The 55,337-nt window shown below is 71.5% G+C and carries 56 protein-coding genes (1 of these 56 running past the window's edge); 29 read left to right on the top strand and 27 right to left on the bottom strand.

Features of this window, described 5'->3' with window-relative positions; genetic code table 11:
- The 6 genes in view from AB3X52_RS12085 to AB3X52_RS12060 are tightly spaced (at most 55 nt apart) and all read right to left on the bottom strand, a layout consistent with a single transcriptional unit that may run on beyond the window.
- Positions 1 to 238: the 5' end (the start) of an alpha/beta fold hydrolase gene (locus AB3X52_RS12085; RefSeq protein WP_367994333.1), read on the bottom strand. The gene continues 581 nt to the left of window position 1, outside the view; only the first 238 of its 819 coding nucleotides appear in the window; the start codon lies at positions 236 to 238; its stop codon lies beyond the left edge, outside the window.
- A gap of 24 nt (positions 239 to 262) precedes the next feature.
- Positions 263 to 1,213, bottom strand: a complete 951-nt coding sequence (locus tag AB3X52_RS12080) for a fumarylacetoacetate hydrolase family protein (protein ID WP_367994332.1) — start codon at positions 1,211 to 1,213, stop codon at positions 263 to 265.
- Complete coding sequence (locus tag AB3X52_RS12075; RefSeq protein ID WP_367994331.1) at positions 1,210 to 2,097, bottom strand: DODA-type extradiol aromatic ring-opening family dioxygenase; 888 nt, start codon at positions 2,095 to 2,097, stop codon at positions 1,210 to 1,212. Before AB3X52_RS12075 ends, AB3X52_RS12080 begins: the two co-directional genes overlap by 4 nt.
- A complete protein-coding gene (locus AB3X52_RS12070) occupies positions 2,097 to 2,534 on the bottom strand; it encodes a hypothetical protein (protein WP_367994330.1) in 438 nt (145 codons plus the stop codon). The genes AB3X52_RS12075 and AB3X52_RS12070 overlap by 1 nt, the downstream gene beginning before the upstream one ends.
- Before the next feature lie 5 nt (positions 2,535 to 2,539).
- Positions 2,540 to 2,863 (bottom strand): 2Fe-2S iron-sulfur cluster-binding protein, encoded by a 324-nt coding sequence (locus AB3X52_RS12065; protein WP_367994329.1) that lies wholly within the window; start codon positions 2,861 to 2,863, stop codon positions 2,540 to 2,542.
- A gap of 55 nt (positions 2,864 to 2,918) precedes the next feature.
- A complete protein-coding gene (locus tag AB3X52_RS12060; protein ID WP_367994328.1) occupies positions 2,919 to 4,106 on the bottom strand; it encodes a cytochrome P450 in 1,188 nt (395 codons plus the stop codon).
- Positions 4,107 to 4,228: 122 nt separating this feature from the next.
- Here AB3X52_RS12060 and AB3X52_RS12055 point away from each other — a divergent pair, with 122 nt between their 5' ends.
- On the top strand, positions 4,229 to 5,155 hold the full coding sequence (locus AB3X52_RS12055; protein ID WP_367994327.1) for a LysR substrate-binding domain-containing protein: 927 nt from the start codon (positions 4,229 to 4,231) through the stop codon (positions 5,153 to 5,155).
- 1 nt (position 5,156) lies between these two features.
- Here AB3X52_RS12055 and AB3X52_RS12050 read toward each other — a convergent pair whose 3' ends face one another.
- On the bottom strand, positions 5,157 to 5,756 hold the full coding sequence (locus tag AB3X52_RS12050; RefSeq protein ID WP_367994326.1) for a carboxymuconolactone decarboxylase family protein: 600 nt from the start codon (positions 5,754 to 5,756) through the stop codon (positions 5,157 to 5,159).
- A gap of 159 nt (positions 5,757 to 5,915) precedes the next feature.
- Between AB3X52_RS12050 and AB3X52_RS12045 the strand changes: the two genes are divergently transcribed.
- Together AB3X52_RS12045 and AB3X52_RS12040 are read left to right on the top strand one after the other, a co-directional pair.
- Positions 5,916 to 7,157, top strand: a complete 1,242-nt coding sequence (locus AB3X52_RS12045) for an NAD(P)/FAD-dependent oxidoreductase (RefSeq protein ID WP_367994325.1) — start codon at positions 5,916 to 5,918, stop codon at positions 7,155 to 7,157.
- 95 nt (positions 7,158 to 7,252) lie between these two features.
- Positions 7,253 to 8,200, top strand: a complete 948-nt coding sequence (locus AB3X52_RS12040; RefSeq protein WP_367994324.1) for a zinc ribbon domain-containing protein — start codon at positions 7,253 to 7,255, stop codon at positions 8,198 to 8,200.
- Between the two features lie 27 nt (positions 8,201 to 8,227).
- Here the strand turns inward: AB3X52_RS12040 and AB3X52_RS12035 are convergent, their stop codons facing one another.
- Positions 8,228 to 8,872 (bottom strand): N-acetylmuramoyl-L-alanine amidase, encoded by a 645-nt coding sequence (locus tag AB3X52_RS12035; RefSeq protein ID WP_367994323.1) that lies wholly within the window; start codon positions 8,870 to 8,872, stop codon positions 8,228 to 8,230.
- A 482-nt stretch (positions 8,873 to 9,354) separates the two neighbouring features.
- Between AB3X52_RS12035 and AB3X52_RS12030 the strand changes: the two genes are divergently transcribed.
- Positions 9,355 to 10,791 carry a hypothetical protein gene (locus AB3X52_RS12030; protein WP_367994322.1) on the top strand — a complete coding sequence of 479 codons (1,437 nt, stop codon included), beginning with the start codon at positions 9,355 to 9,357 and terminating at the stop codon, positions 10,789 to 10,791.
- Positions 10,792 to 10,796: 5 nt separating this feature from the next.
- Here AB3X52_RS12030 and AB3X52_RS12025 read toward each other — a convergent pair whose 3' ends face one another.
- Together AB3X52_RS12025 and AB3X52_RS12020 are read right to left on the bottom strand one after the other, a co-directional pair.
- Positions 10,797 to 11,282, bottom strand: coding sequence for a hypothetical protein (locus AB3X52_RS12025; RefSeq protein ID WP_367994321.1), 486 nt, complete (start codon positions 11,280 to 11,282; stop codon positions 10,797 to 10,799).
- Positions 11,283 to 11,316: 34 nt separating this feature from the next.
- The gene (locus tag AB3X52_RS12020) at positions 11,317 to 12,795 is read right to left on the bottom strand and encodes an aminopeptidase P family protein (RefSeq protein ID WP_367994320.1); all 1,479 of its coding nucleotides are present in this window, start codon (positions 12,793 to 12,795) and stop codon (positions 11,317 to 11,319) included.
- A gap of 71 nt (positions 12,796 to 12,866) precedes the next feature.
- Here AB3X52_RS12020 and AB3X52_RS12015 point away from each other — a divergent pair, with 71 nt between their 5' ends.
- The 6 genes from AB3X52_RS12015 to ettA all read left to right on the top strand — a co-directional run bounded on the left by AB3X52_RS12015 (position 12,867) and on the right by ettA (position 20,465).
- Positions 12,867 to 14,042 carry a PrsW family intramembrane metalloprotease gene (locus tag AB3X52_RS12015; protein WP_367994319.1) on the top strand — a complete coding sequence of 392 codons (1,176 nt, stop codon included), beginning with the start codon at positions 12,867 to 12,869 and terminating at the stop codon, positions 14,040 to 14,042.
- Positions 14,039 to 15,802 carry a dynamin family protein gene (locus AB3X52_RS12010; RefSeq protein ID WP_367994318.1) on the top strand — a complete coding sequence of 588 codons (1,764 nt, stop codon included), beginning with the start codon at positions 14,039 to 14,041 and terminating at the stop codon, positions 15,800 to 15,802. Before AB3X52_RS12015 ends, AB3X52_RS12010 begins: the two co-directional genes overlap by 4 nt.
- 61 nt (positions 15,803 to 15,863) lie before the next feature.
- Positions 15,864 to 17,513, top strand: a complete 1,650-nt coding sequence (locus AB3X52_RS12005) for a YfjP family GTPase (protein WP_367994317.1) — start codon at positions 15,864 to 15,866, stop codon at positions 17,511 to 17,513.
- A 3-nt stretch (positions 17,514 to 17,516) separates the two neighbouring features.
- Positions 17,517 to 17,927 (top strand): rhodanese-like domain-containing protein, encoded by a 411-nt coding sequence (locus tag AB3X52_RS12000; protein WP_367994316.1) that lies wholly within the window; start codon positions 17,517 to 17,519, stop codon positions 17,925 to 17,927.
- 151 nt (positions 17,928 to 18,078) lie between these two features.
- Positions 18,079 to 18,693, top strand: a complete 615-nt coding sequence (locus AB3X52_RS11995) for a single-stranded DNA-binding protein (RefSeq protein ID WP_367994315.1) — start codon at positions 18,079 to 18,081, stop codon at positions 18,691 to 18,693.
- A gap of 89 nt (positions 18,694 to 18,782) precedes the next feature.
- Entirely contained in the window at positions 18,783 to 20,465 is a 1,683-nt protein-coding gene (ettA, locus tag AB3X52_RS11990) for an energy-dependent translational throttle protein EttA (protein ID WP_367994314.1), read from the top strand.
- 169 nt (positions 20,466 to 20,634) lie between these two features.
- Here the strand turns inward: ettA and AB3X52_RS11985 are convergent, their stop codons facing one another.
- Together AB3X52_RS11985 and AB3X52_RS11980 are read right to left on the bottom strand one after the other, a co-directional pair.
- Entirely contained in the window at positions 20,635 to 21,120 is a 486-nt protein-coding gene (locus AB3X52_RS11985; protein ID WP_367994313.1) for a MarR family winged helix-turn-helix transcriptional regulator, read from the bottom strand.
- A gap of 115 nt (positions 21,121 to 21,235) precedes the next feature.
- On the bottom strand, positions 21,236 to 22,450 hold the full coding sequence (locus tag AB3X52_RS11980; protein ID WP_367994312.1) for an acetyl-CoA C-acetyltransferase: 1,215 nt from the start codon (positions 22,448 to 22,450) through the stop codon (positions 21,236 to 21,238).
- Positions 22,451 to 22,578: 128 nt separating this feature from the next.
- On the opposite strand from AB3X52_RS11980, the gene AB3X52_RS11975 reads away from it, so the two are divergent.
- Complete coding sequence (locus AB3X52_RS11975) at positions 22,579 to 23,439, top strand: acyl-CoA thioesterase (RefSeq protein ID WP_367994311.1); 861 nt, start codon at positions 22,579 to 22,581, stop codon at positions 23,437 to 23,439.
- Between the two features lie 6 nt (positions 23,440 to 23,445).
- Here AB3X52_RS11975 and AB3X52_RS11970 read toward each other — a convergent pair whose 3' ends face one another.
- The 4 genes from AB3X52_RS11970 to AB3X52_RS11955 form a co-directional block, all read right to left on the bottom strand.
- Positions 23,446 to 23,985, bottom strand: a complete 540-nt coding sequence (locus AB3X52_RS11970) for an RNA polymerase sigma factor (RefSeq protein WP_367994310.1) — start codon at positions 23,983 to 23,985, stop codon at positions 23,446 to 23,448.
- Positions 23,982 to 24,653 (bottom strand): hypothetical protein, encoded by a 672-nt coding sequence (locus tag AB3X52_RS11965; protein WP_367994309.1) that lies wholly within the window; start codon positions 24,651 to 24,653, stop codon positions 23,982 to 23,984. Before AB3X52_RS11965 ends, AB3X52_RS11970 begins: the two co-directional genes overlap by 4 nt.
- A gap of 24 nt (positions 24,654 to 24,677) precedes the next feature.
- Positions 24,678 to 25,202, bottom strand: a complete 525-nt coding sequence (locus AB3X52_RS11960) for a hypothetical protein (protein WP_367994308.1) — start codon at positions 25,200 to 25,202, stop codon at positions 24,678 to 24,680.
- A gap of 102 nt (positions 25,203 to 25,304) precedes the next feature.
- On the bottom strand, positions 25,305 to 25,676 hold the full coding sequence (locus AB3X52_RS11955) for a globin (RefSeq protein ID WP_367994307.1): 372 nt from the start codon (positions 25,674 to 25,676) through the stop codon (positions 25,305 to 25,307).
- 91 nt (positions 25,677 to 25,767) lie between these two features.
- Here AB3X52_RS11955 and AB3X52_RS11950 point away from each other — a divergent pair, with 91 nt between their 5' ends.
- Positions 25,768 to 26,193: an OsmC family protein gene (locus AB3X52_RS11950; RefSeq protein ID WP_367994306.1), complete on the top strand. Its 426-nt coding sequence runs from the start codon at positions 25,768 to 25,770 to the stop codon at positions 26,191 to 26,193.
- Between the two features lie 87 nt (positions 26,194 to 26,280).
- Here the strand turns inward: AB3X52_RS11950 and AB3X52_RS11945 are convergent, their stop codons facing one another.
- The gene (locus AB3X52_RS11945) at positions 26,281 to 27,279 is read right to left on the bottom strand and encodes a mechanosensitive ion channel family protein (RefSeq protein WP_367994305.1); all 999 of its coding nucleotides are present in this window, start codon (positions 27,277 to 27,279) and stop codon (positions 26,281 to 26,283) included.
- Between the two features lie 45 nt (positions 27,280 to 27,324).
- Here AB3X52_RS11945 and AB3X52_RS11940 point away from each other — a divergent pair, with 45 nt between their 5' ends.
- Positions 27,325 to 27,612 carry a hypothetical protein gene (locus tag AB3X52_RS11940; protein ID WP_367994304.1) on the top strand — a complete coding sequence of 96 codons (288 nt, stop codon included), beginning with the start codon at positions 27,325 to 27,327 and terminating at the stop codon, positions 27,610 to 27,612.
- A gap of 67 nt (positions 27,613 to 27,679) precedes the next feature.
- On the opposite strand, the gene pepN is transcribed toward AB3X52_RS11940, so the two are convergent.
- Positions 27,680 to 30,226, bottom strand: a complete 2,547-nt coding sequence (gene pepN / locus AB3X52_RS11935; protein ID WP_367994303.1) for an aminopeptidase N — start codon at positions 30,224 to 30,226, stop codon at positions 27,680 to 27,682.
- A gap of 154 nt (positions 30,227 to 30,380) precedes the next feature.
- Between pepN and AB3X52_RS11930 the strand changes: the two genes are divergently transcribed.
- From AB3X52_RS11930 to metG, 5 genes are all read left to right on the top strand, one after another.
- A complete protein-coding gene (locus tag AB3X52_RS11930) occupies positions 30,381 to 32,015 on the top strand; it encodes a CHAP domain-containing protein (protein ID WP_367994302.1) in 1,635 nt (544 codons plus the stop codon).
- A 52-nt stretch (positions 32,016 to 32,067) separates the two neighbouring features.
- Entirely contained in the window at positions 32,068 to 32,670 is a 603-nt protein-coding gene (locus AB3X52_RS11925) for a mycothiol-dependent nitroreductase Rv2466c family protein (protein ID WP_367994301.1), read from the top strand.
- A gap of 95 nt (positions 32,671 to 32,765) precedes the next feature.
- Entirely contained in the window at positions 32,766 to 33,317 is a 552-nt protein-coding gene (locus AB3X52_RS11920; protein WP_367994300.1) for a TIGR03086 family metal-binding protein, read from the top strand.
- 104 nt (positions 33,318 to 33,421) lie between these two features.
- Positions 33,422 to 34,624, top strand: a complete 1,203-nt coding sequence (locus tag AB3X52_RS11915) for a peptidoglycan recognition protein family protein (RefSeq protein WP_367994299.1) — start codon at positions 33,422 to 33,424, stop codon at positions 34,622 to 34,624.
- 54 nt (positions 34,625 to 34,678) lie between these two features.
- Positions 34,679 to 36,514 carry a methionine--tRNA ligase gene (gene metG / locus AB3X52_RS11910; protein WP_367994298.1) on the top strand — a complete coding sequence of 612 codons (1,836 nt, stop codon included), beginning with the start codon at positions 34,679 to 34,681 and terminating at the stop codon, positions 36,512 to 36,514.
- Positions 36,515 to 36,538: 24 nt separating this feature from the next.
- Here the strand turns inward: metG and AB3X52_RS11905 are convergent, their stop codons facing one another.
- Positions 36,539 to 38,239: a DUF885 domain-containing protein gene (locus tag AB3X52_RS11905; protein ID WP_367994297.1), complete on the bottom strand. Its 1,701-nt coding sequence runs from the start codon at positions 38,237 to 38,239 to the stop codon at positions 36,539 to 36,541.
- A 90-nt stretch (positions 38,240 to 38,329) separates the two neighbouring features.
- On the opposite strand from AB3X52_RS11905, the gene AB3X52_RS11900 reads away from it, so the two are divergent.
- Positions 38,330 to 38,896, top strand: coding sequence for a SigE family RNA polymerase sigma factor (locus AB3X52_RS11900; RefSeq protein ID WP_367994296.1), 567 nt, complete (start codon positions 38,330 to 38,332; stop codon positions 38,894 to 38,896).
- Positions 38,889 to 40,169 carry a hypothetical protein gene (locus AB3X52_RS11895; RefSeq protein WP_367994295.1) on the top strand — a complete coding sequence of 427 codons (1,281 nt, stop codon included), beginning with the start codon at positions 38,889 to 38,891 and terminating at the stop codon, positions 40,167 to 40,169. The genes AB3X52_RS11900 and AB3X52_RS11895 overlap by 8 nt, the downstream gene beginning before the upstream one ends.
- Here the strand turns inward: AB3X52_RS11895 and AB3X52_RS11890 are convergent.
- The 3 genes from AB3X52_RS11890 to AB3X52_RS11880 are packed head-to-tail and all read right to left on the bottom strand — an operon-like array spanning position 40,120 to position 43,378.
- The gene (locus AB3X52_RS11890) at positions 40,120 to 41,436 is read right to left on the bottom strand and encodes a hypothetical protein (protein ID WP_367994294.1); all 1,317 of its coding nucleotides are present in this window, start codon (positions 41,434 to 41,436) and stop codon (positions 40,120 to 40,122) included. The genes AB3X52_RS11895 and AB3X52_RS11890 overlap by 50 nt on opposite strands.
- Before the next feature lie 16 nt (positions 41,437 to 41,452).
- The gene (locus AB3X52_RS11885; protein WP_367994293.1) at positions 41,453 to 41,698 is read right to left on the bottom strand and encodes an acyl-CoA carboxylase subunit epsilon; all 246 of its coding nucleotides are present in this window, start codon (positions 41,696 to 41,698) and stop codon (positions 41,453 to 41,455) included.
- A 48-nt stretch (positions 41,699 to 41,746) separates the two neighbouring features.
- The gene (locus tag AB3X52_RS11880; RefSeq protein WP_367994292.1) at positions 41,747 to 43,378 is read right to left on the bottom strand and encodes an acyl-CoA carboxylase subunit beta; all 1,632 of its coding nucleotides are present in this window, start codon (positions 43,376 to 43,378) and stop codon (positions 41,747 to 41,749) included.
- 70 nt (positions 43,379 to 43,448) lie between these two features.
- Here AB3X52_RS11880 and AB3X52_RS11875 point away from each other — a divergent pair, with 70 nt between their 5' ends.
- The 7 genes from AB3X52_RS11875 (at position 43,449) to AB3X52_RS11845 (ending at position 48,107) form a co-directional block, all read left to right on the top strand.
- The gene (locus tag AB3X52_RS11875; protein ID WP_367994291.1) at positions 43,449 to 44,276 is read left to right on the top strand and encodes a biotin--[acetyl-CoA-carboxylase] ligase; all 828 of its coding nucleotides are present in this window, start codon (positions 43,449 to 43,451) and stop codon (positions 44,274 to 44,276) included.
- A 7-nt stretch (positions 44,277 to 44,283) separates the two neighbouring features.
- On the top strand, positions 44,284 to 44,784 hold the full coding sequence (locus tag AB3X52_RS11870) for a PH domain-containing protein (protein WP_367994290.1): 501 nt from the start codon (positions 44,284 to 44,286) through the stop codon (positions 44,782 to 44,784).
- Positions 44,774 to 45,730, top strand: a complete 957-nt coding sequence (locus tag AB3X52_RS11865; protein ID WP_367994289.1) for an adenylate/guanylate cyclase domain-containing protein — start codon at positions 44,774 to 44,776, stop codon at positions 45,728 to 45,730. The genes AB3X52_RS11870 and AB3X52_RS11865 overlap by 11 nt, the downstream gene beginning before the upstream one ends.
- Positions 45,731 to 45,884: 154 nt before the next feature.
- The gene (locus AB3X52_RS11860; protein WP_367994287.1) at positions 45,885 to 46,202 is read left to right on the top strand and encodes a winged helix-turn-helix domain-containing protein; all 318 of its coding nucleotides are present in this window, start codon (positions 45,885 to 45,887) and stop codon (positions 46,200 to 46,202) included.
- A 52-nt stretch (positions 46,203 to 46,254) separates the two neighbouring features.
- Positions 46,255 to 47,430, top strand: a complete 1,176-nt coding sequence (locus tag AB3X52_RS11855) for a 5-(carboxyamino)imidazole ribonucleotide synthase (RefSeq protein WP_367994286.1) — start codon at positions 46,255 to 46,257, stop codon at positions 47,428 to 47,430.
- A 1-nt stretch (position 47,431) separates the two neighbouring features.
- Positions 47,432 to 47,932: a 5-(carboxyamino)imidazole ribonucleotide mutase gene (gene purE / locus AB3X52_RS11850; RefSeq protein WP_367994285.1), complete on the top strand. Its 501-nt coding sequence runs from the start codon at positions 47,432 to 47,434 to the stop codon at positions 47,930 to 47,932.
- Between the two features lie 37 nt (positions 47,933 to 47,969).
- Positions 47,970 to 48,107: a hypothetical protein gene (locus AB3X52_RS11845; RefSeq protein ID WP_367994284.1), complete on the top strand. Its 138-nt coding sequence runs from the start codon at positions 47,970 to 47,972 to the stop codon at positions 48,105 to 48,107.
- A gap of 4 nt (positions 48,108 to 48,111) precedes the next feature.
- On the opposite strand, the gene AB3X52_RS11840 is transcribed toward AB3X52_RS11845, so the two are convergent.
- The 5 genes from AB3X52_RS11840 to AB3X52_RS11820 are packed head-to-tail and all read right to left on the bottom strand — an operon-like array spanning position 48,112 to position 53,050.
- On the bottom strand, positions 48,112 to 48,903 hold the full coding sequence (locus AB3X52_RS11840; RefSeq protein ID WP_367994283.1) for an NAD(P)H-binding protein: 792 nt from the start codon (positions 48,901 to 48,903) through the stop codon (positions 48,112 to 48,114).
- A complete protein-coding gene (locus tag AB3X52_RS11835; RefSeq protein ID WP_367994282.1) occupies positions 48,900 to 51,014 on the bottom strand; it encodes a xanthine dehydrogenase family protein molybdopterin-binding subunit in 2,115 nt (704 codons plus the stop codon). The genes AB3X52_RS11840 and AB3X52_RS11835 overlap by 4 nt, the downstream gene beginning before the upstream one ends.
- The gene (locus AB3X52_RS11830) at positions 51,011 to 52,024 is read right to left on the bottom strand and encodes an FAD binding domain-containing protein (protein WP_367994281.1); all 1,014 of its coding nucleotides are present in this window, start codon (positions 52,022 to 52,024) and stop codon (positions 51,011 to 51,013) included. Before AB3X52_RS11830 ends, AB3X52_RS11835 begins: the two co-directional genes overlap by 4 nt.
- Positions 52,021 to 52,533: a 2Fe-2S iron-sulfur cluster-binding protein gene (locus AB3X52_RS11825; RefSeq protein ID WP_367994280.1), complete on the bottom strand. Its 513-nt coding sequence runs from the start codon at positions 52,531 to 52,533 to the stop codon at positions 52,021 to 52,023. The genes AB3X52_RS11830 and AB3X52_RS11825 overlap by 4 nt, the downstream gene beginning before the upstream one ends.
- A gap of 58 nt (positions 52,534 to 52,591) precedes the next feature.
- The gene (locus AB3X52_RS11820) at positions 52,592 to 53,050 is read right to left on the bottom strand and encodes a CoA-binding protein (protein ID WP_367994279.1); all 459 of its coding nucleotides are present in this window, start codon (positions 53,048 to 53,050) and stop codon (positions 52,592 to 52,594) included.
- A gap of 174 nt (positions 53,051 to 53,224) precedes the next feature.
- Between AB3X52_RS11820 and AB3X52_RS11815 the strand changes: the two genes are divergently transcribed.
- Together AB3X52_RS11815 and AB3X52_RS11810 are read left to right on the top strand one after the other, a co-directional pair.
- Positions 53,225 to 54,121: a hypothetical protein gene (locus AB3X52_RS11815; RefSeq protein WP_367994278.1), complete on the top strand. Its 897-nt coding sequence runs from the start codon at positions 53,225 to 53,227 to the stop codon at positions 54,119 to 54,121.
- A 45-nt stretch (positions 54,122 to 54,166) separates the two neighbouring features.
- Positions 54,167 to 55,337, top strand: a 1,171-nt coding sequence (locus tag AB3X52_RS11810; protein WP_367994277.1) for an acyl-CoA dehydrogenase family protein, incomplete at its 3' end; no start/stop codon positions are given.

Below are 55,337 nucleotides of genomic sequence, written 5' to 3'. Positions count from 1 at the left end.
CGAGGAGTACGACGAGGTCCGCGACGTGCCCTCGGCCCAGGGCCGGCGGGGTCGACGCCCCGAACCCACGAAGGTCGTAGCGGACGACTCGGTAGCCGTCGGACAGCGCAGGAAACAGGGGGTTCCAGAGCCTCCGGTCGAAGGAGAACCCGTGGAGGAGCACCACGGCGGGCCCGGCTCCGGCCTCCTCGCAGGCGAGGGCGCCGTCGGGGACCTGCACGCGTCGCGATGCCGTCATGTCAGTCTCGTGTCACGTCCGGCCTCAGCCGAGCTCGACGGGGTTGCTGAGCTCCCCGATGCCGGTGATGCTGACGGAGATCGGGCCACCGAGCGTGGCCAGGTCGACGTTCTGCACCGCCGACCCGGCTCCCGAGGGTTTCAGCGCCGTGCCCATGGCGATGATGTCGCCCGGTTCGAGCGTGGAGTAGCTCGAGAGGAAGGACAGGACGTCGGCCACCTTGTGCTTCAGGTTCGCGGTGCTGTCCTTGGTCACCACGCGCCCCTGGTGGGTGCACTGGATGGTCAGGTCGTGCGGATCGGGCACCTCGTCACGGGTGACGATCCACGGACCGATCGGCCCGAACGTGTCGGCACCCTTGTATCTGCCCGGATAGCTCACCCAGGTGTCGACGTAGCGGATGGCCGTGGCGTCGCCCGGGCGCTCGGGGTCGGGATGGATCGCGCGGTAGTGGAAGGTGTCCTCGGCGCGCATCGTGGGCGAGGTCAGGTCATTGATGATCGTGTAGCCGAAGACGTGGTCCAGGGCGTCCTCTCGTGCGATGTCGCGGCCGCCGCGCCCGATGACGACCGCCAGCTCCGGCTCGGGATGGACACGGCCGTACTCCGGCCGGATCCGGATCGGCTGCTGGTGACCGACGAGGGACGTCGTGGGCTTGGGGAAGGTGGCCGGGTGCTCCGGACCGCTCATGATGCGGTCCTTGTTGGCGCTGTTGTTGAGCGCCACGCAGACGACCTTGCCGGGGCGTGGCACCGGCGGGAGCCAGGTCAGGTCGTCCATCGGCTCCGCGGCGACGCCCTCTGCGCCGGCGCGCTCGACCGCCTCCTCGACACGCGGCCGCCAGCGCGGCCAGTCGGCGGCGAGCTCGCCGACGCCGGGAAGGGTCGCCGGCAGCAGCACCGCGAGGTCGCCCGGGTCGTCCAGCAGGACGACGACGCGCTCGCGGCCGTCGATCGCGGCGGTTCCGATCTTCATGAGCTCTGCTCCTCCATCGATGGGTCCAGGTGTGCGGCGACGTCGGGCTCGGCCATGACCAGGGCGCCGCAGCCGGTGATCTGGGGGACGGTGTGGAAGCTGTAGAGCGACCTCGCCTCGTCCGAGAGAGCGGCGCGCATGGTGAACCACAACGAGAGCTCGGCCGCCTCGGTCCCGCCGTACCGGACGTACTCCTCCCGGGGAAGCGCGACGAGCTCGTCGAGACGGGTCGGCAGGGTCTCGAGGAAGCGGCGGTCGAGGCGCTCGTTCGCCAGCCCGAACCGGCGGCCGCTGATCTGGTGGGACATGCCGCCGGTCGCGATGACGAGCACGCGGTCCTCGGTCGGCATCGCCTCGATCCCGGCGCGGAGCGCAGTCCCGAGGTTCCTCAGCCGGCGCTGGGTCGGCAGCGGCTGGCGGATCATGTTGACCGCGATCGGGGTCAGCGGCACCGGCCACTGTGGATCGGCGACATAGGGGAGCCAGGAGAAGATGCCGTGGTCGATCGCCAGGTCCTGGCTGACGGTCATGTCGAAGTCGTTCTCGACCAGGTGCTCGGTCAGGTGGATGCCCCACGTCGCGTCGCCGGGCAGGTCGGGCAGGTCTCGCAGGCCGAACCCTTCGTCCGCCTGCCGGAAGCCGTCGCCCACGCCGATCGCGAGCGTGGGGTAGTTGTCGAGGTCGAAGTAGTTGAGATGGTCGTTGTAGATGACGACCAGATGGGTGGGATCCAGGGCGGCCAGCAGTTCGCGCACGCGGGCGCAGCCGTCGTACCAGCGCCGCCAGCGCTCGTCGAAGTTCTCCCTCGTCCCCTTGGCCTTGTCGTACTCCACGCCCATCGAGGGCGAGTGGGAGATCCCGATCCCGCCGATCACCGTCGCCATCAGGGCATCCCCGCCGGCAGTCCGTCGACCATCCGCGGACAGGCCGATGCCAGCGCGTCCCGGTCGCAGCCGACGTTGTGTGCGCCGATGTCGAGGAGCGTCCCGCCGAGGGTGGCGCTGAGCTTGAGGACCGCCTGCAGATGCCCGCCCGCGAGGAGGAGTCCCGTCCAGTCCCGGCGCGCCACGAGGTCGCGCTGCTCGGCCGGAACGGCGAACAGCTTGAGGTAGGCGGACTCGTCCGCGAGGAACGCGGACCTGTTCGGCGCCGATCGCAGGCTGAGCGCGAACCTGTTCAGGCGCTGCCCGTCCAGCGCCCGTCGGGCGGTGAACGCGATGGTGCCGGGCTCGTCGAGATCGTCGGCCGGCGGATCGAGCGGGCGCCGGTGGGCGTCGCCGGCCGGCTCGCGGTCGCGGGGCGAGTCCGGTGTGGAGGACATGGCGCTCAGACCTGATACTCGGGAACCCGGACGGTGAGCCCGTCGTACCGCTCCTGCACCACCAGTTGACAGCTGAGGCGGCTCTGCTCCGTCCTGGGCGCCGCCGTGCAGTCGAGCATCTCGTTCTCGTCCTCGGAGATCTCGCCGAGGCTCGAGGAGTCCGGCGTGCTCACGTAGACGTGACAGGTGGCGCACATCGCCTGACCGCCGCACTCGGCGACGATCCCGGTGACGTCGTTGGCGATCGCCGCCTTCATGACGGTGGTCCCGGCCGGTGCGTCCACGACCGACGTCGATCCGTCGGCCTGGACGTAGGTGATCACGGGCATGCGAGGTGCTCCTTCAGATCGTCGTGTGTCACAGCGGTCGTGCGGCGTCGGGGAGTCAGGCGTCCCAGACGGCCGGCAGGTTCAGGACGCCCCGGAAGACCCAGCCGCCGAGCCGGACCGGGTCCTGCTCGTCCAACCGGAGGCCGCGAAGCCGTCGGAAGAGCGTGGGCAGCGCGATCTGGGCGACCTGCGCGCGTGCCGCCCAGGTGCCCAGGCAGAAGTGCGGCCCTCCGCCGAAGGCCACATGCGGTGCCGGTGGCCGGTCGATGTCGAACTCGTCGGGGCGCTCGAAGACGGTCTCGTCGCGGTTCGCGGACCCGGCGCACACGCCGAGCCGGGCGCCCGCCGGCAGGACCCGGCCGCCGAGCTCCACCTCCTGGGTGGTCTGCCGGGGATACATGCCGATCGGCGCGATCCACCGCACGGCCTCCTCGAAGACCCGACGCCACAGCGTCGGATCGGCCTCCACGGCGCGGCGTACCTCCGGGTGCGTGAGCGTCGCCCAGGCCGCCACACCGACGGCATCGCGGGGTTCGTTGAGCCCCCCGCCGATGAAGACCTTCACGTTCGCCCGGATCTCGTCAGGAGCCAGCGGCTCGTCGGCGTGCAGCATCGCGGAGATGACCGAGCCGTCCGGGTTGGCCTGCAGATACGGGATGACCGCGTCGATCGCCGCGTCGACGCCGAGGCTCGCAGCCTCGCATCGCGCCCATACGTCGGGGTCGTCCGCATAGTTGCCGGCCCCGTCGATGAGCGCCTGCGACCACGTCTGCAGATCCTGGTCCGCCACGTCACGCAGTCCCATGATCGCGGCCAGGTTCCGCGCCGAGAGCGGCCCGGCGAAGTCGCGGAAGAGATCGCCCGACCCGTTCTCGATGAAGCCGTCGATGAGATCGTCGGCGTTCTGCTGGAACCGCGGGGTCCAGTGCTCCTTGACGATCCTCGGCCGGAGCGCCGGCTCGGCGGCACGCCGGTCCCGGTCGTGGGCCGCGCCATCCTTCCGGAGCATGTTGTGCCCCATCACGCGCGTGACCAGCGAGCCCTGCTCGTCGGCGCTGAACATCTCCGGATGCGTGTCGACGAAGACGATGTCGCGGTGGCGGGTCACGAGGTAGCGACCGGCGGCGGGGATCCACGGGACAGGGTCGTGCTCCCGGAACCAGCGGAATGCCGGGTACGGGTCCTGGTAGAGCTCGTCGAGGGTCACATCCGCGCCCGCCGGCTCCTGATACGCCGTACTCATCGAGGCCTCCCGCTACGTCAGGCACCTTTGCCGCCCGTCGGCGAAAGGTCTTGTCAAGAACGTAATCTGTGTCACATTTGGCCTCAAACTTAAGTTCCTTACGAGAAACCTTGGTTGCGCTCATGAATGCGGTTCGCTACACACTGCGTCAGCTCGAGTACTTCGTCGCGGTCGCCGAGACCGGCACCATCACGACCGCCGCCGAGCGCTGCCATGTGTCGGCGCCGGGCCTCTCGTTGGCGCTCTCGGAGCTGGAGAAGGCGCTGTCCGTCCAGCTCTTCACGCGCCGCCGCGCGAAGGGCGCCGTGCTGACCACGGCGGGCCAGGCGGTCCTCGCGCATGCGCGGACCGTGCTGGTCGAGGCCGACGAGCTCCAGGAGAGCGCGTCGATGGAGGGCGGCCAGCTCTCGGGCAGCCTGACGGTCGGGTGCTACACGACCTTGGCGCCGTTCGTCATCCCTCGTCTGCTCACCGGCTTCACGGCCGCGCACCCCCGGGTCGATCTCTCCTTCGAGGAGTCGTCGCAACCGGTGCTCGAGCGCGATCTCATCAGCGGCTCGCTCGAGCTGGCGGTGATGTACGGACACGACCTGCACCCGCAGCTGGGGTTCCGGCCGATCAGCGCCCTACCGCCGTACGTGCTCCTCCCGATCGGACATCCGATGAGCAGGAAGCGGAAGGTCTCGCTGCGTGCGCTGTGCGAGGAACCGCTGATCCTCTTCGACGTCTCGCCGAGCACGGAGAACTTCCAGCGCACCATCGGCAAGCTCGGGATCGAGCCGAGGATCGGCTTCCGCACCGAGAGCTTCGAGCTTGTGCGCTGCCTGGTCGCGCGAGGTGTCGGGTATGGCGTGCTGTTCCAGCATCCCAAGACCGACGTGACCTACGACGGGGAGAGGCTGGTCTCCCGTCCCGTCCTGGAGGACCTCCCGGTGACGGAGATCGGCGTCGCCTACCTGGCGAGCCGTCGTCTGACGCAGCGCGCGCTCAGCTTCCGGGACTTCGCCGCCGCCGAGTTCACCGACGACGGCGTGGGCTACCCCGTGTAGCTCAGGGCCGCAGGACCTCGAGCGCGAGGGCGAGCATGCCGTAGTAGCCCACCAGCCAGGTCACCTCGGCGAGCCCCGCCTCGCCCAGGACGGCCGACGCCGCCGCGAAGGCGTCGTCGGCGAGCGCGCTGTCGCGGCGCAACGCGACCGCGACCTCGACGCAGGTGCGCTCCGCCTCGTCCAGGTCGTCGGGGATCTCGCCATCGAGGAGCTGCTGCAGCTGGGCGGGGTCGAGGCCGGCGGCGAGGGCCGCCTTCTCGTGCGCCCACCACTCGAAGTGGGAGCCGGCATGCGCCGCGACGACGAGGATCGCGAGCTCGCGACACCGGGGCGACAGCCGGCCGCGGAAGCGCAGGGCCGCGCCGACCTCCTGGACCGCCTCTCCGACCGACGGCTCGAGGAGCATCAGCCCGAACGGTCCGAGGAGGCGCCCCTCCGCGTCGGCGATCGGCACCACGCCCTGCTGGGACTTGCGCGGTCCCTGGGTGATCCGGTCGTACAACGCACGCTGCGCAGGGTCGAGGTCGTCCGGGCCGGGCACGGTGACGCGGTGGCTCGCCGGGGGCTCCGGCCGGCCGAGGATCGTCCGGGTGTCGTCCATCGTGAGGTTCCTCCGTCGCTGTGTCCGCTGGTGCTGCGTCGCGCTGGGGCGCCGCGGCCGGCAGCGTACGCGCCGCCGCCCAATGGCAACCCCGACTTAAGAACATCCATCCATACCAGTCCTTTTCTAAAGATTCGCCGTACGCCGAGACTGGGCCACGTGAACGCGGGAGTCGTCATCGTCGGAGCGGGTCAGGCCGGCTATCAGGTCGCAGCGTCGCTGCGTGAGGCCGGCTATCGCGAACCGATCGCCCTCGTCGGCGACGAGCCGAATGCGCCGTACGAGCGTCCGCCGCTGTCGAAGGCGTTCCTCACGGGTGAGGCCGCGGCGTCCGAGCTCGAGATCCGGCCGGCCCGCTTCTTCACCGATCGCGCCATCTGCACGGTGCTGGGTCGTCGGGCCGTCGGGGTCGACCGCGTCGCCCGCCGCGTGAGGCTGGACGACGGAACCGTCCTGGCGTACGCCCATCTCGTGCTGGCCACCGGAGCCCGCCCACGCATGTTGGCGATCCCGGGCCACGACCTTCCCGGTGTCCACACGTTGCGCACCCACGAGGATGCGGAGGCGCTGCGCGCTGCGCTCCGGGTCGCTCGCGACGTCGTCGTGGTGGGGGGTGGGTTCCTCGGGCTCGAGGTCGCCTCCGGTGTCGCGAAGCTCGGCAGCCACGTGACCGTCATCGAGGCCGCGCCGCGTCCGATGGCGCGCGCGGTGTCCCCGCCCACGGCTGACTGGTTCGCACAGGCGCACCGCACGGCGGGGGTTTCTCTCGAGCTCGGGACAACCATCGCTGAGGTCGTGGACGAGGGCGGGACGGTCGCTGGGGTGCGCACGGATGACGGTCGCGTGATTCCGGCCGACGTCGTGCTCGTGGCCGTCGGCGTCGCCGCGGAGGACGAGCTCGCGCGTGCCGCCGGTCTCGAGACGAGCAACGGCGTGGTTGTCGACGCCACGCTCACTACGAGCGACCCGCACGTCTCCGCGGTCGGTGACTGCGCGGCGTTCCCTTCCGGAGAGCATGGTGGGCTCATCCGGCTCGAGTCGGTCCAGAACGCGACCGACCACGGGCGGGCCGTGGCCGCCAGACTGACCGGGAGTCCGCAGGCCTACCGCGCCGTGCCGTGGTTCTGGAGCGAGCAGGGCACGTGGAAGCTGCAGATCGCCGGCATCGCGACGGGCGCCGACACCTTCGTCGTGCGCGGCGAGATGGGGACGGGCAGGTTCTCCGTCTTCTGCTTCCACGACGGGCGGCTGGTGGCGGTCGAGTCCGTGAACCGGCCGGCGGACCATGTCGCGGCGCGGCGGATGCTGGCAGGAGGGATGCTGCCCGGACCGGACGAGGTCCGCGACGAGCTGTTCGACGCGCGAGCATTCCTGAGTGCGCTCGCCGCAGGTCCGCGCTGACCCCGCGTCGCGCCGACTCGAGCGGTCCTCATCGACGCTGATGGCAACGGGGTCGGCCGGATACCCCCTGGGGTTGGCCGGGTTAGGGTGCTCCGGTGACTCAGCGCTTCTGCACCTCCTGTGGCCAGTCGGTCGACGGGATGAAGTTCTGCACGAGCTGCGGTACGCCGGTGGGCGACCCGACCGGTCCAGGGGCCGCGTCGCCCGGATCACCGCCGACGCCACCGTCGGGGCCACCATCGGGACCGCCGCCGTCGTGGACGCCGCCGGTCGCGCCTGCGCAGCAGGTCGCCCCGGCGCCGGCTCCGCACGACACGGCGGCCCGCGGTCTTCCACGGGTGCCGCCGGTGCCGTCGATGCCGCCCCAGGTCGCGCCCGCGGGTCCGCCGCGGCCGCCCCGACGGAGCGGCCGGGCAGGCTGGGCGATCGTCGGCGTCGTACTGGTGCTGCTCGTCGGGGGTGTCGCGTTCGGGCTCGGCTCGCTCGCCAACAGGCACGATGGCCAGTCCGGTGCGAGCACGCGCGTGTCCGTGCCGGCCGCTGGCTCGACCGCCCCGTCGACCTCGCCGTCGGCGAGCCCGTCGCCGAGCGACGGTCCGGACGCCAAGGTCGCGGCGAAGCTCTCCACCCTGCTGTCCGACTCGATCCGGAACAAGACCGACATCCAGGGTGCGGTCGCCGACCTCAACGCGTGCCGACGCATCGACCACGCGGTGAAGACGTTCGCCGACGCCGCGTCCTCGCGGAGCCGTCTGGTGACGAAGGCCCGGGCACTCGACGTCGATGCGCTCGCAGGGGCGGACCGCCTCGTCTCGGCGCTCACGCGGGCCTGGACGAGCTCGGCGGATGCAGACCGCGCGTTCGCGAACTGGGGACGTTCGATGCACAAGACGAAGAAGGGCTGCAAGGCCGACAAGGCCGCGCTGCGGCGGGCGACCCAGTTCAGCGTCGAGAGTCACGTGCCCAAGCGGGCCGCAGCGGCGGCGTGGAACCCGATCGCGCGAAAGTACGGCCTGCCGACGGTGGGCTGGAAGCAGCTCTGAGCCCGGTTCCCGGCCGACGACGTACGGCTACTGCTTGCCGAGGAACTCCGTCATCGCCACCGCGATCCGGTGCGCCGCCCGGCGCTGGAAGGCCGCGGAGGTGAGCAGCGCGGCGTCCTCGGCGTTGCGCATGTTGCCGCACTCGATCAGCAGTTGCGGCACCGTGGTGAGGTTGAGACCGGCGAGGTCATCGCGGGTGGTGAGCCCGTTGTCGCCGAGGTACGTCGAGACGGGCATGCCCGACCGCACGAACGAGTCCCGGAGCAGCCGCGCGTAGCGGCGTGACGGCCCGATGACGGCGTCGTTGACGCCGGACGGGACCGGCTGCAGGATGGCGAAGCCGCGTCCGGAGGCCGGGCCGCCGTCGGCGTGGATGTCGATGGCCACGTCGGCGTGAGCACGGTTGATGATCCGCGCGCGCCGGTCCACGCAGGGGCCGAGCCCGTCGTCGTTCGAGCGCGTCATCACGACCCGTGCACCGTGGCGGCGCAGCTCGGTGGCGAGGAAGCGCGCGACCGCGAAGTTGAACCGCGACTCCGGGTAGCCGTCGTCCGTCGCTGTGCCGGTCGTGTTGCAGTCCTCCTGCTCCCGGCCGTTCCAGACCTGGCGGGCGAGGAAGGCCGGGTCGGTGTGGTTGCGGCCGTTGTGGCCCGGGTCGATGCCGACCGTCACACCGGCGAGCGGTCGGGGCGGCGACGGAGGTGACGACACGGCTCCCGTCGCCGAAGGGGTTGTTCGCGTCGGTGTCGGCGCGGATGAGCGGGTGGTCGCGGAGGGAGCGTTCGGTCCGGGCGCACCGCCGCAGCCGGCGAGCAGCGCACCCGAGACGGCGAGAGCCACCGCGGCGACCGTACGCAGTCGCATCGGGCGCGGCATGGGTTTGCCCTCCTCGACCGGGGATACGGGGCGGCGGTCAGCCGATGTCGGTTCTCGATGTTAGAACAGGGCGACAGCCGATCCGACGCGGCCGGCTCGGCGGCGAAGGGAGGAGCGAGGTGACCCACTGCGTGGCCTGTGGCCAAGCGTTGCGGTCCGGTGACGCGTTCTGCCCGCGCTGTGGCCGGCCGTCGGCCACCACGGCGCCGCGGAGCGGACCTCCGGGCGCTCCTCCGGCCGGGCCACCACCCCCGGCGTGCGCCGCGAGGTCCGGTGGGTTGCCGCCCTGGGCGGCGAGGATCCTCCTCGGCCACTGGGGTGGCTCCGCGGTCGTCGCGACCACCACCGTGCTCACGTCCTTGCTGTTCTCGCTCCTCCTGGCGCTGGTCGGCCGCCAGAGCGGCATGGGTGTGCGCGACACCCTCACCGTCATGGCCGGCCTGATGACGGGTGCGTTCGGTGCCGACGTCCGTGGCAGCGTCCGCGGCGTCGGGGCCGACGTCGGTGCCTTCCCGCTCACGATCACGCTGCTGTCCCTCGGGCTGACGGTGATGGTGTTCCGCCGTGTGACGGCCGCCTATGCGTGCGCGAGCGACGCGGTCGTCGCTGCGGGCCGGGCCGCGCTCATGTCGGCGCTGGCGATGATGGTCGCCGCGCTCGTCTTCACGACCCGTTCCGACCAGACGCGGGTCGGCGCCAGTCCGGCGGGCGCGTTCTTCCTCACGCTCATCATCGTCCTCATGGTGCTCGGCCTGACCGTGCTGATGCGCCGTGACTGGCTCCGCGCGGGCGCGACCCGCGTGGTCCACGACTGGGTCAGGGCGCCGCTGCTCGGACTCGTCGCGATGCTTCTCCTGCTGCCCGTGGCCGGGGTCGTCGCGGCGCTGGCCGTGTTGCTGTTCGGTTCCGGCACCTCCGGCTACACCACGACGCTCACCGGCGAGCAGTGGCGCCTCATCGTCGTCAGCGCCATCGCCTACGCCGCCAACATCGGGCTGTGGACCCTGACCCTCGGCGCCGGCGGGAAGGTCGGCGTCTTCGGGCTCGAGCAGTTCCTCGACCTCATCCAGGGGATCTCCAGCTCGCTCGGTGGCGATGTCGGGGAGATCCCGCTGGGTGGCCGACTGACCTGGTTCACCGGCACGTTCCACGAGCCGGGACTGTGGGTCGCGGTGGTGCTCACGCCGCTCTGCCTGGCGCTCGCCGCCGTCATCGTGGTCCGCGCGGCCGGGTTCCGTTCCCGGAGCGACCGGACCGGCCCGGCCGCGCTCCGCGGCCTCACGCTCTGGCTGGTCTCGCTCCTCCTCGCGGTGCCCTTCGCGGTCCGTCTGGCCAACGTCCACACCCGCATCGACGGCCCGTTGGGGATCTCGCTCAGCCCGACGGTCGGTGCCTCCGGCGCCGGCGCCACGTTCCTGCTCGGCGCCTACGCGCTCGTGGCAGCGCTCGTCGTCGCGCTCGCGGCAGGGGCGCTCGACCGCCCGACGCTGCGGGCGTCGACCGCGGCGATCGGGCGCCGGCTGCCGCAGCAGGCCGCCGCGGCCTCGCCGAGGGCGTCCTACCTGCCCTCGGGCAGCCGGCAGCCGCCGCCACCACCCGGGGCGCGGCCACCGTCGTACGCGCCACCGCCGCACGCGCCACCTCGGCGGCCGGGGCCTGTCGGCCCTCCGCCGGGAGCGCCACCGCCTGGACCGCCGTCCCGCCCGGCGCCGTAGGTCGCTCAGGAGCGCGGGCGGCGCGCCTGGAGGATCACGCGCTCGCGCGCCGACCGTACGGCTGCGTGACCCACGGCGACGCCGGCCCCGGCGACGAGGAGCACCCAGAAGATCCAGGTGGCCCATTCGTTGCCCTCGACGAGCTCCCACGTCTCCTTCGCTGCGATGAGGAAGCCGCCGAGACCGACGAGCAACCAGCCCTGGGCCTTGTTGACGAAGCTCAGGAACGCCTCCAGGTCCTCGTCCGAGAGCCGGTCGACCACGGCACGCCGGAAGCGGTCCTGGCGCCGCCTGTTCACCAGGTAGGCCGCCGGCGGCAGCAGCCACCACCACGGCGAGAGCCGAGGAACGGGATCGACCTCGTGGGCGGCCGCGGCGATCCGGTCGCGCTCGACGTCCTCCTCGCGGAGCTCGAGCACGGCCTGGTAGACCGGTCCCGCGACCAGCAGCCACGCCCCGACGAACCCGCACCACAAGATCAGCTCGTGCATGTGGGCAGCGTAGGGCGCGCCGCGCTGCGTCAGGTCAGAGGTGCTGGCCCATCCAGGCCTCGACGTCCGCAACCGCGCGGGGGAGGGCGGCGGAGAGGTTCCGGCTGCCGTCGGCGGTGACGAGGATGTCGTCCTCGATGCGGATGCCGATCCCGCGGAGCTCCTCGGGGACGAGCAGGTCGTCCTCCTGGAAGTAGAGCCCGGGCTCGACGGTGAGGCACATTCCCTCGGCGAGGGTGCCGTCGACGTACGCCTCGGGGGAGGCCGCGGCGCAGTCGTGCACGTCCATGCCGAGCATGTGGCTCACGCCGTGGAGCGTCCAGCGGGAGTAGACCTTGCTGTCCTCGTCGAGCGCCTCCTCGACCGAGACCGGTAGCAGCCCGAGGTCGCCGAGACCGTGGGCGAGGACCTCGATCGCCGCATGGTGGGCGGCTCGGAAGGCGGCGCCCGGCCTCACCGCGGCGATGCCGGCCTCCTGTGCCTTCAGGACGAGCTCGTAGAGGTCGCGCTGGAGCGGCGTGTAGCTGCCGTCGATCGGGAGCGTGCGGGTGACATCGGCGGTGTAGAGGTTGTGGCCCTCCACGCCCATGTCGAGCAGGACCATCTCGCCGGGCACGATCGGCCCGGTGTTGTCGATCCAGTGCAGCGTCGTGGCGTGCTTGCCGCCGCCGACGATGGAGTCGTAGCCGAGGTCGTTGCCCATCGCCCGGGCGCGCCGGAAGAAGGTGCCCTCGATCCAGCGCTCGCCGTACTTCACGGCGTCGGCCCAGTCCTTCACACAGTCCTCGAAGCCGAGGGCGGTGATGTCACAGGCCTCCTGGAGTTCGCCGATCTCCCACTCGTCCTTGACCAGACGCATCTCGGCGACGACACGAGCGAGGTCCTCGTCGCGGGTCTCGTCACCGGGCACGAGGGCGTCGACGTGGGCCGACCGGCCGCGCAGCACGCGGGTCTTGGGGCCTCCCTTGAGGGCGCCCTCGAGCGCGTCGACGTGACGCACCTCGAGGCCGAGGGAGTCGCTGATCTCCTTGGCCGAGGGGCGGCGGCCGGCCCAGAGTTCGCCGTACATCCGGTCGCGGAAGAACTCGTCGGTCTCCCGGGACGAGCGCGGGCGCGCGTAGAGCACGGCCTCGCCGTCCTCGACGACGAGGACGGCATCGGAGGTCTGGTTGCCGGTGAAGAAGGTGTGCGCCGTGTCGGGCCGGAAGCGGTAGTCGGTGTCGTTGGCACGGACCTTGTAGCCGCCGGCGGGGATCACGAGCCGCTCGCCGGGGAAGGCCTCGGCCAGGCGCGCGCGCCGAGCGGCGGCGTACGGCGTGATCGGGTGCGCCGGGAGGTCGAGCTCACGGTCGCCCCAGCCCCGGCGCATGAACGCCGACCAGGCCTGCGGGACCGAGGGGTCGTGGCTCTCGGTCTGGGGGCTCGGCCTCAGCGACTCGCCGGCGGGCTCCTCCGACGTGACGCTCTCCGGGGGCACGGTCTCGGCAGGGGCGTGGCGGTCCTCGGCGCTCATGCGGCAAGCGTACGCCGGGGAGGCGCGCGCCTCACGCGGGAGAGAGGGCCACTGACCGATAGGCTGCGGCCATGGGGGTGGCTCGGCGGGATGCTCGACGAGACGGGCGCACGTTCACCATCGTGGTGAGCGTGCTGGTCGGTCTCGCGGCCGTGCCCGTCCTGGCCCTCGTCGTCCTCTCCGGTACGGCGAGCGCCGACGGCGCCCCCAGCTCGCCGGTCGCGCCGGTGCTGGGCATCCTGCTGGCCTCGATCCCGGTCGTGCCGCTCGTGCTCTGCTACCTCTGGCTGGACCGCTACGAGCCCGAGCCGAGGGTCCTGCTCGGGCTGGGACTGGCCTGGGGTGCCTGTGTCGCGTGCGCCGTCGCCGTCCTGGTCGAGGGCGTCGGCGGCTGGGTGACCGGGTGGAGCGACCGCGCCCAGCTCGCCGTCCTGGCCCCGTTCACCGAGGAGGCCTGCAAGGGCGTCTTCCTGGTGATGCTGCTGCTCTGGCGCCGCCACGAGCTTGACGGCGTGCTCGACGGGATCGTCTACGCCGGCATGGTCGGGATCGGCTTCGCCTTCACCGAGAACATCTTCTACCTCGCTGCGGCCTACAACGGCACCGACGCGATCACGCCCGACGGCAGCGCCCTCGACAGCACGGCGGTGCTCACCGGGACCTTCATCATGCGGTGTCTCTTCAGCCCGTTCGCGCACCCGTTCTTCACGGCGTTCACCGGGATCGGCGTCGGCATCGCCGTCGGCAGCCGCTCCGGCGTCGTACGCGTGCTGGCGCCGCTCGTCGGCTATCTGTGTGCCGGCCTGCTCCACATGTGCTGGAACGGCTCGACGGTCTTCGGGGTGGGCGGGTTCCTGCTCACCTACGTCGTCGTGATGCTGCCCGCGTTCGCCGGACTGGTGGTCCTGGCGATCTGGGCGCGCCGCTCCGAGCGCACCATGCTCGCCGCCTCGCTGGGGGACGCCGCCGACCGCGGCCTGATCCCCTACCTCGACGTGCCGTGGGTGGTCGACCTCGCTGCGCGCCGGATGGCCAGGCAGTTCGCCCGGCAGTACGGCGGCCCGGCCGGTGAGGCCGCGATGAAGGAGTACCAGCAGGCGGCGATCGAGCTCGGCTTCCTCCATTCCCGATACCTTCGCGGCACGGCCCCGCCCGACTTCGCCTCGCGTGGCAAGGAGTACGTCGCGAGAATCGGAGCCGTGCGTCCGAGAATCGCCTTCCCCGGACAGGTGGTAACGACCAGATGACATCCCCCGACCCTCAGGCCGAGGGCGACAGCAACCGCATGGTCACGGCGCTCGTGCGCCTCCATCGGGCGCTCCAGGACGTGACCCTGCCGCTCGACCTGGCCGATACGACGCAGCTGCGGCGTGCCCGCGGCGGGATGATCGACCAGCTCGAGGACTACGTCATCCCGCGGATGATGACGATCGACGCGCCCCTGCTGGCGGTCGTCGGCGGCTCGACGGGCGCCGGGAAGTCGACGCTGGTCAACTCGCTGGTCGGCACGCGCGTGACCGCACCCGGCATCCTGCGGCCGACGACGCGGTCGCCCGTGCTCGTCCACCACCCTGACGACGGGACCTGGTTCGGCCAGGATCGGCTGCTGCCCGAGCTGGAGCGGGTCGAGCACGCCACCAACGACCCCGGCGCCCTCCAGCTGGTCGCCTCCGACCTGATCAAGCCCGGCCTCGCGATCCTCGACGCGCCCGACGTCGACTCGGTCGAGGAGCAGAACCGTCTGCTCGCCGCGGAGCTGCTGGCCGCCGCCGACCTGTGGATCTTCGTCACCTCGGCCGCGCGCTACGCCGACCAGGTGCCGTGGGAGTTCCTCCGGCTCGCCGCCGAGCGCTCGACGGCGGTGGCGGTCGTCCTCGACCGGACGCCCGCCGACGCGGTGCAGACCGTGGCGACCCACCTGGCGCGGATGCTGGCCTCGCGCGGCCTCAAGGACAGCCCGCTCTTCATCGTCCACGAGGGCACGGTGAGCGACGACGGCCTGCTCCCCGCGGACAACGTGGCCGAGGTGCGCAGCTGGCTCGACATGCTCGCCGACGACGCGTCGGCCCGTCACGCGGTCGTGACACAGACGCTCGACGGCGCCGTACGCGCGCTGACGTTCGACGTCCACGCGGTGGCCGACGGTGCCACGGCGCAGGCCGAGGCCGCCGTACGCCTGCGGTCCGACGCCGACCTGGCCTACGACGAGGCGCTTCAGGGCATCATGAAGGCCACCGAGGACGGCACGCTGCTGCGCGGCGAGGTGCTGGCCCGCTGGCAGGAGTTCGTCGGCACGGGCGAGTTGCTGAAGTCGCTGGAGAACCGCGTCGGCAAGCTGCGCGACCGGGTCGTCGGCGCCATCAAGGGCAAGCCGCAGCAGGCCGACCGCGTCACCACGGCCGTCCAGGGCGGTCTGGAGCTCCTCATCCTCGAGCAGGCGGAGGCCGCCGCCGAGCGTGCCGAGGCGGCCTGGCAGATGACGGAGGCCGGCCGCGGGCTGCTCGCGGAGGGGCCCGCCGACCTCGGACGCGCCTCCCGGGCGCTGCGGCCGAGGGCCGAGCGCTCTGTCCGCGACTGGCAGCAGGACGTGCTCGACATGGTGCGCCAGGAGGGCCAGGAGAAGCGGACGACCGCGAAGTTCCTGGCGTATGGCGTGAACGGGCTCGGTGTCGCGCTCATGGTGGTCGTCTTCGCCAACACCGCCGGGCTCACCGGCGCCGAGGTCGGCATCGCCGGCGGCACGGCCGCGCTGGGGCAGAAGCTCCTCGAGGCGGTCTTCGGCGACCAGGCCGTCCGGTCGCTCGCCGCGCGGGCGCGCCAGGCGCTCGAGGCGCGTGTCACGGCGCTGATCGAGGACGAGCGGTCGCGTTATACGTCGCTGATCGACGCGCTCGACATCGACGTCGGCGCACCCGACCGGCTGCGCCAGGCCGCGCGCCGCGTCGACGACGCCCGCTTCGGCGTCCAGCGCAGCGTGACTCTCGGGCCCGAGGACGAGACACCCTAGTCTTGGCCACACACATCACACCGGACCGACCCCGATCACGGGACCGACGCAGAGGGAGAGCATGAGCGGGTTGCTCGAGGGAGCGAAGAGCCTGGTCACCAGGGGCGCCGACATCGGTGACCGTCTTGACGGGCTCTCCGCGGCGACGGACGCCGCGACCGGCCGCCTCGACGACGAGGTCGTCGAGCGCGCCCGGGGGACCGTCGAGCGAGCGGCCGGGCGCCTCAAGCTGTCGTCGGAGCACACGGTCGTCGGGATCGCGGGCGCCACGGGCTCGGGGAAGTCCTCCACGTTCAACGCGCTGACCGGGCTGGAGCTCTCGGCGGTCGGCGTGCGCCGTCCCACGACGTCATGGGCGACCGCCTGCGTCTGGGGCGCCGACGGCGCCCAGGAGCTGCTGGCGTGGCTCGGCATCCCCGACCGCCACCAGACGACGCGCGACTCCATGCTCGACACCCGCCGGGAGGGCCAGGAGCTGGAGGGCGTGGTCCTCCTGGACCTGCCCGACCACGACTCGACCGAGGTCTCCCACCACCTCGAGGTGGACCGGCTCGTCAGCCTGGCCGACATGCTGATCTGGGTCCTCGACCCGCAGAAGTACGCCGACGCGGCCATCCACGACCGCTACCTCGAGCCGTTGCGGACCCACGACGAGATCATGGTCGTCGTCCTCAACCACATCGACCGCGTCCCGGAGGACCGACGCGAGTCGATGCTCGCCGACGTACGCCGTCTGCTCGACAACGACGGTCTGCAGAAGGTCCCGGTCATCCCGGTCTCCGCCAAACTGGGCTGGGGGATCCCGGAACTCAAGCAGGAGATCGCCAAGCGGGTCTCCCAGAAGAAGGCCAACAAGTCCCGGCTCGAGGCCGACATCCGGGCGGCGGCGACGCAGCTCGGCGAGGCGTCGGGGGAGGGCAAGCCCAGGTCGCTGTCCAAGGCCCGCGTGGAGGCGCTCGACGACGCGTTCGCCGAGGCGGCGGGTGTGCCGACGGTCGTCGACGCGGTCGAGCGCTCGACCCGCACCCGGGCCGCCCGCGCCACCGGCTGGCCGCTGGTCTCCTGGGTCCTTGGGCTCCGTCCCGACCCGCTCAAGCGGCTCCACCTCGACCTCGGCGCCGAGGGCAAGGAGCTGGCCGGCCGGGCGAGGACGTCCCTGCCGGCGCCGACCGCGGTCGAGCGCGCCCGGGTCGACACCGAGGTCCGCACGCTCGCCGAGGAGGCCGGCGACGGTCTCGGCGAGCCGTGGCGCGACGCCATCCGGCGCGCGTCGGTGTCGAGGATGGACGATCTCTCCGACCGTCTCGACGCCGCGGTGGGAGAGGTCGACCTCGGGGTGAAGCGGCTCCCGGCCTGGGTCTCGCTGGTCCGCGTCCTGCAGTGGGTGCTCATCGGCGCGGCCGCCGTCGGTCTCGTCTGGACGGTGCTGCTCGCCGTGTCGGGGACGCTCGGTGACGACTCGACCCCGAAGGTCGCCGGCATCGCGCTGCCGCTCGCGCTCCTCCTCGGAGCCGTCGTGCTCGGCATCCTTCTGGCCCTCGTCTGCCGGGTGCTCGTCGCAGGGACGGCGCGCGCCCGGGCGGCCTCGGCCGACCACCGGCTCCGGGAGGCCGTCGGCGCCGTCTCGCGCGAGCTCGTCGTCGCGCCGATCGAGCAGGAGCTCGCTGCGCACAACACGCTCAAGCAGGGCCTTGCCAAGGCGCTGAAGTAGCCCATGACGTACGCCGACGTGGACGACCTGCTCCAGGCTGCGCGCTCGGGCATCACCCGGCTGAGCGCCCGCGCCGCGGCGGAGGCGGTCGCCCGCGGTGCGTTGATCGTCGACATCCGGCCGGAGTGGCAGCGCCGCGCCGACGGCGAGATCGCGGGCTCGGTGATCGTCGAGCGCAACCACCTCGAGTGGCGGCTCCACCCGTCCTCCGACGCGCGTCTGCCGCAAGCCCAGGAGGGGCAGGAGTGGGTGGTCGCCTGCCGCGAGGGGTATGCCTCGTCCCTCGCGACGGCGTCGCTCGTCTCGCTCGGCGTGCCGGCCTCTGACCTCGAGGACGGCGTGCTCGGCTGGAAGGCGGCCGGGTTGCCGGTCGTGCCCGGGCCGACCGGGGTCGAGCAGGTCGTCGCGGGCTGACGTCGTTCTCCGGAGTCAGTGGTCCGCCCGAGCGGCTCCATCCCTGGGAGTCGGGCCACCTGGTGTCCACAGGCACGGCTCATGCGTCCGTGTTCCACAGGCGAGGGATGAGGCAGCCGGGTTCGTCGGTGCCGGCGCGGAGTCTCGTGGTGTGCCCGCGACCGCGGGCGAGAACACCCACGAGGAGATCCTCATGACCGAGTCCATGATCACGCTGCAGGGCTTCGTCGGCGCCGAGCCGGTCCTGCGCATCGCCGGCGGCCATCCGGTCGCCAACTTCCGGGTCGCGTGCACGCCGCGCCGGCTCAACCGCACGACCGGCGCGTGGGCGGACGCCCCCACGCAGTGGTTCACCGTGAACGCCTGGCGCGTGCTCGGCGAGAACGTCGCCCGTTCGCTCCGCAAGGGCGACGCGGTCGTCGTCCACGGTCGGCTGAGCGCGCGGTCCTACACCAACAAGGACGGGCTCGAGGTCAACACGTTCGAGGTCGAGGCCAGCGTCGTCGGCCACGACCTCAACCGCGGCCTCACGCATCTGATCAAGAACGACCGGCGCGGGGCGGTCGAGCTGCCGGGCCGTGGGTTCGGTCGCGAGGCGGCGCGCGACGCCGTCGAGGCCGGAGACGACCGGGAGGCCGCGCTGGCGCAGGCCCAGGCCGACTGGGGCGGCCTGCCGCTCGACGAGCCGCCCGGCTTCGAGGCGCCCGTCGGCCCCGCTCCGGAGCGCTCCGAGGCCGAGGAGGGCGCCCCCGCGTCCGCCGCATGAGCGCCGGGCCGACCCGGGGCGCCGGCCTGCCGTCGTACGACGCCGGTCGGATGTGCCCCGGGCGGGCCCGCACCCTAGGCTTGGGTGCCATGGCGGACTACATCTTCACGCTGCGCAACGTGCGCAAGGCCCACGGTGACAAGGTCGTTCTCGACAACGTCACCCTGTCGTTCCTCCACGGCGCCAAGATCGGCGTCGTCGGCCCCAACGGCACGGGCAAGTCGTCGCTGCTGCGGATCATGGCGGGTCTCGACCACGCCAACAACGGTGACGCCATCCTCGACCCCGAGGCCACGGTCGGGATGCTCCAGCAGGAGCCGCCGCTGACGGAGGGCAAGACCGTCCTGGAGAACATCAAGGAGGCTGTGGAGGCGATCAGCTCGAAGCTCGACCGCTACAACGAGATCTCCGAGCAGATGGCCGACCCCGACGCCGACTTCGACACCCTGCTCGCCGAGATGGGCGACCTGCAGACCGACCTCGACCATGCCAACGCCTGGGACCTCGACTCCCGTCTCGACCAGGCGATGGACGCGCTGCGCTGCCCGCCGCCGGACGCGATCGTCGACAACCTCTCCGGTGGTGAGCGTCGCCGCGTCGCGCTCTGCAAGCTGCTGCTCCAGCAGCCCGACCTGCTGCTCCTCGACGAGCCGACCAACCACCTCGACGCCGAGTCGGTCCAGTGGCTGGAGGGCCATCTGAAGTCCTACCCGGGCGCCGTCCTGGCGATCACCCACGACCGCTACTTCCTCGACAACGTCGCCGAGTGGATCCTGGAGCTGGACCGGGGCAAGACCCACCCCTACGAAGGCAACTACTCCACCTACCTGGAGACGAAGAAGGAGCGCCTCAAGATCGAGGGGCAGAAGGACGCCAAGCGGGCCAAGATGCTGGAGAAGGAGCTTGAGTGGGTCCGCTCCAACGCCAAGGCCCGACAGACGAAGAGCAAGTCCCGCCTCGCGCGCTACGAAGAGCTGGCGGCCGAGGCCGAGCGCAGCCGCAAGATCGACACCGCCGAGATCAACATCCCGGCCGGCCCGCGCCTGGGCGACGTCGTCCTCGAGGCCAAGAAGCTCACCAAGGGCTTCGAGGACCGCACGTTGTGGGACGACATCTCATTCACCCTGCCGCGCGCGGGCATCGTCGGTGTCGTCGGCCCCAACGGCGTCGGCAAGACGACGCTCTTCCGGATGATCACCGGCAACGAGGAGCCCGACGCGGGCTCGCTCACGGTGGGTCAGACGGTGAAGATCTCCTACGTCGACCAGAGCCGCGGCGGCATCGACCCGAACAAGAACGTCTGGGAGGTCGTCTCTGACGGGCTCGACTTCATCAAGGTCGCCAACTTCGAGATGAACAGCCGTGCCTACGTCGCAAGCTTCGGGTTCAAGGGCCCGGACCAGCAGAAGAAGGCCGGCGTGCTCTCCGGCGGTGAGCGCAACCGGCTCAACCTCGCGCTCACGCTGAAGATGGGCGGCAACCTGCTGCTCCTCGACGAGCCGACCAACGACCTCGACGTCGAGACCCTGTCCAGCCTCGAGGACGCGCTCCTCGACTTCCCGGGCTGCGCCGTGGTCACGTCCCACGACCGGTGGTTCCTCGACCGGATCGCGACCCACATCCTCGCGTGGGAGGGCACCGACGAGGAGCCCGGCAACTGGTTCTGGTTCGAGGGCAACTTCGCCTCCTACGAGGAGAACAAGATCGAGCGCCTCGGTGTCGAGGCCGCGCGCCCCCACCGCGTCACCCACCGCCGCCTCACCCGCGACTGAGGACGGCCCGCGTCTGCCCGGCTGAGCGCGCCGACCCGACCGTCCGACGTGTCACCGTGACACCTCGGACGGTCGGTGACATTTCCGGGCTATCACCGGTGACCTCAACGGTCACCGTGACACGTTGCCGCCGGGCGATCGACGGCCCGTGGCGAAACGCGCCGGGGAATCAGGCGTCGCGCATCTCGATGGACGGCCGGTCTCCGACCAGGTGGTCGGAGACGGCGTCCATGACGCGCCCGAGGGCGGCGAAGTCCTCAGTGCTGGCGAGGTCGACGAGATGCCGGCGTACGGCGGAGACGTGACTCGGCGCGGCGCGCACGAGCAGGTCCATGCCCGCGTCGGTGAGGGTCGCGACGACGCCGCGACCGTCCTCGATCGAGGTGCGACGCTCGACGAGTCCGGCCTTCTCCATCCGGGTGATGGTGTGGGTGACGCGGGACCGCGAGTGGGCCATGGCGTCGGCGAGCTGGGCCATGCGCATCGCGCCGTTGTTCTCCGAGAGCCGGACGAGGATCTCGTACTCCGCCAGCGAGATGTCGAACTCGGCGCGCAGGTCGGAGTCGAGTCGGTCGTTGAGCAAGGTCATGCCCATGACCAGGGCGCGCCACGACCGTTGTTCGCCCGCATCCAGCCATCTCGTCCCGTCCGCCACGCGGAACAGGATAGGACGCGCAGAGCCGGAAGCGGCCCCCGCCTCCGGGAGGCGGGGGCCGCGAGGGTCGCGGTCGGCGGTCAGGCTTCGGGCCCGGACGCCGCGTGGCGCAGGGTCAGAGGCGCTCGAGGATGAGCGCCATGCCCTGGCCGCCGCCGACGCACATGGTGATGAGGCCGGTGGTCGCATCGTGCCACTCGAGGCTGTTGAGCATGGTGTTCTGCAGGCGGGCGCCGGTCATGCCGAAGGGGTGGCCGACGGCGATGGCGCCGCCGTTGACGTTGAGCCGGTCCAGGTCGATGCCGAGCTCCTGATAGGACGGGATGACCTGCGCGGCGAACGCCTCGTTGATCTCGACGAGGTCGATGTCCCCGATCGACATGCCGGCGCTGGCCAGCGCCTTCTTCGTCGCCTCCACGGGGCCCAGACCCATGATCTCCGGGGAGAGACCGGAGACGCCGGTGGCGACGATCCGGGCGAGCGGCTTCGCGCCGAGCTCGGCGGCCTTGGTGTCGGACATGATCACGACCGCCGCGGCGCCGTCGTTGAGCGGGCAGCAGTTGCCGGCGGTGACGGTGCCGTTCTCGCGGAAGACGGGCTTGAGCTGGGAGATGGCGTCGTACGTCACGCCGGCCCGGGGACCGTCGTCGGCCGACACCACGGTGCCGTCAGCGAGCGCGACCGGGGTGATCTCGCGGGCCCAGAAGCCGTCGTTGATGGCCTTCTCGGCGAGGTTCTGGCTGCGGACGGCGAACTCGTCCATCTCCTGGCGCGACACGCCACGCAGGTGGGCGACGTTCTCGGCGGTCTGACCCATGGCGATGTAGACGTCGGGCAGCAGGCCGTCCTCGCGTGGGTCGTGCCACGGCTCGTTGGTCTCGGCGGTCTTCGCGGTCCGCGACTGGGCGTCATCGAAGAGGTGGTTGACCGTGTCGGGGATGTGGTCGGAGGTGCCCTTGGCGAAGCGGGACACCGTCTCGACGCCGGCCGAGACGAAGACGTCGCCCTCGCCGGCCTTGATCGCGTGGAACGCCATCCGCGTGGTCTGCACCGAGGAGGAGCAATAGCGCGTGATGGTGGCGCCCGGGACCGTGTCCCAGCCGTTGAGGACCGACACCACGCGGCCCATGTTGTTGCCCGCCTCCCCACCCGGCAGACCGCAGCCGAGGATCAGGTCGTCGATCATCGACGGCTCGAGACCAGGGACCTTCTCGACCGCGGTCTTCGTGATGAAGGCGGCGAGGTCGTCGGGGCGGAAGTCCTTGAGAGATCCCTTGTTGGCGCGGCCGATCGGCGTACGCGCGGCGGAGACGATGACTGCCTCAGGCATGGAACACTCCAGTTACTGACGAGTAGGGAACGACGATGTCCGTCACCATACTCGCCTGTCGTGCGCCCTGAGGCGAGCGTCTGGACACTCCTGTCGTGCCCCCGGTCCCCGTCTGGGAGGATCGGCGCGTGCGTCACGTCTACGAGTGCCCGATGCGGTGGGCCGACCTCGACCTGCTCGGTCACGTCAACAACGTCGTCTACGCCGACTACCTCCAGGAGGCGCGCGTCGACATGCTGCGGGTCCACGCGCGCGGGCCGGCGACGGGCGCGCTCGCCGAGGCGCTCCTCGTGGTCAGCAACCAGCTCACGTACGTCGAGCCGCTGCTCTTCGACACCCGTCCGGTGTTCATCGAGTGCTGGGTGACCGAGGTCCGCGCCGCGACTGCGACCCTCGCCTACGAGGTCTACCGCGAGCGCGACGGGGAGCGGACCGTCTACCTGCGGGCGAGCACCGTCCTGACGCCGTACGTCTTCGCGGAGGAGCGTCCGCGTCGCTTCACGCCGGAGGAGCGGGCCGGGCTCGAGGCCTATCTCGAGCCTGTCGAGGTCGAGCCGACGCCGTACGGCGAGCCCGTGCACCACGAGCTGGGTCACTACCCGGTCCGGGTCCGATTCTCCGATGTCGACATCTACGGGCACGTCAACAACGTGAAGTATTTCGAGTACTTCCAGGAGGGTCGCGTCGCGGTCATGACGCGCCTGCTCGAGCAGGCGCCGGGGGTCGAGCGCCAGTCGGTGGTCGTCGCCCAGCAGGACATCGAGTACAAGCGCCCGATGCTCTTCCGCTCGGAGCCCTACGACCTGTGGACCTGGGTGAGCCACGTCGGTCGTCGCTCGGTGATCCTCGAGGGCGAGATCCGCGACCCCGGCGCGCCCGACCGGCTGCTGGCACGTGGCCGATTCGTCCTCGTCTTCTTCGACACCACGACCGGTCGCTCGACCGAGCCCAGCCCACAGCTGCGGGAGCTCTACGCCTCCCTCGTCTGACGGCGGCTAGACCAGGCCCGGCGATCCCCGCAGCCGCTTGAGGGCGCGATGCCGGGCGACGCGGACGGCGACGTGCGACATGCCGAGCGCCTCGGCGGCGGTCGCGACGTCGAGCCCCACCACCTCGGTGCAGACGACGACATCCCGCTCCCTGGGTGAGAGCGGATGCAGGGCGGACCGCACCCAGTCGTCGCCGGCGACGCGGACCTCCGGCCCGGCGACGGGCACGTCGGCGTCGTACGCGATCGTCTCCGACGGGGACGTACGCCGCCGGCCGCTGCTCCGCCGGGCGTTGGCGGCCAGCTTGCGGGCGATCCCGAAGAGCCATCCCGCGAACTCGTCCGAGCTCCCGTGGAAGTCCGCCAGCTTGCCCGCAGCCGTGAGCCAGGCGTCCGCGGCGAGATCCTCCGCCTGCGTCATGGCGTCCGCGGGGGAGCGATGCTCGAGCCACACCAGCAGACGCCCGGCGTGAGCTCGGTAGAGCTCCCGCCAGGCGTCGGGGTCGCCGTCCTTGGCCGCGGCGATGACGTCGTCGTCGCGACTCACGGGGTGGTCTTCGGGCTCTTCTCCGGGCCGGTGACCGCGCGCGGCGTGTGAGCGCCTGCGGTGTTCGACTGCGTGCTCGTGTGCGTCTTCGTCGGCTTCGTGGGCTTGGTCGGATGCCCCTTGCCGGCGTTCTTCTGCTGGCCGAGGTGTCGGCCTTGGTCGGACCCGGACCGGCCGTGTCCCGTGCCCGAAGTGTCGCCACCCGGGCCGGTGGACACGGTCGGTCCGGGGGCTCCGGTGCTCGGCGGGGCGGCACCGGAGCCGCCCGGGTCGGAGCCTCCGGCGGTGCCGGGGTCGATCCCGGGCAGGGGGCCGGACGCCGGTGACGTGGGGACGTCATCGTCCGGACCGGTGGAGGCACCAGGGACGGTGCCTCCGTCACGATCGGGTGACGAGGACGGGGAGTGAGGGGCCCGTCCGGGGCTCTGGACCGGCGTGGGTGGGGATCCTCCGCCAGGCAGGTGTGAGACACCCCAGGCCGTCACCGCGACCGCGGCCACACTGGCGGCAGCCAGCAGCATCCGGGGGAGCGTCGTACCCGGCCCGTGGACCGGTCGGGTCGACGCGGATGCCGCCGCACTGGCCGCCGCCAGGCGGGAGAGCAGCACCGGATCCGGCTCCAGCGTCGGTACGTCGACGCGGAGCCGCTCCAGCGGGTCGGTGCTCATCCGGTGCGTGCTCTCCGGCGGGGGTCAGTCCGTGGTGCTCGGCTTGGCCGGCTTGCTCGGCTTGGCCGGGTGCTTCGCGGCCTGCTCGGCCTTGTGGGCCGCCTTCTTCGCATCGCGCGCCGCCGCCTTCTCGTCCTTGGTCGGCTTGGCGGGCTTCACCGGCTGGCCCTTGCCGTGGCTCTTGCCCCAGGCGTGCCCCAGGGGCGTGTGCGGGGTGACCTGGCCGAGGTGCTTGCCCTCGTCCGCCGGTGTGGCCGGCGCGGACGGCTCCGCGGGGGTGGTCGGCTCGGTGGCCTCGCTGGCCTCCGGGGCTTCGCTGGCCTCGTCGGTCCCGCTCGCCTCGGCGGGGCTGGTCGCCGGGTCCGTGGTCGAGGCGTCGGCCTCGGCGTCGAGGTGCTTCGCACGGGCGGCCGCGGCGACGGACTGGCCGTGCGACGCGTGCGCGTCGACCTCGTGGCCGTTCTTGTTGACCACGCCGGCGGCGTAGGCACCCGAGATGGTGGCGCCGACGACGACAGCCGTCGCGAGCGCGACCTTGATGCTTCGCATGGTGGATCTCCTCCACGTCAGGGACAGTGCATCCTCTCCCTGTCACGGCCGGCGCCGGGCGTTACACCAGATCGCCGTGATCTTCCGAAGAGCTCTGGACGGTCAGCCGGGCGTGTTGATCATGAAGTTCGCGGCGTGGGTGACGTACGCCCAGAACTGCGCGTCCTGCTCGGGCGTCAGCTTGGCGGCGTCGAGCCCGGTCCGGAAGTGGGTGAGCCAGGCGTCGCGCGCCTCGGGGGTGACGGCGAAGGGCGCGTGCCGCATCCGCAGCCGCGGGTGGCCGCGCCGCTCGGAGTAGGTCGTCGGCCCGCCCCAGTACTGACACAGGAACAGGAAGAACCGCTCCTCGGCCGGGCCGAGGTCCTCCTCGGGATACATCGGCCGCAGCAGCGGGTCGGTGGCCACGCCTTCGTAGAACGTGTGCACGATCGTCCGGATCGTGTCCGCGCCGCCGATCTCCTCATAGAAGCTCACGGGTCCATTGTGCCGAGCGCCCGGTTGCGCGCCGGCGGGGGAGTGCGAAGATCGGGAGGACAGGACTTTCCTCGCCTCAAGGGAGATGCGCATGGCCACCACTCGTACCGCCAGCACCGTTTGGGAGGGCACCCTCTTCGAGGGCGCCGGCAAGGTGACGCTGGAGTCGTCCGGCCTCGGGACCTACGACGTCTCCTGGCCCTCGCGGGCCGAGGAGCCGAACGGCAAGACCAGTCCCGAGGAGCTGATCGCCGCCGCGCACTCCGCGTGCTTCTCGATGGCGTTCTCCAACGGCCTCGCTCAGAACGAGACGCCCGCGACCAGCCTGACCACGAGCGCGGAGGTGGAGTTCACGCCCGGCACGGGCATCACCGGCATCAAGCTCAGCGTCCGCGGCGTCGTTCCCGGCATCGACAACGACAAGTTCGTCGAGCTCGCCGAGGCCGCCAAGGCCGGCTGCCCGGTGAGCCAGGCGCTCGCCGGCACGACGATCACCCTGGACGCCGCGCTCGCCTGATCCACGCGCGTACGCCGAGGGGCCCGCAGCATCGCTGCGGGCCCCTCGGGCGTCTCGGGACGATGGACCACGTCGGCTGAGGAGGGGTCAGCCGACGTCGGTGTCCGTCGTGGTCCTGTCGGTGGTCGTTTCGGTGGTGGTGCGACCGGTGTCGGGGCGTCCGATGGTGCGGTGCTCGGCGAGGTCGCGGACCTTCTCGTCGCGGTGCCAGACGACCCGCTGGGTGAAGGGGATCTCGATGCCCTCGTGGTCGAACCGCGACTTGATCCGCTGGCGCAGCGCTCGGGCGACGCCCCACTGCTCGAGCGGCTGGGTCTTCACCAAGACGCGCAGCGTGATCGAGTCGGGGTTGAGCGCCTCCACGCCGGTGACCTCGGGCTCCTCGATGACGACGTTCTTGAACTCGTCGTCCTGCCAGAGGTCGTGGGCGACCTCCTTGAGGACCCGGGTGACGCGAGCGATGTCCTCGCCGTACGCGACGCCGATGTCGATCACGGCGCGCGACCAGTTCTGGCTCATGTTGCCGACCCTGAGGATCTCGCCGTTGGGGACGTACCAGACCGTGCCGTCGAGCGCGCGCAGCCGGGTGACGCGCAGACTCACCGCCTCGACGGTGCCGCTCGCGGCACCGACGTCGACGACGTCACCGACGCCGTACTGGTCCTCGAAGATCATGAAGATGCCGGAGAGATAGTCCTTCACCAACGACTGAGCGCCGAAGCCGAGCGCCAGCCCGATGATGCCGGCGCTGGCGATGATCGGAGCGATGTTGATGCCGAGCTCGCCGAGGATCATCGTCCCGAAGACCGCGACGATGATGCCGGTCACCAGGCTCTTCAGCAGGCCGCCCATCGTCTTGGTGCGCTGGACGCGGCGCGCGGAGGTGCTGAGCCGGTCGGCCCAGCGGTCGGCGAGGCGCTCGGGGAGCACCCCGCCCTCGGCCCTGCTCACGATCCTGTCCACGAGCCGGTGGAGCACCCAGCGGACGACGAACGCGATGACCACGAGCGCGACGATCGCCACCACCCGTTTCACGGCGACGTCGGCGAAGTCGGCGAGCCTCTCGGAGATGTCGAGCGCAATCATGGGCCCCAGTATTGCGACCGGGTGGTGGCCGGTAGTCTGGCCTCCGTGAGCAAGCCCTCGATGATCCGCCGGGCCGCCGCCGTGGCCGCCGGCACCACCGTCGCCGTCGCGTCGTCCGCCGTTCTCGCCGGTCCTGCCGGTGCCGCCGTCCCGGACGGCTGGGCGCCGGAATACCACATGAACGCCGTGCACCTGCTCGCGTTCATCCTGTTCATCCCGGTCGGGATCGCCCTCGTGATCTCCCTGCTGGTGCTGCTGCCCGGCGTCCTGCGCGGCGAGGGCCTGCTGCCGAAGGCGCCGACCGGCGAGCAGCCGCCCGCCCCGCGTCACTGACGCCCCTGACGGAGCGAGCCCCCGCGAGGATCACCTCGCGGGGGCTCTCTGCGTGTCGGATGCGACGCTACTCGGCGTCCTTGCGCTGCGCGGCCAGGGCGCGGGCGACCTCGTCGCGGCCCTCACGGACGTAGCGCTTGGCGGCCGGCTCGGCCGGTGAGGACTCGAGCCAGGCCTCAGCCCTCGCCAGAAGCTCCTCCGAGGCGAGCGGCATCGGGAAGATGTACTCCAGGACGGTCGACGCGCGATGCGTGCCGAGGTGGTCCCAGAGCGTGTCGGCGGCGGCGAAGTACTTCTCGACGTACGGCGCCAGCACCGTCTCCTGACCCGACCGCTGGAACGACAGCACGATCGAGCGGGCGGTCTCGTTGGCGACGTCGGTGCGCACGACGACCGACTCCCACGCCTGCGCCTTCGCCTCCGCGGTGGGCTGCGCCGCACGGGCGGCGGCGGCGTGCTCCTGGCCCGAGATGGTGTTGTCGCGCTCGAGCTCGGCGGCGATCTCGGCCTCGCCGGCGGCACCCGCCGCGGCGAGCCCGGTGAGGAACACCCAGCGCAGGTCCTGATCGACCTCGAGGCCGTCGTAGCCGAGCGAGCCGTCGAGCAGTCCCTTCAGGTCGGCCAGCGCCTGCTCCGAGTGGGCAGCCGCGGCGTACTGGCGGGCGAAGGTGAGCTGGTGGTCGCTGCCGGGCGCGGCCTGGTCGAGGAGCGCCTTGAGGCCGGACTCCCAGCGGTCCTTGAGTGCAGCGCGCTTGTCCGGCGCGGAGAACCGGTTGACCGCCTGGGCGGCGAACGTCGGGATGCGAGTGACGCCCCAGCTGTCCGTCTCCGCACCGATGTTGGCGAGCACGAGGCTGACGAAGTCGGTCGCGCTCATCTCGGCATCGCGGGTCATGTCCCACGTGGCGCCCCAGATGAGGGCACGCGCGAGCGAGTCGTCCAACTCCGACAGGCTCGAGAGCGCGGTCGCGAGGGAGCGCTCATCGAGGCGGATCTTGGCGTAGGCCAGGTCGCCCTCGTTGAGGAGCAGCAGGTCGGGCTGCTTCACACCGGCCAGCTGCGGCACCTCGGTCAGCTCGCCCTGCACGTCGATCTCGAAGGAGTCGCGGCGGACCAGCCGGCCCTCGGCGTCCTTGTCATAGACGCCGATGCCGATCCGGTGGCGGCGCAGGGTCGGGTGGTCGGCGTGCGCGCTCTGGCGCACCGCGAACGCGCTGTAGGAGCCGTCGTCGGCGAGCGTGAACTCGGGTGCGAGCGTGTTGACACCCGCGGTCTGCAGCCATTCCTGCGCCCAGCCCTGCAGCTCGCGTCCCGAGGCGGCCTCGAGGTGGCGGAGCAGGTCGGCGAACTCGGAGTTGGCGTACTCGAACTCCTTGAAGTAGGCGCGCAGGCCCGTGAGGAACGGCTCGAGGCCGACCCAGGCGACGAGCTGCTTGAGCACCGACGCGCCCTTGGCATAGGTGATCATGTCGAAGTTCACCTCGACCGCCTGCAGGTCGTAGTTGTCCGCGGCGATCGGGTGGGTCGTCGGCAGCTGGTCCTGGCGGTAGCCGGTCAGCTTGCGCGCGTTGGCGAAGCCGGTCCACGCGTCGGTGAACTCGGTGGCCTGCACCTGGGCGTGGTAGCAGGCCCACTCGGCGAACGACTCGTTGAGCCAGAGGTCGTCCCACCACTTCATCGTGACGAGGTCGCCGAACCACATGTGGGCCATCTCGTGGAGGATGACCGAGCAGCGGAAGTCGTAGAACGAGCGCGGCTGGCGGCTGCGGGGGAGATACTCGTCGCGCAGCGTCACGGCGCCGGCGTTCTCCATCGCACCCATGTTGTACTCCGGCACGTAGAGCTGGTCGTACTTGCCGAACGGGTAGGGGTAGTCGAAGGCGTCCTCGAAGAACGCGAAGCCCTGCTTGGTGAGCTTCACGATCTCCTCGCGGTCGAGGTAGGGCACGAGGGACTGGCGGCAGTAGTGGCCGAGCGGGATCTGGCCGTGCTTGCCCTCGTAGACGTCCTGGACCTCGTGGTATTCACCTGCGATCAGCGCGGTGATGTAGGTCGACATCCGCTTGGTGGGCTCGAAGTCCCAGCGCGCCTTGCCGTCGCCCCGCGACACCGGCTCGGGGGAGGGGGAGTTGGAGACGACTGTCCAGCCCTCCGGTGCGGTGACGTGGAAGGTGAACGCCGACTTCAGGTCCGGCTGCTCGAAGGTGGTGAACACCCGCCGCGCGTCCGGGACCTCGAACTGCGTGTAGGTGTAGACCCGGTCGTCGGCCGGGTCCACGAACCGGTGCAGCCCCTCACCGGTGTGGGAGTAGGTGCAGTCGGCCTTCACCACCAGCACGTTGTCGGCGGCCAGGTCCGGCAGCGCGATCCGGCTGTCGGCGTACGACGTCGCGGGGTCGAGCGACACACCGTTGAGCGTGATCTCGTGGACCGTCGCGTCCACCAGGTCGGCGAACGTGGCGGCGCCCGGTTGGGAGCAGGTGAAGGCGATCGTGGTGGTCGACGCGAACGTCTCGGGGCCCGTGGTGAGGTCGAGCGCGATGTCGTACGACGTGACGTCGAGGAGAGCGGCGCGGGTCTGCGCTTCCTCGCGCGTGAGGTTGGTTCCTGGCATGCGTCTGATCCTGTCAAACGCCGCGTGTCGCATGTGATCCGGGACAGAATTCCTCGATGAAATCGGCGCGATTCACGCTCAGAAAGTAAAATAACAGTCATGTAATTCCGCCACGCCGGTTTCAATGCTTGACAACTTTCCCTAGAGTGCTCGCGTGTCTCACCAGTCACAGGCGTATCAAAGCGTCACACGAGTCCTCGGCGGAGCCCTCGCGCTGCTGCTTGCTGCCCTCGGCCTGCAGGTGGTCCTTCCGCAGCTGAGCCCGCGCGCCTCGGCGGCGTCGTTCACGATGCTGTGCTCGGGCTTCACGCAGTGCAACGCGAAGGGGATGAGCGCGTCCGGCTACCACCAGCACTGGGGGCACATGTACTGGCGCATGTACTCCGGCCGGAACTGCGTGAACTACGTGGCCTACCGGATGGTGGCGGCGGGGATGCCCGACAAGCGGCCGTGGTCGGGAAGCGGCAACGCCACCAACTGGGGCGTGGCGATGAAGTCGATCACCGACAAGACGCCCGCGGTCGGCTCGGTCGCCTGGTGGAGAGGCGGGGCACCGGGCGCCGGGTCGCTCGGTCACGTCGCCTACGTCGAGAAGGTCGTCTCGTCCTCGGAGATCGTCATCTCCGAGTCCAACTGGGGCAGCGACTTCTCCTGGCGTCGCATCACCAAGAGCGGCTACTGGCCGACCGGCTTCATCCACTTCCGCGACCAGGAGCTCGAGAATACCTCCCTTCCGACGATCTCGGGCGCCCCGAAGGTCGGGGTCCGGCTCCAGGCCAGCACCGGTCGTTGGACGCCGTCGGGTGCCTCCTTCAGCTACCAGTGGCTGCAGGACGGCGAGCCGATCGCCGGCCAGACCCGGCCGGGCTTCCTGCTCATCCGTCACCAGATCGGTCACCGCATCTCGGTCCGGGTGACGGCGAAGAAGGGGACCTACCAGTCGAGCTCCGTCGTGAGCGCCCAGACCGCCGCCGTGCAGCCGGGCGACCTCACGGTCACTCAGTCGCCGACGCTCTCGGGGACGCCGCAGGTGGGTCAGAAGCTCACGGTCGATCCGGGCGAGTATGCGCCGAGCGGCGCGACCACCGCGGTCCAGTGGTACGCCGACGGCGACCCGATCCAGGGCGCGACCGGCACGACGCTGACCCCGACCCAGGCGCTCGCCGACACGATGATCAGCGCCACGGTCACGGCCACACGCATGGGGCACAACCCGCTCGCCGTCGCGACGAACAAGCTCGGCCCGGTCATCGGCACGCCGGTCAGGCTCACCCACCGGGGCGCGATCCGGGGGCAGTTGCGCCCAGGGAAGGTGCTCACGGTCCGTCCGGGCACGGTGAGCCCCGCGAGCGCTCATGTGTCCTACCAGTGGCGACGCAACGGGGTCCCGATCTCGGGCGCGACCTCGACGACCTACCGGCTGACGTCGGCGGACATCGGCAAGAAGATCACGGTCATGCTCGGCCTGTCCGCGACGCACCACCGGTCGACCCAGGTGAAGTACGTCGCGGGTGTGGCCAAGGTCTACCCGCGGATGACGATCGCAACGTCGCCCGGCAAGAACCGGATCGGCATCGCGGTGCACGTGTGGGCGCCCGGGGCGAACTTCGACGGCCGGATGGTGAAGCTGATGACCTACTCCCGGACCCGTTGGGTCAAGGTCGTGGACGGCGTCGCCAGGACGACGTACACGAAGATCCCGGCCGGACGGCGGCTGGTGCGCGCCACGTTCGCGAACCCGCTCGTCACCCCCAGGACGGTCCAGGTCGCGACCCGCGTCTCGCGGTAGGGCGGGGCCGGGGCCGGGAATCGGGCCGGGGTGCGGGTCGTTGTCGTTGGATATGACCACGACTGCTGACTTCTGGTTCGACCCGGCCTGCCCGTTCGCGTGGATCACCTCACGCTGGATCCTGGAGGTGGAGAAGGTGCGTGACGTCTCCGTGACGTGGCACATCATGAGCCTCGCCTACCTCAACCAGGACAAGGACGTCTCCGAGGACTACCGGAAGTTCCTCTCGACCGCGTGGCGGCCCGTCCGGGTGTGCCAGGCGGTCGAGGAGCAGTACGGCCAGGAGAAGCTGGCCGAGGTCTACACCGCGCTCGGGACCCGCCGCCACCTGGAGAAGAAGGAGTTCACCCGCGAGGTGATCGAGGATGCGCTCGCCTCGGTGGGCCTGCCGGCCGCGCTCGCTGACGCGATGGACGACTCCTCCTATGACGAGGCGATCAAGAAGTCCCACCACCTGGGGATGGACCAGGTCGGCAACGAGGTCGGTACGCCGACGATCGCCATGAACGGCTCGGCGTTCTTCGGGCCGGTGATCTCGAAGGCGCCGAAGGGCGAGGAGGCGGGCCGGCTCTGGGACGGCTTCCAGCTGGTGACGGCCTATCCCTATGTCTACGAGCTCAAGCGCGCCCGCACCCACGAGCTCGACTTCAGCTGACGGGTCGTCGCCGGCGGCTGACCTCCGGCAACTGGCAACTGACAACTGGCAACTGGACTCTGGCGACCGGCAGCCGACGGATCTACGGTGAGCGGGTGACCACCTCCGACCTCGTCGGCTCCCTGAGGGTCCTCGCGCGGGCGCTGGACCAGGCCGGCGACGTCCTCGACCACGTGGCTCCCGACCGGCTCTCGCGGACGACGCCCTGTGCCGACTGGGACGTCGCGGCGCTCGCGGACCATCTGGTCGAGGCGCCGCGGAGGTTCCTCGCGATGGTGCGCGGCGAGCAGCCGGACTGGGGGAGCGAGCCGCCGCACGTCGTCGAAGGGTGGGGGCCCGCCTTCCGGGTCGCTGCCGACGACCTCATCCACGCGTGGCACGAGCGGGCCGGTGACGTGGCGCTGCCGCCCGTCGGGATGCAGGTCGCCGAGCTCGCGACCCACACCTGGGACCTCGCCACGGCGCTCGGACAGCCGCCGGCGCCCACGCTCGATCCCGAGATCGCGGAGGTCGGGCTCGCGTTCATGCAGGAGGCGCTCGAGCCGGAGATGCGAGGCGCCGCATTCGGGCCCGAGCAGACCCCTCCGACGGGTGCGGACGCGTATGAGCGCCTGGCAGCGTTCGCGGGGCGTGTGAGGCCTCTGTGACAGGTGTGACGCGCCCGGCGACGTCCTCGGCTTGACACGGCGCGACACTCCGAAGGACCGCGGTCCAGACAACACGACCCCCTGCATGGCCGATGATCGAACCCATGCGTCGATCGAGAAACCGGACTCGCACACGCCTGCGCCTCGGGGTGCCCGCGCTCTTCCTGGCGCTGCTGCCCTTGTCGCCGCTGGCGCCCGGAAGCACGCCCGCAGGGCTGGCGCCGGCCGCGGCGAAGACCCCGCTCCTCACCCTCACCCCGACCGGCGGCGGAGTGAAGGAGCTGGACGTCCCCCTCGGTGACAGGCTGAGCGTTCCCACGCCGGCCGGTCACCGCACGGGCGCCCTGACGACCAGTGGCTACTCCATGGTCGGCGTGAGCTGGAAGGGGCGGAAGGCGCCCGCGCGCGTCCTGGTCCGGTGGCGTACGGCGGGGAAGTGGCGTGGCTGGCACCAACTGCCGCTCCAGACCGACCTGCCCGGCGCCGGCGAGGGCACCGGACGGCAGGGCACCCAGCCGGTGTGGACGGGACGTCACCGTGACCTCGAGGTGGCCGTGAAGGGTGTCCGAGCCGGCCTGCAGCTCACACTCATGGACACCGGCCCCCGGGAGTCGGTCGGGACGCCGTCGGTGCCGGACGGGGTCGCCGGCCGTCGTACCGCTCGGATGAAGCCGTGGCGGCTCTGGACCCGGGCGCCGTACCCCAAGCTCTACTCGCGCGCCCAGTGGGGCGCCGACCCGAGCTGGCGCAACGGCTCCGTGCGCTACAACAAGAAGCTGAAGCAGGTCCACATCCACCACACCGACACCGCGAACGGCTACTCGCGCGGCGATGTGCCGGGGATCCTGCGGGGGATGTACCGCTACCACACCCACACGCTGGGCTGGTTCGACATCGCCTACAACTTCCTCATCGACCGGTTCGGACGGGTCTGGGTCGGCCGCAGCGGCGGACCTCGCAAGCTCGTGCGCGGTGCTCACACGCTCGGCTTCAACCAGTCCTCGGTCGGAGTCGCCATGATCGGGACCTTCAACACCGTCCGGCCGACGAAGAAGGCGATCACGTCGCTGGTCCGGCTCGCGGCGTGGAAGCTCGACGCCTACCACCGCAAGGCCACCGGCCGGATCAAGGTCTGGTCGCAGGGCAGCGACCTCTACCCGCCGGGGAAGGGCGTCGTCCTGCCGGTGGTCGACGGCCACCGCGACACCAACCAGACCGCCTGCCCGGGCACCGCGCTCTACAAGATGCTGCCCTACATCCGGAAGCGGATCTGGGCGCGTGAGCAGCAGTTCAACCCGAAGCACTGATCCGCGGAGCGGCCGGCCGAAACCCCGTGGCGCGCGCTCACTAGGATTCTGCCCATGAGTCATGCCCCCCGGAAGAAGGTGCTCAGCGCCGTCGCCTGGCCCTACGCCAACGGCCCGCGCCACATCGGCCACGTGGCCGGCTTCGGCGTACCCTCCGACGTCTTCAGCCGCTACATGCGGATGGCGGGGCACGACGTGCTCATGGTCTCCGGCACCGACGAGCACGGCACGCCGATCCTGATCGCGGCCGACGAGGCGGGCCTGACCCCCCAGGAGCTGGTCGACCGGAACCACCGTCTCATCGCCGAGGACCTCGCCTCGCTCGGGCTGACCTACGACCTCTACACGCGCACGACGACGCGCAACCACCACGCCGTCGTCCAGGAGCTGTTCCTCGGGGTCTACGAGAACGGCTACTTCGTCGAGAGGACGACGAAGGGCGCGATCTCGCCGTCGACGGGGCGGACGCTGCCCGACCGCTACATCGAGGGCGAGTGCCCGATCTGCCACTACCAGGGCGCGCGCGGCGACCAGTGCGACAACTGCGGCAACCAGCTCGACCCCGACCAGTTGATCAACCCGCACTCCCGGATCAACGGCGAGGTGCCGGAGTTCATCGAGACCCAGCACTTCTTCCTCGACCTGCCGGCGCTCGCCGACGCGCTCAAGGAGTGGCTGGACGAGCGCGAGGCGACCGGTCTGTGGCGTCCCAACGTCATCCGGTTCAGCCAGAACATCCTCTCCGAGATCCGTCCGCGCGCGATGACGCGCGACATCGACTGGGGGATCGCGGTGCCGCTGGACGGCTGGCGGGAGAACCCGACGAAGAAGTTCTACGTCTGGTTCGACGCCGTCATCGGCTACCTCTCCGCCTCCATCGAGTGGGCACGGCGCTCCGGCGATCCGGACGCCTGGCGCGCCTGGTGGAACCCTCAGCGCGACGGCGCCCCCGGCGCGGGGGAGGCGCTGTCGTACTACTTCATGGGCAAGGACAACATCACCTTCCACTCCCAGATCTGGCCGGCCGAGCTGCTCGCCTACAACGGCCAGGGTGCGAAGGGCGGTTCGCCACGGGAGTACGGCGAGCTGAACCTCCCCACGGAGGTCGTCTCGAGCGAGTTCCTGACCATGGAGGGCAAGAAGTTCTCCAGCTCGAAGAAGATCGTGATCTACGTCCGCGACCTGCTCTCGCGCTACCAGGCCGACGCGTTCCGCTACTTCGTCGCCGTGGCCGGGCCGGAGAGCCAGGACAGCGACTTCACCTGGGCGGAGTTCGTCCGGCGTACGAACGACGAGCTGGTCGCCGGCTGGGGCAACCTCGTCAACCGGACCGCGACGCTGATCGCGAAGAACTTCGGCGAGCTGCCGCCGATGGGCGAGCTGACCGACGACGACCAGGCCGTCCTGGACCTCGTCGAGGCCTCCTTCGCGACCGTCGGCGGCCTCATCGAACGCCATCGGCAGAAGCAGGCGATCGGCGAGGCCATGCGCGCCGTGGCCGAGGTCAACCGCTACGTCTCCGACCTCGAGCCGTGGAAGCTGGCGAAGGCGCCGGAGGACCGAGAGCGGCTCGGCACGGTGCTCCACGTGATGGCGCAGTGCGTCGCCGACCTCAACCTCGTCCTCAGCCCGTTCCTGCCGTTCTCAGCCAACGAGATCGACAAGACGCTGGGCGGGAAGGGCGAGATCGCGCCGATGCCGCGGATCGAGGAGGCCGAGGGGCTCGACGGCGATCCCGGCTACCCGATCATCACCGGCGACTACTCCGCCGCTCCTCGCTGGGAGCGGCACCCGATCGTCGTCGGAACTCCGATCGGGAAGCCGACCCCGGTCTTCCGCAAGCTCGACCCCTCGGTCGTCGACGAGGAGCTCGCCCGGCTCGGCTCCTGACCCGCGTCGACGGACGAGCCGGCGTCAGAGCCGGGCCAAAGCGGCCTGCAGCGGGTCGAGCCCGATCGAGCCGAGGTCGAGGGCGGCCCGGTGGAACGCCTTGAGGTCGAAGGCGTCGCCGGCGCGCGCCCTGGCCGCGTCGCGGGCCTCCAGCCAGATCCGCTCGCCGACCTTGTACGACGGCGCCTGACCGGGCCAGCCGAGGTAGCGCTTCACCTCGAAGTCGATGAACGCGTCGTCCATCAGGCAGTGCTGGCCCATGAACTCGCGTCCCAGGGCCGGTGACCAGGTCTCCCCGGGATGGAAGCCGAACGGGTTGTCGGTCGGGATCTCCAGCTCCAGGTGCATCCCGATGTCAATGATCACCCGCGCGGCGCGGAACGACTGCCCGTCGAGCATGCCCAGGCGGTCGGCAGGGTCGGCGAGATAGCCGAGGTCGTCCATCAGCCGCTCGGCGTAGAGCGCCCAGCCCTCGCCATGGCCGCTCACCCAGCACATCCGCCTCTGCCAGCGGTTGAGCACGTCGGCGCGGAAGGCGGTCTGGGCGATCTGGAGGTGATGGCCCGGCACGCCCTCGTGGAAGACCGTCGTCTTCTCGCGCCACGGGCTGAAGGCCGTGACGCTCTCGGGGACCGACCACCACATCCGGCCCGGCCGGGAGAAGTCCTCGGAGGGGCCGGTGTAGTAGATCTCGCCGCTCGTCGTCGGGGCGATCAGGCACTCGATCCGCCGGACCGGGTCGGGGATGTCGAAGTGGACGTCGGCGAGCTCGGCGATCGTGCGATCGGCGAGCTCCTGCATCCAGTCGCGGAAGGCCTCCTTGCCCTCGATCTTGGTCGCCGGGTCCGCGTCGAGGTGGGCGACCGCCTCGCGCACCGACGCGCCGGGCAGGACCCGCGCGGCCGTCGCGGCCATGTCGTCCGCCAGGCGTGCGAGCTCCTGCCAGCCCCAGGCATAGGTCTCCTCGAGGTCGACGGTGGCGCCCAGGTAGCGCCGCGAGGCGAGCGCGTAGTGGTCGCGACCGACGGCCTCCGTGGCGCGGCCGATCGGCTGCAGCTCGGTGGTCAGGAACGTGCCGAAGTCGGCGAAGGCGGCGGACGCCGCGGCGGCCGCCTGGGTCAGCTCGGAGCGCAGCGACGCGGGCAGCGTCACGGGGCTGCGGGCGGCGAGGGCGGCGAAGAAGTCCTCGCCGCCCTGCTGGGTCGTCCTCTGGGCGGTCCAGTCCTCGATCTGCCGCGCCACCTCGGCGTACTGCCGGGCGGCGACGACGCGCCCGGCCGCGGCCTCGTCGGCGAGGGTGGCGCGGTAGCCGTCGACCGCCGCCGGCAGCCCGGCGAGACGGGCCCGGATGTTGCTCCAGTCCTCCTCGGTCTCGGTCGCCATGAGGTCGAAGACCGACCGCAGCTCGTGGATGCCGCTGGTGATGACCGAGACATGGGAGCGGTCGAGCCGGGCGTCGGCGAACTCCACGTCGAGGCCGATCCGCTCGAGGAAGGCGTCCCGCGCGACGGCTTCGCGCTCGTCGCGCGGGGTCAGGGCGGTCACGTCCGCGAGCGCGCGGCGGTGGAGGTCCTCACGAGCGGTGAACCCCTCGGGAGACAGATCCGGGAGCTCCGCCTCGTGACCGGCGACGCCGACGTACGTCGCGGTCAGGGGGTCGAGGGCGCAGAGCTCCTCGACGAAGCGGTCGGTGCGGTCGTCCACGGCGCGCGAAGGCTGGCTCACCCGCGAGACACTAGCGCCGCGCACCCACGACCGCAGGCGAGAAATCGTGCGACGCTGCAACGCAGCGCGACTCTTCGACGTAGGAGAGGCGTGACACTGTCGCAGGAGGTGCCGCCGTTGCCGAACGACCCGGTGGACCCGGCGAGCCCGAGGGGCGAGCCGGTCGAGGACTTCGGCCACTGGGTGGCTGCCCGCGGGGGAGCGCTGCAGCGCTTCGCCTACCTCGTCACGGGCAACGCCCACGACGCGCCCGACCTGGTGCAGGACGCGCTCGCCCATGCGCTCCCGCGCTGGAAGCAGCTGGCCGCGGCCGGCACCGCCGAGGCCTACGTCCGTCGGAGCATCGTCAACGGCTCCATCTCGCGGTGGCGCAAGGGCCGTCGGCTTGTCGCGGTGGAGGACGTCGAGAGCGTCGCTCCGCGAGAGCCGACCGAGGACGAGACCGCCCGGCTCGAGGACGCCGATGCCGCCTGGCAGCTGGTGCAGTCGCTGCCGCCGACGCAGCGCGCCGCCGTCGTGCTCCGCTTCTACGAGGACCTCGCCTTCGCACAGATCGCACTCATCCTGGACTGTCCCGAGACCACGGCGCGCTCCCACGTCCATCGCGCGCTCGGGCGTCTCCGCCAGCAGCTCGCCGAAGGAGCCAGCCGTGACTGACCCGCACGACGACCCGACCCGGCCGGAGCCGGACCGCGGCGTCCCGGACCCCGCCTCGGACCGCGCCGAGGCGGCGCTGCGCGACGCGTTCGCCCGGCGCGCGAACGCCTTCGAACCGCGCGAGCTCCTCGTCCCGACACGCGTACGACGCCGGCGGCCGTGGCTCCCGGCGGCCGCCGCGGTGGTGCTGCTGGCCGGGCTCGGCGTCGTGGTCGGCGTCACCACCCAGGGCGGTGGCGGCCAAGGATCGGACTCGGCCGGGTCCGCAGCGTCGTCCTCGGTCCGAGGGCGGTCCGGCGCGGACAGCCTGGCGGCGGGGAGCGCCGAGGCGCAGGGAGCCGCGCCGACGTCCGGTCCGGCCGCGGCCCCGGGGATGCGATGGGCGTCGCGCTATGACGTCGAGGTGCAGGTGCCGTCCTCGTGGGTCGACGCCGCGCCGCCCACCCGGCCCGACTGCATCCGGAAGCCCGGTGACTCCTGGGACGACGCGCCCCGGACGCCGTACGTCGCCAGCGACGTCAGGTTCCGCAGCGTTCCGGCCATCGGCTGCGCGCCGGTCAGGACCGCGCCGGCCGTGTTCGGCGACCTTCCCTTCGCGCTCTGGCAGCCGTCGCTCTCCTTCACCCAGGGAGGTCCCGCCGCCGACCTCGTCGCCGACGGCACCTGGACCTACCGCGGCTGGACCCTGATGCGCTGGAGCGTGCCCGGGACGTCGGCGGACCATCCGGTGCAGGTCAGCCTGTTGACCGGCCCGGGTCAGCACGCGCTCGCGCAGCGGATCCGTTCCTCGGCGCGGACGTTCAGCATCGACGCCAACGGCTGCCGCGCGACCTCTCCGGTGCAGGCCGCGGACATCGTCCGACCGTCGGCGGCGACCTCCGCGACCCGGTTGACGCCCACGTCGGTCTCGGTCTGTCAGTATGCGCGCGGTGGTGACGGGCCGGGTCTCCTCGGCTCCCGCCTGCTCACCGGCTCGCAGATGGGTGCTCTGCTGAGGGGGATCGCCGAGGCGCCGTCGGGCAGCGGACCGAACGCGCCGTCGCACTGCGACGCCAGCGTCCCGGGAGACACCGCGATCGAGCTGCGCTACCACCGCGGCGGGGAGGAGCCGGCGACGGCGTACGTCTACTACGACGCCTGCGTCGGCAACGGGATCTACGACGCCGACTCGACGGTGCGGCTCACCGCCGCCGATTGCCGGCCGCTGTTCGCGCGGCTGCCGATCACGCTGTGGTCCTACGACGTCGTGCTGCGCGGCGTGTGCCGTCCCTGACGCCCTCGGTCGGCTCTGTCTCGTCCGCCGCTCGCAGCAGCAGCCGCCCGGCGCGCGCGCCGGCGTAGGCCGCCAGCGCGACGAGCAGGATGTTGCGCAGCGCGAGCAGGTCGACGACCCAGAAGCTGCCGGGGGCATGGACCAGGAGGTAGCCGTAGGTGCGCGGGAAGATCTCGTGGGTGAGCGCCGCAGCCACGAGCAGGACGCCGGTCCACCACGCCAGCCGGCGCCGTCCTTCCCGACTCCTCTCGAGGACCACGAGCCCGGCGGCGGCCGCGGGCAGCAGCCAGAGGAGGTACTGCGGACTCAGCACCTTGTTGGTGACCATGAAGCCGCCGACCGAGGCCAACACCAGCCAGACGAGCGCCTCCGACGCGTCGCCGGAGGCCTGTCGGATCCGCAGCCACGCCAAGGCCCAGCCCGCCGCCATCAGCAGGGCGACCACGAGCGTGCTGACGGACGCGAGGGTCAGCAGCGTGCCGACGAGCGGTCCGCTGACGTCGTACGCCTTCCAGACGGTGTAGGACGTCGCGTAGGCGTCGCTGCCATGGCCCCAGGCGAGCATGACGGGCGTCGCGAAGACCGATTCGATCTGCAGCCCGCGCTCGTCCTGGTAGTGCAGCGGCGTCCACAGCCGGTGCCATCCGCCGATCGCCAGGCTGCCCACCGCGAGCACCAGCCCGGCGACCGCGATGGTCACCACGACGCGTCGGCGACCCGCCCGCGGCGCGGCCAGCGTGGGGAGGACCAGCGCCGGCCAGTACTTCACCCCCGTCGCGAGAGCCCCGACGGCCGCCGCCACCGCGGGCCGGTGGACGACGTAGAGCACCGCGAGGCCGACGAGGATGCCCGGCACCAGGTCGAAGCGGGCGTACGTCGTCGCGCCGAGCGCGGGCACCGCGAGGAGCCAGGCCCATTCGGCGCCCGGGATGCCGAGCCAGGAGCGAGGCGCTCCGTGCCAGCGGCGGGTGCGCACGAGCGTGGCGTGGAAGCCGAGGTCGGTCAGGACCGCGAGCGTCGCGACGAGGGTGACGTAGCCGCCGACATGGCCGGCCGCCTTCAACAGGAGGTAGGGCAGCCAGAGCAGCACGAGCGCCGGCACGGGATACTCCGTCAGCGTGCCGCTCGGGTGCGCCGCCCCGATCGCCGCGAGGCTCTCGCGGTAGTAGGTCACGTCCCCGACGACGCCGTGCTCCTGGGTGCACAGCAGCGTGACGACGAACGCACGGGTCAGGCACCACGCGAGCGCGGTCGGCCACGTGCGCATCGTCGGCCCGGTCGCCTCAGTGCGGCAGGCCGCTGGCGCGCCAGGCGCCCGGCCCGGCCGCCGGGATCCGGCGTACGGCGCGGGCGGGGGAGGCCCAGGTCGAGCGCGGGCGCCGCGGCGCCGGCGCGCCGGACGAGCCGAGCGCGGAGAAGACCGCCACGAGCGCGGCGACCTCCTCCGGGGTCGCGTGGGAGGAGACGACCCTGAGCACGGGCTTGGACTGCTCCGCGGTCGCGGCTGCTGCCTCGGTCTGCTCAGTCATGGGGCACCTTTCCCTCGTCTCGCGGCGTACGTCGGCTTCGGGTCCTGCTCAGAGCGGGATGTTGCCGTGCTTCTTGGGGGGCAGCGACTCGCGCTTGGTCTTGAGCAGGCGCAGCGCGCGGGTGACCTCGGCGCGGGTCTCGTGGGGTGGGATGACGGCGTCGACGTAGCCCCGCTCGGCGGCGATGTAGGGGTTGGCGAGGGTGGTCTCGTATTCGTCGATGAGCTCGGCGCGGCGGGCCTCGACGTCACCGCCGGCGTCCTCGACGGCCTTGAGCTCGCGGCGGTGGATGATGTTGGCCGCGCCCTGGGCGCCCATGACCGCGATCTGGGCGGTGGGCCAGGCGAGGTTGATGTCGGCACCGAGGTGCTTGGAGGCCATGACGTCGTAGGCGCCGCCGTAGGCCTTGCGGGTGATGATCGTGACGAGCGGGACGGTGGCCTCGGCGTAGGCGTAGATGAGCTTGGCGCCGCGGCGGATGATTCCGTTCCACTCCTGGTCGGTGCCGGGCAGGAAGCCGGGCACGTCGACGAAGGTGATGACGGGGAGGTTGAACGCGTCGCAGGTCCGCACGAACCGGGCGGCCTTCTCCGAGGCGTCGATGTCGAGGGTGCCGGCGAACTGCATCGGCTGGTTGGCGACCACGCCGACGGGGCGGCCCTCGATGCGGGCGAAGCCGACGATGATGTTGGGCGCGAACAGCGGCTGGACCTCGAGGAACTCCTCGTCATCGACGACGTGCGCGATGACCTCGTGCATGTCGTAGGGCTGGTTGGCGCCGTCGGGGATGATCGTGTCGAGCTCGCGGTCGAGGTCGGTGATCTCCAGGTCGGCCGCCCCAGAATCCGGCCCAGCGTCGTAGACGGGCGGCTCGTCGAGGTTGTTGGAGGGCAGATAGGAGAGCAGCGCCTTGACGTAGTCGAGCGCGTCCTCCTCGTCGGCGCCCATGTAGTGGGCGTTGCCGGACTTGGTGTTGTGGGTCCGCGCGCCGCCGAGCTCCTCCATGGTGACGTCCTCGCCGGTCACGGTCTTGATGACGTCGGGACCGGTGATGAACATCGCCGAGGTCTGGTCGACCATGACGGTGAAGTCGGTGACGGCGGGGGAGTAGACGTGGCCGCCGGCGCAGTTGCCCATGATGAGCGAGATCTGCGGGATCACCCCGGAGGCGTGCACGTTGCGGCGGAAGATCTCGCCGTAGAGGCCCAGGGAGACCACGCCCTCCTGGATGCGGGCGCCGGCGCCCTCGTTGATGCCGATCAGCGGGCAGCCGGTCTTGATGGCGAGGTCCATGACCTTGGTGATCTTCTCGCCGTAGACCTCGCCCAGCGAGCCCCCGAAGACGGTGAAGTCCTGGGAGAAGACGCACACCTGGCGGCCGTCGATGGTGCCGTAGCCGGTGATCACCCCGTCGCCGTAGGGCCGGGTCTTCTCCAGGCCGAAGTTGGTCGAGCGGTGCCGGGCGAGCTCATCGAGCTCCTGGAAGGAGCCCTCGTCGAGCAGCATCTCGATCCGCTCACGAGCGGTCTGACGACCCTTCGCGTGCTGGCGCTCCACGGCCTTGGCCGACCCGGCGTGGATCGCCTCGTCGAGCCGGAGGGAGAGATCGGCGAGCTTGCCGGCAGTGGTGTGGAGATCAGGCTGGTCGACAGGGGTCCCGTCCTGGGGCTGGGCGCTCATGGTGCTTGCTCCTCGACTGGTCGGGGCCCCGCGTCGGGGCCGGAAACGTGCGTGGGTCAATGTAGTGCCCGTGTCCGACAGTTCGATGGGGCGCCCGGCCCTCGATCAGGCCCGGCTCGCCCACACGCCCGGCTGGCGGGTCGAGGTCGTGCCCGAGACGCCGTCCACCAACGCAGTCGTGAGTGCCCGTGCGCGTGAGGGGACCGCGGAAGGGCTCGTGGTGACCACCGAGCACCAGACCGCCGGGCGTGGCCGGCTCGACCGCGGCTGGGAGATGCCGCCACGGGCCGCGATCGCCGTCTCGGTCCTGCTCCGCCCCGACGTCCCCGCCGAGCGGTGGCCGTGGCTGCCGCTGATGGCCGGGGTGGCCGTCGTGGAGACCGTCCGCGAGCTCGGGTGCGACGCCGGGCTGAAGTGGCCGAACGACGTGCTCGTCCACGGACGCAAGCTCTGCGGCATCCTCGTCGAGCGGGTGGAGGGCCCGGCGGGCTCGAAGCCGGGCGCGGCCGCCGTCGTGGGGATCGGGCTCAACACCTCGCTCACCGCCGACGAGTTGCCGGTCCCCACCGCGACGTCGCTGGCGATCGAGAGCGGCGCGCCGGTCGACCGCACCGAGGTGCTCGTCACGCTGCTGGCACACCTCGCCACGGCGTACGACGCCTGGCGCGAGCGTCCGGACGAGCTGGCCGCCGCCTACGGGCGGCTGAGCGTGACCGTCGGGGAGCGCGTCCGCGCCGAGCTCCCGGGCAGGTCCGCGCTCGTCGGTCAGGCGACGGGGATCGACCCGTGGGGACGCCTCGAGGTCCGTCCCGACCAGGGTGGCGAGAGCGTCGCGGTGGGCGCGGGCGACGTCGTCCACCTGCGGCCGGCCCCGCCCGCTGAGGGCGGGATGACATGATCTGCCCGTGGCCATCTCGAGCAAGCTCCTCAACCCGGGGGAGGAGGTCGTCGTCAGCACGCGCACGCATGTCAAGGCACTCCTCCTGCCGCTGCTCGTGCTCGTCGTGCTCCTCGCCGTGGCGGTGTTCGTGCAGACGGCGGTCGACAGCACGGTGGTCCATGGGGTCGCCTGGATCCTGGCACTGGCCGGGATCGTGTGGTGGGTCCTGGCGCCGGCGCTCCGCTGGCTGACCGCGACCTACACGATCACCAACCGGCGGCTGATCACCCGGCGGGGGATCCTGACCCGCACCGGCCATGACATCCCGCTGAGCCGGATCAGCGACGTGGAGTACGAATACGGCCTCATCGACCGGCTGCTCGGCTGCGGGACGCTGATGATCAGCGATGCCAGCACCGATGGCGAGGTGACGCTCCGCGACATCCCGCACGTCGAGGATGTCCAGCGCCGGATCAACCAGCTGCTCCACGAGCGCGAGGAACCACGGCAGGGCGATGGTGTCTGAGCCGCAGCAGGCGAGCCTGACCGCCGACGAGGTGGCCGCTCGCGCCGGAGTCAGCCTCGAGCTCGCGAAACGGCTCTGGCGTGCCCTCGGCTTCCCCGAGGTCCCCGACGACGAGCCGTTCTTCGACCAGCAGGACGTCGAGGCGGTCGACGTGCTCAAGTCGGTGGTCGACGCCGGCGTCATCGACTTCGACCTCTCCGTCAACCTCGCCCGGGGCATGGGGCAGACGATGGCCCGGCTCTCCGACTGGGAGGTCTCGGCGCTGCTGCACCGAGAGGAGCAGCTCAAGGCGGACGGCGACGGCGAGGCGCGGGACCCGCGCGCCGTCGTCGGCGCGGCGGTGGCGACGGCCGCCGAGTTCAGCGCCACCTTCGAGGACCTGCTCGTCTACGCCTGGCGGCGACACCTGCGCGCCGCGCTCGCGCGGGCCGAGGCGTCGACCGGTGCCGAGGACCTCGGGACCACCCAGCTCTCGGTCGGCTTCGCCGACATCGTCTCGTTCACGGCGCTCTCCAACACGCTGACGGAGGAGAAGATCGGCGACCTCGTGGAGCTGTTCGAGTCACGCTGTGCCGATGTCGTCGCCGTCCAGCGGGGCCGGATCATCAAGTCGCTGGGCGACTCGGTGCTCTTCGTCAACGACGACCCGATCGCCGCCTACGACACCGCCGAGGGCATCATCAACGTGATCGGGCGCGACCCGCGCATGCCCGACGTGCGCGTCGGGCTGGCCTCCGGCTCGGTGGTGACCCGGCTCGGCGACGTCTTCGGGCCGCCGGTCAACATGGCCGCGCGGCTGACCGCCGTCGCCCGCCGCAACCGGATCATCATCGACGACGCCACCGCCGCGCTCCTGCCGGAGGACCAGTTCGAGACGCGTCGCCTCGCCGCGCGGCCGGTGCGGGGGTTCGGGATCGTCGAGCCCGTCGCCGTACGCCGCCATTGAGCCGCCGGCGCGGTCCCGATGCCCCCGTTCGGGGCCCCGGCGGCCGGGGTCCTGAGAAGCCTGTGAGCGGCCTGAGTGTCTGGCACGAAGAGGCCAGTGTCCGGATCGGGCAAACCTTTGCCGTAGGCCTTTACCTGCTCCTACGCTCGGCGCCGTGATTGAGGTGCAGGACATCAAGCTCGACCCGGTCAGCCGGCGCGCCTGGCGCGGCGGCGAGGAGATCACCCTCTCGCGCAAGGAGTTCGACCTGGTCCACGCGCTCATCCGCCGGGCGGGCGACATCGTGACGCGCGACGAGCTGATGCGCGACGTGTGGCACGCCAACTTCTACACCTCGTCCAAGACCATCGACGTCCACCTCGGTTGGGTCCGGCGCAAGCTCGGCGACGACAGCCGCAGCCCCCACCTGATCACCACCATCCGCGGCAAGGGTCTGAGGTTCGAGAAGGAAGCCGCCACGCCGGTCGGATGAGCCCGGTCGGGCGGAATCGGTGACTTCCGCCCCGCCCACTTAGGATTCAGGCGTGCCTCTCGCTCCGACTCTCGCTGTCATCGGCGGCGGCCAGCTCGCTCGGATGATGGCCCAGCCGGCCATCGCGCTCGGCCTGCCGCTCCGTCTCCTCGCCGAGGGTGAGGGGGTGTCGGCGGCGCAGGTGATCCCGGACCAGCTGGTGGGGGACTATCGCGACCTCGACACGCTGCGGAAGGTGACCGACGGCTGCGACGTCGTCACCTTCGACCACGAGCACGTCCCCACGGAGCATCTCCACGCCCTGGAGGAGGCCGGCGTCGCCGTACGCCCCGGTCCCGACGCGCTCGTCCACGCGCAGGACAAGGGCCTCATGCGCGAGCGGCTCGATGAGCTCGGTGAGCGGCTCGGCCTCGGGCAGCTCTGCCCGCGCAACGCGATCGTCACCTCGGTCGCGGAGGTCGAGGAGTTCGGGTTCCCGTGCGTGCTCAAGACGACACGCGGTGGGTACGACGGCAAGGGCGTCTGGATCGTGCGCGGTGCCGGGGACGCGGAGGAGCCGTTCCGCGTCGCCGCGGAGACCGGCGTACGCATCCTGGCGGAGGAGCTGGTGGACTTCCGGCGCGAGCTGTCCGCGATCGTCGCGCGCTCGCCGAGCGGCCAGGCGGCGGCGTACCCGGTCGTGCACACGCTCCAGGTCGACGGCGTCTGTCGCGAGGTCATCGCGCCCGCCCCCGACCTGGCGCCCGAGCTCGCCAGCCGTGCCCAGGAGGTCGCGCTCACGATCGCCAAGGAGCTCGGCGTCACCGGCATCCTGGCGGTCGAGCTCTTCGAGACCACCGACGGCCGGGTGCTCGTCAACGAGCTCGCCATGCGGCCGCACAACACCGGCCACTGGACGCAGGACGGCGCCGTCACCTCCCAGTTCGAGAACCACCTGCGCGCGGTCATGGACCTGCCGCTCGGCTCGCCGGCGCCCCGCGCCCGCTGGTCCGTGATGGTCAACATCCTCGGCGGCGAGCGTGCGGACGTGGGCCGCCTCTACGACGGCTACCCCCACGCGCTGGCGCGCGACCCGCACCTCCGCGTCCACCTCTACGGCAAGGAGCTGCGGCCCGGCCGGAAGGTGGGCCACGTCAACACCTACGGCGACGATCTCGAGGACTGCCTCGAGCGCGCCCGCCACGCCGCGGCCTGGTTTTGTGGCGACCTCGGGAACGAGAGTGAGTGAGATGAGCGCACGCGTCGGCATCGTCATGGGGTCCGACTCCGACTGGCCCGTCATGCAGGCGGCGGGGGAGGCCCTCGCCGAGTTCGGCATCGAGTTCGAGGCGGACGTGGTCTCGGCCCACCGGATGCCGGCCGAGATGATCGCGTACGGCGAGCAGGCCCACGCCCGCGGCCTGTCGGTCATCATCGCCGGTGCCGGGGGAGCGGCCCACCTGCCCGGCATGCTGGCCGCGGTCACGCCGTTGCCGGTGATCGGTGTCCCCGTGCCGCTGAAGTACCTCGACGGCATGGACTCGCTGCTCTCCATCGTGCAGATGCCGGCCGGCGTCCCCGTCGCCACGGTCGCGATCGGCAACGCCCGCAACGCCGGGCTGCTCGCCGTACGCATCCTCGCGGCGACCGACCCGGAGCTGCAGCAGCGGATGCTCGCCTTCCAGGCGTCGCTCAAGGCGGCCGCGCACAAGAAGGGCGAGGTCGTCCGCGGAGCCGTGGCCGGGGCCTGACGCACATGGGCGCCGGGCGGCTGGATACCGGCAGGGCATGACTGCACCACCGATCGAGCCCGAGCCCGACGTCGTCCCGCCGCCCGTCCCGGACCCGGAGCCGGCTCCCGACGTGCCGCCGCCCGTCGAGCCGCTGCCGGGTGAGGAGCCGAGCCCGTCCGAGCCACCTGACTGACGGGTCAGGCAGACCGCGCCACCACCTCCGCCACCGAGCGCGCCGGGTGCCCGGTGAGTTGCGGCACGGTCTCGGACGCCTCGGCGACCGAGCCGTCGGCGATGGACCGGAACCAGCTCACCGTGTCGGGCGACAGGTCCTGGGCCGCCCCGTCCTCGAAGACGAGCCCGGCGGTCGCCGCGGCCTCCGCCACGGTGAGCGCCTCCGGGCCCGTGACGGAGAGCGTCGCGCCGTCGTACGCCCCGCTGTGGTCGAGCAGGACGGCGACCGCCACCTCGGCGATGTCGTCGTGGCCGACGAAGGCGCACCGCCCGTCTCCGGCAGGCCCACGGACGACGCCGTCGTCGGCGTAGCGCCGCAGCATCTCGGGATAGTACGACGGCCGCAGGACCGTCCATGCGACCCCGGCACCCTCCAGGAAGCGTTCCGTGGCGGCATGGTCGCGGGCGTTGACGTAGGTGGCGTCGGGCGCGGCGCCCAGCAGCGAGACGTAGACGACGCGGCGGACGCCGTCGGAGATCGCCGCGTCGATCGCGGTGACGTGCTCCTCGAGCCGACGTCCGGACAGATGGCCGGACACCAGGAAGAGCGTGTCGGCTCCGGCGACGGCGCGGGACATCGCGGCATGGTCGCCGTACGACGCCGGGCCTCGCGGCTCGGCGTGAGGATGGTGCGGCAGGCCGCCCAGCTTCGCCCGGTCCCGCACGAGAGCCAGATGGAAGACGCCGTGCTGCTCCAGCAAGGCGGAGACGCGACCGCCCAGCCTCCCGGTGACCCCGGTGACCGCAGGTGTCATGAGCAGAACATATCCGCCGTCATCGGGATCTGCCTGACGCGGACCCCGGTGGCGTGGTGCGCGGCGTTCACGATCGCGGCCGAGGTCCCGACGATGCCGATCTCGCCGATGCCGCGCGACCCCATGGGCGTGAAGAGCGGCGTCTCGTCCTCGAGCCACTCCGCCTCGACGCCGAGCACGTCCGCATGGCTGGCGACGTGGTAGGTCGCGAGGTCCTGGGTGACGACGTGGCCGAACCGGGGATCCCGCACGGACTCCTCGAACAGCGCCGCGGAGAGGCCCATGACGAGGCCGCCGAGGAACTGGGACCGCGCCGTCGTCGGGTTGATCACCCGGCCGACGTTGTAGACGCCGAGCAGGCGGGGGACGCGGAGCTCGCCGGTGTCGCGGTGGACACGCACCTCGGCGAAGACCGCGCCGAAGGAGTGGAAGGAGAACTGTTCGGCCTCGTCGCCGCGCACGGCACTCGCCTCGGCCCGCAGACCGGGCGTGAGCACGTCACCGTGGGCGGCCTTCAGCTCCTGCGCGGCCGCGACGATGGCCGAGCCCCACGAGCTCGTCCCCGAGGAGCCGCCCGCGACGGTGGCCATCGGCAGCGCGGTGTCGGCGATCCGCAGGTCGATGTCGTCGGGGCCGACGCCGAGGGCGTCGGCCGCGATCTGGGTCAGCACCGTGCGGGCGCCGGTGCCGATGTCGACCGCGCCGATCGAGACGGCGACGCAGCCGTTCTCGAGCGTCTCCACGCGTGCGACGTTCCCGGGCATCCGCATCGCCGGGTAGGTCGCGGCGGCGACGCCGGTGCCGACCCACCACTCGCCGTCCCGCGTCGCGCGTGGCTCGGGCGGGCGCGCGTCCCAGCCGAACCGCGCCGCGCCGCGGTCGAAGCACTCCAGCAGCCGCCGGGTGTCGAAGGGCAGGTCGGTCTCGGGATCGCTGAGGGGCTCGTTGCGTCGCCGCAGCTCGATCGGGTCCAGTCCGCACGTCTCGGCCAGCTCGTCCATCGCGACCTCGTGGGCGAACATGCCCGGCATCTCGCCCGGCGCGCGCATCCACGAGGGCACCGCGACGTCGAGCACCGCGAGGCGGTGGCTGGTGCGACGGTTTGTGGCGGCATACATCATCCGCGTCGGCGACGCGGTCTGCTCGGCGAACTCCTTGACCCGGGCCGTCTGCTCCTGGGCGCGGTGCTCGATGGCGGTGAGCCGCCCGTCACGGCCCGCCGCGAGCCGGAAGTGGGAGATCGTCGCGGTCCGATAGCCGGCGAGCGCGAACATCTGCTGTCGCGTCATCACGACCCGCACCGGCCGGCCCGCGGTCGTGCGGGCGGCGAGCGCGGCCGCCATGACGTGCGCGTGGGCCTCGCCCTTGCTGCCGAAGCCGCCGCCGACGTACGGCGCCATCACCCGGACCTGGTCCTTCTCGAGCCCGAGCATCGGGGCCAAGGCCGCGACGACCCCGTGGACGCCCTGGCTGGCGTCGTACATCGTGAGCGTCTCCCGGCCGTCCTCCTCGCTCCACCAGGCGGTGGTGGCGTGCGGCTCGAGCGGGTTGTTGTGCTCGTAGGCGGTCCGGTAGGTCTGCTCGACCACGATGTCGGACGCCGCGATCGCGGCGTCCACGTCGCCCTGCTCGGTGTCAGTCTCCTTGGCGGGGTTCACCTTCTCGGGCCGGTACGTCGCGTTGTCCTCGCGCAGCTCGGCGTCGAACGGCTCCTCGTCCTGCTCGATCCTGAGCAGTCGGGCACCCTCGCGCGCCGCCTCCGGCGTCTCGGCGAGGACGAGCGCGACGATCTGGCCGCGGAAGTGGACGCGGTCGTCCTGCAGGATCGCGAGCTCGCCGTTGCTGGTCTCAGCGAGGCGGGGGGCGTTCTCGTGGTCGACCACCGCGGCGACGCCGGGATGGGCGAGCGCGGCGGTCCGGTCGACCCCCACGACCCGTCCGCGCGCGACCGTCGAGGTGGCCAGCCAGCACCACAGCGGGCCGGTCGTCGTGGGGACGCGCTGTTCGGCGGCGTACGACGCCAGCCCGGTCACCTTCTCGATGCCGTCCACGCGGTCGACGGGCGTGCCCATCACGCGGGCGGTGAGCGGCTCGGGGTGAAGCTCCGTCATCGGTCCTCCTCCGCGTCCGCGGCGATCTCCGGCACCAGGCGGCGTACGGCGAGTGCCGTGGTGTTGCGCAGCATCGGGAGCTTGTAGGCCGTCCCGGCCGACGTGGTGGCGGCCGCGATCTCCTCGTCGACGGCGGCGCGCACGGCTCTCTCGTCGAGCGCGCGCCCGCGGAGCGCGTCCTCGGCGCGGGTCGCGCGCCAGGGCCGGTGCGCCACCCCGCCCCAGGCGATCCGGACGTCACGTACGGTGAGGTCGTCGGTGAGGTCCAGCCCGACGGCCACGGACACGAGCGCGAACGCGTAGGACGCGCGGTCGCGCACCTTCACGTACGTCGACCGGCGGGCCGCCGCACTCGGCGTCAGCTCGACGGCGGTGATGAGCTCGCCGTGCTCGAGGACGGTGTCACGGTCGGGCGCATCGCCCGGGAGACGGTGCAGCTCCGCGACGGGGCGGCGCCGCTCGCCGTCCGACGTGAGGCTCACCACCGTCGCGTCGACGGCGACCAGCGCCACGGCGAGGTCGGAGGGGTGCACGGCCACGCAGGCCTCGCTCGCGCCGAGGACGGCGTTGTCCCGTTCATAGCCGCCGATCGCGGAGCAGCCCGACCCTGGTGCCCGCTTGTTGCACGGCGTGGTGACGTCCTGGAAGTAGACGCATCGGGTGCGCTGCAGCAGGTTGCCGCCGGTCGTGGCCTGGTTGCGGATCTGGCCCGACGCGCCGGCCAGCAGGGCGCGGCTGACCGCAGGCCACTCGGCGCGGAGTCGTGGATGCGCGGCGAGGTCGCTGTTGCGGACGTTGGTGCCGATCCGGAGACCGCCGTCCGCGAGCTCGTCGACCGCGTCGAGCGGCAGGTGGCTGACGTCGACCAGCGTCTCCGGGGTCGCGACGCCGAGCTTGAGATGGTCGACCAGGTTCGTCCCTCCCGCCAAGAAGCGGGCACCGGCGTCGTCCGTCACGGTCGCGACGGCCTGCGCCGGGTCGCTCGGCCGGACGTAGCCCAGCTCCTTCATGCTCCGGCCACCTCACGGACGGCGTCCAGGATGCCGACGTACGCCCCGCAGCGGCAGAGGTTGCCGCTCATCCGCTCCCGGATCTCGGCGTCGGTCAGGTCCTCGACCGACGTGGGCGCGGCGAGGTCCTCGGTGACGTGGCTGGGTTGGCCCCGTGCGGCCTCATCGAGCATGCCGACCGCCGAGCAGACCTGGCCGGGCGTGCAGTAGCCGCACTGGTAGGCGTCGTGGCGCAGGAACGCCTGCTGCATCGGGTGCGGCCCGTCGGGGGCGAGTCCGGCGGCGGTGGTGAGCTCGGCGCCGTCGTACGACACCGCGAGGGCGAGGCAGGTGAGCTGGCGGCGCCCGTCGACCAGCACCGTGCAGGACCCGCACTGGCCGTGGTCGCAACCCTTCTTGGGCGACGTATTGCCCAGCCGCTCGCGGAGGGCGTCGAGGAGCGTCGTGCGCGTGTCGACGGTGAGGCCGTGGCGCTCGCCGTCGACCGTGAGCGTGATCGAGGTGTCCACGCTCCTCGGTGACCGCGCCGGGAGCGGCTCAAACGCAGGTCGGGCGCCGGCCGGGACCCTACGCCGTCCGCGGGGACGAACGTCGCGGTCGACGTCCCCACTCGATCGCGGGGCAGGTGTCCATGACCATCCGTACGCCGGCCGCGGTGGCGCGGTCGAACGCGGCGGCGTCGACGACGCCGAGCTGGAACCACACCCCCTTGGCGCCGATGGCGACCGCCTGGTCGGCGAACTCGCCGGCAGCCTCCGAGCGACGGAAAACGTCGACCACGTCGATCGGGCCCACCGCCGCGGCCGCGTCGGCGAGCGTCGGATAAGCCCGCTCGCCGAGCACCGTGAGGTCCCCGGAGGCGGCGTCGGGATGGATCGGCACGATCCGCTTGCCCCGCTGCTGGAGCAGCCGGGCGATCTCGTACGCCGTACGACGCGGGTCTCCGGAGAGGCCGACCACGGCCCAGGTGTCGCACTCGTCGAGCAGGAAGTCGACGGTGGCGGGGTCCTGCCAATGCCCACTCATAGGGGTCACGGTAGCGCTGCCCACCTGGGCTAGGGCGGATGCCGCCGATGGGTCATCTTCACGGCGCGCCGGGGCCAGGGAGCCCGCAAAAGCAGGGCGAAGGTCCCGGCCTCGCCGTTAGCGTCCGTCCTCCGTGCGCCGACGATGGCGTGCCCGTCATGGGGAGAACCGCAGATGACCGTTCGTCTGTCCGCCCGGCTCGCTGCCGCCGGGATCAGTGCCGCGCTCGCCGCCGGGGGCGTCACGCTCGCGTCCGTCACGCCGGCTCACGCCGCGGAGTCCGGCGGCACCGCGACGTATGCCTGTCACAACGTGCTGGGCTCCATCGGCACGATCAACGTCATTCCCGGGCTGCCGACCTCGACCGGCAACGGCACCGCCACCCTCCCGATCGACGCTGTGCTTGACGGTGTGATCGGCGACCAGGGTTTGGTGACGGACGTGCTGAAGACGCTGACCACCGCACTCGGCGTGCCCCTCTCGCCGGTGACCGATGGCGTCCAAGGTGGTGCGGAGACTCTCGAAGGCGTCCTGAGCCTGCCCATCGACCAAGTGACGAACACCCTTCCCGTGCCGCTCCCGAGCACCCTCGACCTCGGCGTGCTGCCCGGCATCCTCGGCGTCACCTGTGACCTGGTGGCCCCGCTCGACGCGCTTCCACTGCCGAGCCTCCCGGGCACCGACGCGACTCCCGATCCGACCCCGACCCCGACACCCACGCCGAAGCCGACGCCGAAGCCCGCCCCCAAGTCCACGACCACGAAGAAGCCCACCAAGAAGCCCGCGAAGCACGCCGCGACGATGACCGCGAAGTCGGTGAAGTGGCAGATCCACCACACCGCGCACCCCAAGGTCCGGATCCAGGTGAAGACCCAGGGGCACGGCGCCAAGGGCAAGGTCGTCGCGCACGTCGGCAAGCGTCTCGTCGGCCAGGGTTGGCTCAAGAACGGCAGGCTGACGCTGGTGCTCAAGAAGCTCGCGCGAGGCAAGCGCAGCGTCCGGATCAACTACCTCGGCAACTCCGCGGTCCGCGCCACGCACCGCTGGGTGAGCTACAAGATCATCAAGTGACGCGTCGGTAACAAAGCCGGGCCGGACGACCGTAGACTCCGCGGCATGAGCGCTGAGTACCCACTGTTCGCCCTCTCCGAGGAGCACCAGGAGATCCGCAAGGCGATCCGCGAGATCTGCGACGCCAAGATCGCGCCGGCCGCCGCGGCGGTCGACGAGGAGGCCCGCTATCCGCAGGAGGCGCACGACGCCTTGGTGGAGACCGACTTCTTCGCCCCGCATGTCCCCGAGGAGTACGGCGGGGTGGGTGCGGACGCGCTGGCGACGGTGCTGGTGATCGAGGAGGTCGCGCGCGCGGACGTGTCGGCCTCGCTGATCCCGGCGGTCAACAAGCTGGGCTCGCTGCCGGTGCAGATCGGCGGCTCGGAGGAGCTCAAGAAGAAGTACCTCTCCAGGCTCGCGTCGGGGGAGGGCGGGTTCTCCTACTGCCTCTCCGAGCCCGACGCGGGCTCGGACGCGGCCAACCAGAAGACCCGCGCGGTGCGTGAGGGGGACGGGTGGGTGCTCAACGGCACCAAGCGGTGGATCACCAACGCCGGCGTCTCGGAGTACTACACCGTGCTGGCGATGACCGACCCCGAGAAGCGCTCCAAGGGCATCAGCGCGTTCGTGGTCGAGAAGTCCGACGAGGGCGTCAGCTTCGGTGCCCCGGAGAAGAAGCTGGGGATCAAGGGATCGCCGACCCGGGAGGTCTACTTCGACAACGTCCGCATCCCCGCCGACCGGATCATCGGTGAGGAGGGCCGTGGCTTCGAGTACGCCATGAAGACCCTCGACCACACCCGGATCACGATCGCCGCACAGGCGGTCGGGGTGGCGCAGGGGGCGCTGGACTATGCGCTGGGCTACGTCAAGGAGCGCCAACAGTTCGGGAGGGCCATCGCGGACTTCCAGGGCCTGCAGTTCATGATCGCCGACATGGGCATGAAGGTGGAGGCGGCCCGCCAGATGACGTACGCCGCGGCCGGTCGCTCCGAGCGCGGCGACGCCGACCTCACCTTCTTCGGTGCGGCGGCCAAGGCGTTCGCCTCCGACGTCGCGATGGAGGTCACCACGAACGCGGTCCAGCTGCTCGGCGGCTATGGCTACACCCGCGACTACCCGGTCGAGCGGATGATGCGCGACGCCAAGATCACCCAGCAAGCTGCGAGCGAAGCGGTCCTCGGTGGGGCAGCTGAAGAGGCTCACACCCACCGAGGAGCCCGTGGCGGAGCCG

The organism is Nocardioides eburneus (assembly GCF_040838215.1).
In the GTDB taxonomy this organism is placed as follows: Bacteria; Actinomycetota; Actinomycetes; order Propionibacteriales; family Nocardioidaceae; genus Nocardioides; species Nocardioides eburneus.
The sequence above is the reverse complement of the archived record's forward strand: the minus strand, read 5'-3'. Positions and strand labels throughout refer to the sequence as shown.

Bases quoted from the DNA above. Each gene is read 5' to 3' on its own strand.
- pepN (WP_367994303.1), bottom strand. From the start codon at position 30,226: ATGCCAGGAACCAACCTCACGCGCGAGGAAGCGCAGACCCGCGCCGCT.
- AB3X52_RS12070 (WP_367994330.1), bottom strand. From the start codon at position 2,534: ATGTCCTCCACACCGGACTCGCCCCGCGACCGCGAGCCGGCCGGCGAC.
- AB3X52_RS11815 (WP_367994278.1), top strand. From the start codon at position 53,225: ATGACCGTTCGTCTGTCCGCCCGGCTCGCTGCCGCCGGGATCAGTGCC.
- AB3X52_RS11840 (WP_367994283.1), bottom strand. From the start codon at position 48,903: ATGACACCTGCGGTCACCGGGGTCACCGGGAGGCTGGGCGGTCGCGTC.
- AB3X52_RS12025 (WP_367994321.1), bottom strand. From the start codon at position 11,282: ATGCACGAGCTGATCTTGTGGTGCGGGTTCGTCGGGGCGTGGCTGCTG.
- AB3X52_RS12050 (WP_367994326.1), bottom strand. From the start codon at position 5,756: ATGGACGACACCCGGACGATCCTCGGCCGGCCGGAGCCCCCGGCGAGC.
- AB3X52_RS11960 (WP_367994308.1), bottom strand. From the start codon at position 25,202: ATGCGAAGCATCAAGGTCGCGCTCGCGACGGCTGTCGTCGTCGGCGCC.
- purE (WP_367994285.1), top strand. From the start codon at position 47,432: ATGAGCGCACGCGTCGGCATCGTCATGGGGTCCGACTCCGACTGGCCC.
- AB3X52_RS11830 (WP_367994281.1), bottom strand. From the start codon at position 52,024: ATGAAGGAGCTGGGCTACGTCCGGCCGAGCGACCCGGCGCAGGCCGTC.
- AB3X52_RS12060 (WP_367994328.1), bottom strand. From the start codon at position 4,106: ATGAGTACGGCGTATCAGGAGCCGGCGGGCGCGGATGTGACCCTCGAC.
- AB3X52_RS11980 (WP_367994312.1), bottom strand. From the start codon at position 22,450: ATGCCTGAGGCAGTCATCGTCTCCGCCGCGCGTACGCCGATCGGCCGC.
- AB3X52_RS11945 (WP_367994305.1), bottom strand. From the start codon at position 27,279: ATGATTGCGCTCGACATCTCCGAGAGGCTCGCCGACTTCGCCGACGTC.
- AB3X52_RS11885 (WP_367994293.1), bottom strand. From the start codon at position 41,698: ATGACTGAGCAGACCGAGGCAGCAGCCGCGACCGCGGAGCAGTCCAAG.
- AB3X52_RS12080 (WP_367994332.1), bottom strand. From the start codon at position 1,213: ATGAAGATCGGAACCGCCGCGATCGACGGCCGCGAGCGCGTCGTCGTC.
- AB3X52_RS11890 (WP_367994294.1), bottom strand. From the start codon at position 41,436: ATGCGCACGTGGCCGACCGCGCTCGCGTGGTGCCTGACCCGTGCGTTC.
- AB3X52_RS11965 (WP_367994309.1), bottom strand. From the start codon at position 24,653: ATGAGCACCGACCCGCTGGAGCGGCTCCGCGTCGACGTACCGACGCTG.
- metG (WP_367994298.1), top strand. From the start codon at position 34,679: ATGAGTCATGCCCCCCGGAAGAAGGTGCTCAGCGCCGTCGCCTGGCCC.
- AB3X52_RS12015 (WP_367994319.1), top strand. From the start codon at position 12,867: ATGGGGGTGGCTCGGCGGGATGCTCGACGAGACGGGCGCACGTTCACC.
- ettA (WP_367994314.1), top strand. From the start codon at position 18,783: ATGGCGGACTACATCTTCACGCTGCGCAACGTGCGCAAGGCCCACGGT.
- AB3X52_RS11950 (WP_367994306.1), top strand. From the start codon at position 25,768: ATGGCCACCACTCGTACCGCCAGCACCGTTTGGGAGGGCACCCTCTTC.
- AB3X52_RS11835 (WP_367994282.1), bottom strand. From the start codon at position 51,014: ATGACGGAGCTTCACCCCGAGCCGCTCACCGCCCGCGTGATGGGCACG.
- AB3X52_RS12020 (WP_367994320.1), bottom strand. From the start codon at position 12,795: ATGAGCGCCGAGGACCGCCACGCCCCTGCCGAGACCGTGCCCCCGGAG.
- AB3X52_RS11880 (WP_367994292.1), bottom strand. From the start codon at position 43,378: ATGAGCGCCCAGCCCCAGGACGGGACCCCTGTCGACCAGCCTGATCTC.
- AB3X52_RS12065 (WP_367994329.1), bottom strand. From the start codon at position 2,863: ATGCCCGTGATCACCTACGTCCAGGCCGACGGATCGACGTCGGTCGTG.
- AB3X52_RS11915 (WP_367994299.1), top strand. From the start codon at position 33,422: ATGCGTCGATCGAGAAACCGGACTCGCACACGCCTGCGCCTCGGGGTG.
- AB3X52_RS12005 (WP_367994317.1), top strand. From the start codon at position 15,864: ATGAGCGGGTTGCTCGAGGGAGCGAAGAGCCTGGTCACCAGGGGCGCC.
- AB3X52_RS11865 (WP_367994289.1), top strand. From the start codon at position 44,774: ATGGTGTCTGAGCCGCAGCAGGCGAGCCTGACCGCCGACGAGGTGGCC.
- AB3X52_RS12075 (WP_367994331.1), bottom strand. From the start codon at position 2,097: ATGGCGACGGTGATCGGCGGGATCGGGATCTCCCACTCGCCCTCGATG.
- AB3X52_RS12000 (WP_367994316.1), top strand. From the start codon at position 17,517: ATGACGTACGCCGACGTGGACGACCTGCTCCAGGCTGCGCGCTCGGGC.
- AB3X52_RS12055 (WP_367994327.1), top strand. From the start codon at position 4,229: ATGAATGCGGTTCGCTACACACTGCGTCAGCTCGAGTACTTCGTCGCG.
- AB3X52_RS12010 (WP_367994318.1), top strand. From the start codon at position 14,039: ATGACATCCCCCGACCCTCAGGCCGAGGGCGACAGCAACCGCATGGTC.
- AB3X52_RS11925 (WP_367994301.1), top strand. From the start codon at position 32,068: ATGACCACGACTGCTGACTTCTGGTTCGACCCGGCCTGCCCGTTCGCG.
- AB3X52_RS11820 (WP_367994279.1), bottom strand. From the start codon at position 53,050: ATGAGTGGGCATTGGCAGGACCCCGCCACCGTCGACTTCCTGCTCGAC.
- AB3X52_RS11845 (WP_367994284.1), top strand. From the start codon at position 47,970: ATGACTGCACCACCGATCGAGCCCGAGCCCGACGTCGTCCCGCCGCCC.